This is a genomic window from Gordonia zhenghanii (genome assembly GCF_021738965.1).
GTDB classification, from domain to species: Bacteria; Actinomycetota; Actinomycetes; order Mycobacteriales; family Mycobacteriaceae; genus Gordonia; species Gordonia zhenghanii.
In genome coordinates this window covers 1-56,053 of the sequence record NZ_JAKKOQ010000011.1, presented here as the reverse complement: position 1 = coordinate 56,053, position 56,053 = coordinate 1, and the positions used below count along the sequence as shown (strand labels likewise).

57 protein-coding genes and 1 riboswitch are annotated in these 56,053 nt (G+C 67.0%); of the genes, 18 read left to right on the top strand and 39 right to left on the bottom strand.

The features are described from left to right. Positions 1-210 precede the first annotated feature (210 nt). On the bottom strand, positions 211-1,233 hold the full coding sequence (locus L5G32_RS12820) for a sigma-70 family RNA polymerase sigma factor (protein ID WP_265738990.1): 1,023 nt from the start codon (positions 1,231-1,233) through the stop codon (positions 211-213). Beyond that, positions 1,190-1,624, bottom strand: a complete 435-nt coding sequence (locus L5G32_RS12815; RefSeq protein ID WP_237011445.1) for a VOC family protein — start codon at positions 1,622-1,624, stop codon at positions 1,190-1,192. The genes L5G32_RS12820 and L5G32_RS12815 overlap by 44 nt, the downstream gene beginning before the upstream one ends. A gap of 118 nt (positions 1,625-1,742) precedes the next feature. Between L5G32_RS12815 and L5G32_RS12810 the strand changes: the two genes are divergently transcribed. Continuing rightward, positions 1,743-2,060, top strand: a complete 318-nt coding sequence (locus L5G32_RS12810) for an XRE family transcriptional regulator (protein WP_237011444.1) — start codon at positions 1,743-1,745, stop codon at positions 2,058-2,060. Between the two features lie 20 nt (positions 2,061-2,080). Here L5G32_RS12810 and L5G32_RS12805 read toward each other — a convergent pair whose 3' ends face one another. Beyond that, on the bottom strand, positions 2,081-2,620 hold the full coding sequence (locus L5G32_RS12805; RefSeq protein WP_237011443.1) for an MOSC domain-containing protein: 540 nt from the start codon (positions 2,618-2,620) through the stop codon (positions 2,081-2,083). Positions 2,621-2,640: 20 nt separating this feature from the next. Further along, positions 2,641-2,997 carry a nuclear transport factor 2 family protein gene (locus tag L5G32_RS12800; protein WP_237011442.1) on the bottom strand — a complete coding sequence of 119 codons (357 nt, stop codon included), beginning with the start codon at positions 2,995-2,997 and terminating at the stop codon, positions 2,641-2,643. Between the two features lie 71 nt (positions 2,998-3,068). Between L5G32_RS12800 and L5G32_RS12795 the strand changes: the two genes are divergently transcribed. Beyond that, complete coding sequence (locus L5G32_RS12795) at positions 3,069-3,947, top strand: LysR family transcriptional regulator (RefSeq protein WP_237011441.1); 879 nt, start codon at positions 3,069-3,071, stop codon at positions 3,945-3,947. Positions 3,948-3,956: 9 nt separating this feature from the next. Then, positions 3,957-5,063 (top strand): class I SAM-dependent methyltransferase, encoded by a 1,107-nt coding sequence (locus tag L5G32_RS12790; RefSeq protein ID WP_237011440.1) that lies wholly within the window; start codon positions 3,957-3,959, stop codon positions 5,061-5,063. A gap of 10 nt (positions 5,064-5,073) precedes the next feature. On the opposite strand, the gene L5G32_RS12785 is transcribed toward L5G32_RS12790, so the two are convergent. The 8 genes from L5G32_RS12785 to L5G32_RS12750 all read right to left on the bottom strand — a co-directional run bounded on the left by L5G32_RS12785 (position 5,074) and on the right by L5G32_RS12750 (position 14,153). Next, entirely contained in the window at positions 5,074-5,676 is a 603-nt protein-coding gene (locus L5G32_RS12785; protein WP_237011439.1) for a TetR/AcrR family transcriptional regulator, read from the bottom strand. Positions 5,677-5,939: 263 nt separating this feature from the next. Continuing rightward, a complete protein-coding gene (locus L5G32_RS12780; RefSeq protein WP_237011438.1) occupies positions 5,940-7,448 on the bottom strand; it encodes an aldehyde dehydrogenase family protein in 1,509 nt (502 codons plus the stop codon). A gap of 118 nt (positions 7,449-7,566) precedes the next feature. Continuing rightward, on the bottom strand, positions 7,567-8,052 hold the full coding sequence (locus L5G32_RS12775; protein WP_237011437.1) for a nuclear transport factor 2 family protein: 486 nt from the start codon (positions 8,050-8,052) through the stop codon (positions 7,567-7,569). Further along, a complete protein-coding gene (locus L5G32_RS12770; protein WP_237011436.1) occupies positions 8,049-9,818 on the bottom strand; it encodes a flavin-containing monooxygenase in 1,770 nt (589 codons plus the stop codon). Before L5G32_RS12770 ends, L5G32_RS12775 begins: the two co-directional genes overlap by 4 nt. 17 nt (positions 9,819-9,835) lie before the next feature. Beyond that, the gene (locus tag L5G32_RS12765; RefSeq protein ID WP_237011435.1) at positions 9,836-10,675 is read right to left on the bottom strand and encodes a mycofactocin-coupled SDR family oxidoreductase; all 840 of its coding nucleotides are present in this window, start codon (positions 10,673-10,675) and stop codon (positions 9,836-9,838) included. Positions 10,676-10,883: 208 nt separating this feature from the next. Next, positions 10,884-12,041 (bottom strand): acetyl-CoA C-acetyltransferase, encoded by a 1,158-nt coding sequence (locus L5G32_RS12760; protein WP_237011434.1) that lies wholly within the window; start codon positions 12,039-12,041, stop codon positions 10,884-10,886. Between the two features lie 31 nt (positions 12,042-12,072). Beyond that, entirely contained in the window at positions 12,073-12,894 is an 822-nt protein-coding gene (locus L5G32_RS12755) for an SDR family oxidoreductase (RefSeq protein ID WP_237011433.1), read from the bottom strand. Beyond that, positions 12,891-14,153, bottom strand: a complete 1,263-nt coding sequence (locus L5G32_RS12750; protein ID WP_237011432.1) for an acyl-CoA dehydrogenase family protein — start codon at positions 14,151-14,153, stop codon at positions 12,891-12,893. Before L5G32_RS12750 ends, L5G32_RS12755 begins: the two co-directional genes overlap by 4 nt. 42 nt (positions 14,154-14,195) lie before the next feature. On the opposite strand from L5G32_RS12750, the gene L5G32_RS12745 reads away from it, so the two are divergent. After that, positions 14,196-15,737, top strand: coding sequence for a FadD3 family acyl-CoA ligase (locus tag L5G32_RS12745; protein WP_237011431.1), 1,542 nt, complete (start codon positions 14,196-14,198; stop codon positions 15,735-15,737). A gap of 113 nt (positions 15,738-15,850) precedes the next feature. On the opposite strand, the gene L5G32_RS12740 is transcribed toward L5G32_RS12745, so the two are convergent. Then, a complete protein-coding gene (locus tag L5G32_RS12740; protein WP_237011430.1) occupies positions 15,851-17,407 on the bottom strand; it encodes an AMP-binding protein in 1,557 nt (518 codons plus the stop codon). 46 nt (positions 17,408-17,453) lie between these two features. Here L5G32_RS12740 and L5G32_RS12735 point away from each other — a divergent pair, with 46 nt between their 5' ends. Further along, positions 17,454-18,314, top strand: coding sequence for a helix-turn-helix transcriptional regulator (locus L5G32_RS12735; protein WP_372491695.1), 861 nt, complete (start codon positions 17,454-17,456; stop codon positions 18,312-18,314). A 152-nt stretch (positions 18,315-18,466) separates the two neighbouring features. Next, complete coding sequence (locus L5G32_RS12730) at positions 18,467-18,883, top strand: hypothetical protein (RefSeq protein ID WP_237011428.1); 417 nt, start codon at positions 18,467-18,469, stop codon at positions 18,881-18,883. A 212-nt stretch (positions 18,884-19,095) separates the two neighbouring features. Here L5G32_RS12730 and lysS read toward each other — a convergent pair whose 3' ends face one another. Then, on the bottom strand, positions 19,096-20,619 hold the full coding sequence (lysS, locus tag L5G32_RS12725; RefSeq protein ID WP_237011427.1) for a lysine--tRNA ligase: 1,524 nt from the start codon (positions 20,617-20,619) through the stop codon (positions 19,096-19,098). A 40-nt stretch (positions 20,620-20,659) separates the two neighbouring features. Continuing rightward, complete coding sequence (locus L5G32_RS12720; protein ID WP_237011426.1) at positions 20,660-21,073, bottom strand: rhodanese-like domain-containing protein; 414 nt, start codon at positions 21,071-21,073, stop codon at positions 20,660-20,662. Positions 21,074-21,373: 300 nt separating this feature from the next. Between L5G32_RS12720 and L5G32_RS12715 the strand changes: the two genes are divergently transcribed. Continuing rightward, complete coding sequence (locus L5G32_RS12715; RefSeq protein ID WP_237011425.1) at positions 21,374-23,053, top strand: TIGR03767 family metallophosphoesterase; 1,680 nt, start codon at positions 21,374-21,376, stop codon at positions 23,051-23,053. Positions 23,054-23,093: 40 nt separating this feature from the next. Here the strand turns inward: L5G32_RS12715 and L5G32_RS12710 are convergent, their stop codons facing one another. Continuing rightward, positions 23,094-23,543, bottom strand: coding sequence for a MaoC/PaaZ C-terminal domain-containing protein (locus tag L5G32_RS12710; protein ID WP_237011424.1), 450 nt, complete (start codon positions 23,541-23,543; stop codon positions 23,094-23,096). A 110-nt stretch (positions 23,544-23,653) separates the two neighbouring features. Here L5G32_RS12710 and L5G32_RS12705 point away from each other — a divergent pair, with 110 nt between their 5' ends. Next, on the top strand, positions 23,654-24,670 hold the full coding sequence (locus tag L5G32_RS12705; protein WP_237011423.1) for an NADP-dependent oxidoreductase: 1,017 nt from the start codon (positions 23,654-23,656) through the stop codon (positions 24,668-24,670). Between the two features lie 6 nt (positions 24,671-24,676). Here the strand turns inward: L5G32_RS12705 and L5G32_RS12700 are convergent, their stop codons facing one another. Both L5G32_RS12700 and L5G32_RS12695 read right to left on the bottom strand, forming a co-directional pair. Next, entirely contained in the window at positions 24,677-25,264 is a 588-nt protein-coding gene (locus L5G32_RS12700) for a TetR/AcrR family transcriptional regulator (RefSeq protein WP_237011422.1), read from the bottom strand. After that, positions 25,257-26,069 carry an SDR family NAD(P)-dependent oxidoreductase gene (locus L5G32_RS12695; protein WP_237011421.1) on the bottom strand — a complete coding sequence of 271 codons (813 nt, stop codon included), beginning with the start codon at positions 26,067-26,069 and terminating at the stop codon, positions 25,257-25,259. The genes L5G32_RS12700 and L5G32_RS12695 overlap by 8 nt, the downstream gene beginning before the upstream one ends. 76 nt (positions 26,070-26,145) lie before the next feature. Between L5G32_RS12695 and L5G32_RS12690 the strand changes: the two genes are divergently transcribed. After that, the gene (locus L5G32_RS12690; RefSeq protein ID WP_237011455.1) at positions 26,146-27,015 is read left to right on the top strand and encodes an LLM class F420-dependent oxidoreductase; all 870 of its coding nucleotides are present in this window, start codon (positions 26,146-26,148) and stop codon (positions 27,013-27,015) included. Then, entirely contained in the window at positions 27,012-27,527 is a 516-nt protein-coding gene (locus L5G32_RS12685) for a nuclear transport factor 2 family protein (RefSeq protein ID WP_237011420.1), read from the top strand. The genes L5G32_RS12690 and L5G32_RS12685 overlap by 4 nt, the downstream gene beginning before the upstream one ends. Positions 27,528-27,532: 5 nt before the next feature. On the opposite strand, the gene L5G32_RS12680 is transcribed toward L5G32_RS12685, so the two are convergent. The 15 genes from L5G32_RS12680 to dacB all read right to left on the bottom strand — a co-directional run bounded on the left by L5G32_RS12680 (position 27,533) and on the right by dacB (position 42,031). Beyond that, positions 27,533-28,324, bottom strand: a complete 792-nt coding sequence (locus L5G32_RS12680) for a type III pantothenate kinase (RefSeq protein ID WP_237011419.1) — start codon at positions 28,322-28,324, stop codon at positions 27,533-27,535. Positions 28,325-28,331: 7 nt separating this feature from the next. Then, positions 28,332-28,751 carry an aspartate 1-decarboxylase gene (panD, locus tag L5G32_RS12675; protein ID WP_237011418.1) on the bottom strand — a complete coding sequence of 140 codons (420 nt, stop codon included), beginning with the start codon at positions 28,749-28,751 and terminating at the stop codon, positions 28,332-28,334. 3 nt (positions 28,752-28,754) lie between these two features. Next, on the bottom strand, positions 28,755-29,636 hold the full coding sequence (gene panC / locus L5G32_RS12670; RefSeq protein WP_237011454.1) for a pantoate--beta-alanine ligase: 882 nt from the start codon (positions 29,634-29,636) through the stop codon (positions 28,755-28,757). A 14-nt stretch (positions 29,637-29,650) separates the two neighbouring features. After that, on the bottom strand, positions 29,651-30,559 hold the full coding sequence (locus tag L5G32_RS12665; RefSeq protein ID WP_372491694.1) for a Rossmann-like and DUF2520 domain-containing protein: 909 nt from the start codon (positions 30,557-30,559) through the stop codon (positions 29,651-29,653). Between the two features lie 240 nt (positions 30,560-30,799). Further along, on the bottom strand, positions 30,800-32,029 hold the full coding sequence (locus L5G32_RS12660; RefSeq protein WP_237011417.1) for a DUF6779 domain-containing protein: 1,230 nt from the start codon (positions 32,027-32,029) through the stop codon (positions 30,800-30,802). A 75-nt stretch (positions 32,030-32,104) separates the two neighbouring features. Beyond that, positions 32,105-32,581 (bottom strand): DUF3180 domain-containing protein, encoded by a 477-nt coding sequence (locus tag L5G32_RS12655; RefSeq protein ID WP_237011452.1) that lies wholly within the window; start codon positions 32,579-32,581, stop codon positions 32,105-32,107. A 74-nt stretch (positions 32,582-32,655) separates the two neighbouring features. Then, entirely contained in the window at positions 32,656-33,162 is a 507-nt protein-coding gene (folK, locus tag L5G32_RS12650) for a 2-amino-4-hydroxy-6-hydroxymethyldihydropteridine diphosphokinase (RefSeq protein ID WP_237011451.1), read from the bottom strand. 2 nt (positions 33,163-33,164) lie between these two features. Next, positions 33,165-33,542 (bottom strand): dihydroneopterin aldolase, encoded by a 378-nt coding sequence (gene folB / locus L5G32_RS12645; protein ID WP_237011416.1) that lies wholly within the window; start codon positions 33,540-33,542, stop codon positions 33,165-33,167. Continuing rightward, positions 33,535-34,377, bottom strand: coding sequence for a dihydropteroate synthase (gene folP, locus L5G32_RS12640; RefSeq protein WP_237011450.1), 843 nt, complete (start codon positions 34,375-34,377; stop codon positions 33,535-33,537). The genes folB and folP overlap by 8 nt, the downstream gene beginning before the upstream one ends. A 56-nt stretch (positions 34,378-34,433) precedes the next feature. After that, positions 34,434-35,063 (bottom strand): GTP cyclohydrolase I FolE, encoded by a 630-nt coding sequence (gene folE / locus L5G32_RS12635; protein WP_237011415.1) that lies wholly within the window; start codon positions 35,061-35,063, stop codon positions 34,434-34,436. After that, entirely contained in the window at positions 35,060-37,441 is a 2,382-nt protein-coding gene (gene ftsH / locus L5G32_RS12630; protein WP_237011414.1) for an ATP-dependent zinc metalloprotease FtsH, read from the bottom strand. Before ftsH ends, folE begins: the two co-directional genes overlap by 4 nt. 161 nt (positions 37,442-37,602) lie before the next feature. Then, on the bottom strand, positions 37,603-38,226 hold the full coding sequence (hpt, locus tag L5G32_RS12625) for a hypoxanthine phosphoribosyltransferase (protein ID WP_372491693.1): 624 nt from the start codon (positions 38,224-38,226) through the stop codon (positions 37,603-37,605). A gap of 38 nt (positions 38,227-38,264) precedes the next feature. Then, positions 38,265-39,194: a tRNA lysidine(34) synthetase TilS gene (tilS, locus tag L5G32_RS12620; RefSeq protein ID WP_237011412.1), complete on the bottom strand. Its 930-nt coding sequence runs from the start codon at positions 39,192-39,194 to the stop codon at positions 38,265-38,267. Positions 39,195-39,525: 331 nt separating this feature from the next. After that, positions 39,526-40,611 (bottom strand): Rv3626c family coenzyme F420 biosynthesis-associated protein, encoded by a 1,086-nt coding sequence (locus L5G32_RS12615; protein WP_237011411.1) that lies wholly within the window; start codon positions 40,609-40,611, stop codon positions 39,526-39,528. A gap of 25 nt (positions 40,612-40,636) precedes the next feature. Beyond that, positions 40,637-42,031 (bottom strand): D-alanyl-D-alanine carboxypeptidase/D-alanyl-D-alanine endopeptidase, encoded by a 1,395-nt coding sequence (gene dacB / locus L5G32_RS12610; RefSeq protein ID WP_372491696.1) that lies wholly within the window; start codon positions 42,029-42,031, stop codon positions 40,637-40,639. 150 nt (positions 42,032-42,181) lie between these two features. On the opposite strand from dacB, the gene L5G32_RS12605 reads away from it, so the two are divergent. Continuing rightward, positions 42,182-42,661 (top strand): inorganic diphosphatase, encoded by a 480-nt coding sequence (locus L5G32_RS12605; protein ID WP_237011410.1) that lies wholly within the window; start codon positions 42,182-42,184, stop codon positions 42,659-42,661. A 124-nt stretch (positions 42,662-42,785) separates the two neighbouring features. Here the strand turns inward: L5G32_RS12605 and L5G32_RS12600 are convergent, their stop codons facing one another. After that, positions 42,786-44,027 carry an aminotransferase class V-fold PLP-dependent enzyme gene (locus L5G32_RS12600; protein WP_237011409.1) on the bottom strand — a complete coding sequence of 414 codons (1,242 nt, stop codon included), beginning with the start codon at positions 44,025-44,027 and terminating at the stop codon, positions 42,786-42,788. Between the two features lie 16 nt (positions 44,028-44,043). Then, positions 44,044-44,157: riboswitch (SAM riboswitch) on the bottom strand. A gap of 341 nt (positions 44,158-44,498) precedes the next feature. On the opposite strand from L5G32_RS12600, the gene L5G32_RS12595 reads away from it, so the two are divergent. Genes L5G32_RS12595 through L5G32_RS12575 form a run of 5 tightly spaced genes read left to right on the top strand, consistent with a single transcriptional unit; the run spans position 44,499 to position 49,285 of the window. Next, on the top strand, positions 44,499-45,170 hold the full coding sequence (locus tag L5G32_RS12595; RefSeq protein ID WP_237011408.1) for a hypothetical protein: 672 nt from the start codon (positions 44,499-44,501) through the stop codon (positions 45,168-45,170). Between the two features lie 25 nt (positions 45,171-45,195). Beyond that, complete coding sequence (locus tag L5G32_RS12590; RefSeq protein ID WP_237011407.1) at positions 45,196-46,347, top strand: SPFH domain-containing protein; 1,152 nt, start codon at positions 45,196-45,198, stop codon at positions 46,345-46,347. Position 46,348: 1 nt separating this feature from the next. Beyond that, entirely contained in the window at positions 46,349-47,611 is a 1,263-nt protein-coding gene (locus L5G32_RS12585; protein ID WP_237011406.1) for a Trm112 family protein, read from the top strand. A 13-nt stretch (positions 47,612-47,624) separates the two neighbouring features. Continuing rightward, on the top strand, positions 47,625-48,203 hold the full coding sequence (locus L5G32_RS12580; protein WP_237011405.1) for a hypothetical protein: 579 nt from the start codon (positions 47,625-47,627) through the stop codon (positions 48,201-48,203). After that, positions 48,200-49,285, top strand: coding sequence for an isochorismate synthase (locus L5G32_RS12575; protein WP_308192042.1), 1,086 nt, complete (start codon positions 48,200-48,202; stop codon positions 49,283-49,285). The genes L5G32_RS12580 and L5G32_RS12575 overlap by 4 nt, the downstream gene beginning before the upstream one ends. Positions 49,286-49,297: 12 nt before the next feature. On the opposite strand, the gene L5G32_RS12570 is transcribed toward L5G32_RS12575, so the two are convergent. From L5G32_RS12570 to L5G32_RS12560, 3 genes are read right to left on the bottom strand one after another with little or no spacing between them, the layout of a single operon-like run. Further along, positions 49,298-50,497, bottom strand: a complete 1,200-nt coding sequence (locus L5G32_RS12570; protein WP_237011404.1) for an O-succinylhomoserine sulfhydrylase — start codon at positions 50,495-50,497, stop codon at positions 49,298-49,300. 14 nt (positions 50,498-50,511) lie between these two features. After that, the gene (locus tag L5G32_RS12565) at positions 50,512-50,925 is read right to left on the bottom strand and encodes a rhodanese-like domain-containing protein (protein ID WP_237011403.1); all 414 of its coding nucleotides are present in this window, start codon (positions 50,923-50,925) and stop codon (positions 50,512-50,514) included. Further along, on the bottom strand, positions 50,922-51,416 hold the full coding sequence (locus L5G32_RS12560) for an Rv0361 family membrane protein (protein WP_237011402.1): 495 nt from the start codon (positions 51,414-51,416) through the stop codon (positions 50,922-50,924). The genes L5G32_RS12565 and L5G32_RS12560 overlap by 4 nt, the downstream gene beginning before the upstream one ends. A gap of 204 nt (positions 51,417-51,620) precedes the next feature. Between L5G32_RS12560 and L5G32_RS12555 the strand changes: the two genes are divergently transcribed. Continuing rightward, on the top strand, positions 51,621-53,009 hold the full coding sequence (locus L5G32_RS12555; protein WP_237011401.1) for an FAD-dependent oxidoreductase: 1,389 nt from the start codon (positions 51,621-51,623) through the stop codon (positions 53,007-53,009). Between the two features lie 69 nt (positions 53,010-53,078). Here the strand turns inward: L5G32_RS12555 and L5G32_RS12550 are convergent, their stop codons facing one another. Beyond that, positions 53,079-53,594 (bottom strand): response regulator, encoded by a 516-nt coding sequence (locus tag L5G32_RS12550; protein WP_237011400.1) that lies wholly within the window; start codon positions 53,592-53,594, stop codon positions 53,079-53,081. A gap of 132 nt (positions 53,595-53,726) precedes the next feature. Further along, complete coding sequence (purT, locus tag L5G32_RS12545; RefSeq protein ID WP_237011447.1) at positions 53,727-55,352, bottom strand: formate-dependent phosphoribosylglycinamide formyltransferase; 1,626 nt, start codon at positions 55,350-55,352, stop codon at positions 53,727-53,729. A gap of 70 nt (positions 55,353-55,422) precedes the next feature. On the opposite strand from purT, the gene L5G32_RS12540 reads away from it, so the two are divergent. Next, positions 55,423-55,893 (top strand): VOC family protein, encoded by a 471-nt coding sequence (locus L5G32_RS12540; protein WP_237011399.1) that lies wholly within the window; start codon positions 55,423-55,425, stop codon positions 55,891-55,893. The last annotated feature ends 160 nt before the right edge of the window (positions 55,894-56,053 follow it).

The window sequence follows — 56,053 nt, the reverse complement described above, 5'->3', positions numbered from 1 at the left end:
CTTTCCAGCCTACCAGATGTGACTCACTCTGTCCAAGGTCGCTCGTTCCCCGTTTCCGGAGAGTTGACTCACTCGTGGAGGTTGTCTGCCCTGGTCGGGCGGAAGTCGTCTGCGCGGTGTCGCGCTGACTTCGAATAAGTTACACAGGTCTGACCGGCTTGCCAAATCGCGGGTTCGCGGTTGGTCGCGGCATCTCTGACCGGTGTCAGCTCACGTCAGGACGGCGGGTAGTCCGGCCAGGCGAAACAGGTCCTCGCCGAAGAATGCTGCGACGTGCGCCACAGCCCCGTCGGCGATGCTGATGACGTCGAGTTGGAATGGTCGCCAAACCTCCCCGTCACGCATGTACATGCCGGCCGCAGGCAGTCCGTTGCTCACCGTCGGAACCATCTTGAGATCGCCGGGAGCCGCTGCAGGGCACTGGTTCTCCGTGAGTTCACCGATCTCCGCGGCGCCCTGGTACCAACCGGGGAACGGGGGCATCTCCCACACTGCGTCGCTCGCGAGTACCCCGACCACACCGTCGACGTCGTGGTCGGCGAATGCGCGACAGAACTCGTCGAACACCGACTGCTCGTGCTCGGTGAGTCGGTCGGCTCGGCGTCCGTCGCGGCGGGTGTGCTCGCCCATCGTCTTACGCGCACGTGCGAGTGCGCTGTTCACGCCGGCGACCGTCATGTCGAGCAGCCCGGCGGTCTCGTCAGCGTGGAAGGCGAGGACGTCGCGCAGGATCAGCACTGCTCGTTGACTGGCGGGCAGATCCTGCATCGCGGCGACCATCGCCAGGCCGACGTTCTCTCGCACGACGACTGCGTCGGACGGGTCGCCGAGCAGAGCGTCCGGCAACGGCTGCAGCCAGAGTCGCTCATCGTCTGCCACCACTGGAATCCGGGGATCAGCGGCCTCGGTGCCCAATCCGGTGGGGAGCGGTCGCCGGGATTGTCCGTCGAGGGCAGACAGACAGGTATTGGTGGCGATCCGGTACATCCAGGTCCGGACCGACGAGCGTCCTTCGAAGCGGTGGAACGCCTTCCACGCGCGGAGGTACACCTCTTGAAGTACATCCTCGGCGTCGGTCGCCGAACCGAGCATCCGGTAGCAGTGCACGAGGAGTTCCGCGCGGTACGACGAGGTAGCCGCTTCGAAGGACCGTTCGTCGGTCATGTTGCGCCCCTTAGTTCGACGACGGTCAGGCCTGTTGCTCCGCGTAAGCCTCCGGTCCGACTTCCGCAGCGGCCGGATCCATCCACATGATCTCCCAGGCGTGGCCGTCGAGGTCGTAGAACGATCGTCCGTACATGAATCCGTGGTCCTCAGTGTCGCCCGCGGTCGCGCCTGCCGCCATCGCCTTGCCTACGAGGGCGTCCACCTCGTCGCGGCCCTCCGCGCTGAGGCAGACGATGCTGCCGCTCGACGTGCGCGGATCCGCCACCTCTTTCTGAGGAACGAACGACTGGTACAGCTCTCGCTGCAGCAGCATCGCGACGATCGAGTCACCGAGGACGAGTGCAAGGGCGTTGCCATCGCAGAAGTTGTCATTGAACGAATAGTCCATCGACTCGAAGAAGGTGCGCGATCGGTCGAGGTCGACGACGGGCAGGTTGACGAAGATCATCTTGTGCATGGGAGTCCCCTTGTTCCGCGACACCTCTGCTGGGTGCCGTCACAGATATAGACCCGCCAGGAGGCCGTAACTGATCGGTCAGCACAGAAGTCGGTTTCGTCGGATGCATGATGGAGGCATGCCAGCTCTCGAATTCCACATGGACAGTTCCCTCGCGCGCGCCGCTCGTCACCTCTGTCAGGTGTCGGCTCGCACCATCGCCCGCAACGCCGACCTCGACGCTGACGCGCTGCGTAAGTACGAGAAGGGCGCGGACGTCTTCGACGAAGGGCAGATCCAACGGTTGACTGATGCGCTGGTCACCTACGGTGCGCGGTTCGTTCCCGAGGACGAGTTCGGTGGCGTCGGTGTGCGTCGGAAGTTCTCACGCACCGGCGTACGGATGATCGAGACCTGGGAGGGCGAAGGCGGCCCGGTCGCCGATGACGACGTTTGAGCGGGACGTTCAAGCGGGCGTCAGATCGCGAGCGAACGGATCGTCGGTGCGTCGGCGGGCACTTCGAGCACGTTGATCTCGTCGCCCACGCCGATCGATCCGCGCGTCACGACCCGCAGATACGGTCCGGGGCGGCGTTCCTGTGCGAAGCGTTTCACCCAGCCGTCGCCGTCGTCGCCCATCCAGCGGGAGAACGTCTGACACGGGATGCGCGGTGACGTGACTTCGACGATCACCTCAGAGCCGATACTCCAGCGTTCCCCGACTCTGGCGCCGTTGACATCGATGCCTTCGGTACGGAGGTTCTCGCCGAAGAAGCCGAACGGGATGTCGCGACCGAGCTCGGCCGCCCAGAAGTCGATGTCTTCCTGCGCGTAGACGTAGACCGCCTTGTCGAGTCCGCCGTGGTGCTTCCGATCGGCCTGGACATCGGCGTACAAGCCGTAGTCGTTCACTTTCACGCGCCCGTCGACCGGCCCCTTGTCTATCGCAGTGACTCCCGACCGGCCCGAGTCCGGGCGAAGGGTGCGGACGACGCAGACGGCGAGCACAGAGGCCATGGGGTCATCGTACGGGGCGCCTACGACGACGCCGCGAGGATCTCGCGCGGATCGAAGGTCACGTTCACCTCGGTGATCAATCCCTTGTCGACATGAGTCCAGTTCGCGACCGCAGTGGCGGGCGCCCCGCCCATGCCAAGATCGAACCAGGTGATGACGTCGGTTGCGTCGGCTACTCGCTTGAGGACCGTGAGCGAGTCGGTTCCCGCGGCCATCCCCGTCAGGCCCCGCAGGAACTCGTCGGGCCCGTTTGCCGTGCCGAACACCCCGGCGAATCGGCAGTCCGGCGACAGGTGCGCGGCGAGGTCGGTGAAGTCTTTTCGCGACCAGCAGTCGAAGTAGAGTTCGGCGATCGCCGTCGGGGTCATCTGGTTCATAACTCCAGCCTGTCCCTTGCCTGACCCATCAGTCCAACAGCTGGTAATGATGCGAACTAGCATCAATGCTTATGGAACTGCACCAGCTGAAATACCTGGTCGCGGTGGCCGACCTCGGTTCGTTCACCGCTGCCGCCGCCGACCTGCACGTCAGTCAGTCCGGGGTCTCTGCTCAGGTCGCCAAGCTGGAACACGAACTCGGTCATCGACTTTTCGACCGTCGAGCCCGATCCGTCTCGATCACCGACGCCGGGCTCGAGGTGCTGCCGCACGCGCGCGCCGCGCTGGCATCGGTGACGGCCATCGGAGCTGTCAGCGACGAGCTGTCGGGAATGATGCGCGGAAGCCTGCGTCTGGGCACGGTGATCGGCTGCACGGTGCCCGGTTATCTCGCAGGCTTCGCCGCCTTTCGCCGCTCGTACCCCGGTGTGAGCGTGTCGGTCGTCGAGGACAATTCCGATCGGCTCATCGTCGGGCTCGCGGCCGGGCGGCTCGACGTCGCCCTGGTCGCGCACGCCGAGGACCTTCCGGAGACGGTCACCGCTCTGACGGTGATCCGCGAACCGCTCGCCGCAGTGGTCCCGACCGACCACCCGTGGGCCGATCGGGACACAGTCTCCTGCGCCGATCTCGCCGAGGCGACGGTATTGAGCCTTCCGGCGGGGACCGGGGTTCGGTCGGCGCTGACCGCCACGTGTGCCGCCGCGCACGTCGACGTGACGCCGTCTGTGGCCGCCTATTCACCCGAGGCAGTCCTGGCCCTGGTCGAACTCGGCAGTGGCGTCGGCGTCTTGACCGCCACGATGGCCGACGGACGCGCCACCTTGGTCGCGATCCCGGTGGCCGACTCGGTCCAGACCTCGCTCTCGCTCGCGTCCGCGTCGGCCCCGTCGGCCGCGGCACGTGCGATGACGGCCGCTCTCACCGAGACGTTGGCGCCCGCTCGGTAGTCTGCGGTGGTGGATCTGCAGGAGTTGAGGCGCTTCCCGGACGTCGACGGGCCGAGCCTGTCGGCGTCGGACGCCGCGGACCGACTGATCCTCGACGAGGCCGCACCATGGCTCGCCGAGGCGCCGGGCGGAACCGTCGCGGTGATCGACGACGCGTACGGCGCACTGACGCTGGGCTCAGGGGCCGACGGCGTCCGCGTCCACCAGGACCTGGTGACGGGCGGCCGGGCACTCGTCGCGAACGCCGAACGTCTCGGCGGCCCACCGTTCCGTGCGCTCGGGTTCACCCCTGACCTCGTCGACGGCGCCCGCGTGGTGTTGATGAGGCTCCCGCGCGCGCTCGACCGGTTAGCCGAGGTGTCCGCGCTTATCGCCGCGTATGCAGACCCCGACGTGGTCGTCGTCGCCGGCGGGCGGATCAAGCACATGTCCATGCAGATGAACGACGTCCTGCTCGAGTCATTCGAGCGGGTGGACGTCAGCCACGCGCGGCAGAAGTCACGGGTTCTCTTTGCACGCGGCCCACGACGAGACGCCGCCGCCGACCTACTTGCCGCATGGCCACGGGTTCAGACCCACGACGGATTGACGGTCGCCGCGCATGGCGGGGTCTTCGCCGGCGCCCGAATCGACATCGGCACTCGACTCCTGCTCGACGCGCTCGACGACGCCGCTCCCGACACCCCCACTGCGATCGACCTCGCATGTGGTTCGGGCGTGATTGCGGCGGCGTTGGCACGCGCTCGCCCCGACGTCACAGTGACAGCGACGGATCGTTCGGCAGCCGCAGTGCGGTCGGCACGCGCGACCGCCGAAGCGAACGACGTCACCGAGCGGGTGCGGGTCGAACAGGCCGACGGGCTCGAAGCGGTGCCTTCGCGATCGCAACGCCTCATCGTGTTGAACCCGCCGTTTCACAGCGACGCGGCACTGTCCACCGGGATCGCGCACCATTTGTTCGCCGATTCCGCGCGAGCCCTCGAGAGCGGCGGCGAACTGTGGTGCGTCTGGAATTCGCACCTGCGCTACCGCGGGTCGCTCGAACGTCTCGTCGGACCGACACGACAGATCACGCGGAATGCCAAGTTCACGGTCACCGCGTCGACCCGGGACTGACCGCCTGACGTCAGCGCGGCAGCACGCCGTCGAGCACGACGGACAAGTACTGCGCGGCGATGTCGTCGATGGTCTTCGGACCGCCCGGCCGATACCAGCGAACGGCGACCCACACCGTGTCCCGTAAGAACCGATAGACCAGTTCGACGTCGAGGTCACTCCGGAAGTCGCCGTCGGCGACACCGCGGCGGAGCACCGACTCCCAGAGTTCGCGGAACTCGACGTTCCGCTCGTGGATGTAGGAGAAGCGTTCCTGGCCGCTCAGCCTGCGCGCCTCGTTCTGGTAGATCGCGACAGCCGTGTGCCGCGCGTCGATCGACTCGAAGGACGCGATCACGAACTGGCGCAAGGTATCCGCTGCGCTCAGGTCCGCGGCGTCGATCTCGCGGTACCTGTCGAACAACGCGTCGAGGAAACCACGCAAGAGGTCGTCGACCATCGACTCCTTCGAGTCGAAGTGGTGGTACAGGCTCCCCGAGAGGATTCCTGCCGCGTCGGCGATGTCGCGAACCGTCGTCGACCGCAGTCCGCGTTCGGCGAACAACTCCCCCGCGATCCCGAGCAGTTCGTCTCGTCGGGCCGAACCCGATGCGGTCGACTTCGCCGCCACCATGCCTCCTTCAGCTGACTATCGGTTTACCCTAGCAAGTGCTTGGTTCGGTGGCTTCGACAGACAGCGGTGGCAAACCAGAAAAGACTGGTCGAGCGGAGGTCTCGACTCCGCTCGACCAGCCGAAGTACCGCTCGACCGGCGGGGGTCTCGACTCCGCTCGACCAGCGGAAGTACCGCTCGACCGGCGGGGGTCTCGACTCCGCTCGACCAGCGGAAGTACCGCTCAATCAGCGGGAGTGCCGCTCGGTCGGCGGAAGTGGAGCTCAGCTCTTGACTGACTTCCGCGAGGCGCGGCCCTGGAGGAAGCGCCACATCTTCATCTGCATACCGGTCAGACGCTTGTCGCTCTTAGTGAACGGCGCCGACATGATCTGGGCGAAGCTGATCGGCATCGTCGAGAGCGTCACTGCGCGCGCATGGCTGAACGTGTCGAACCCGAACTTGCCGTGGTAACTGCCCATGCCGGACTTGCCGACGCCACCGAAGGGCAGGCCACTCGACAGCAGGTGCAACGCGAAGTCGTTGCCGCTGATCGATCCGCTTCGCGTGTTGTCGGCGACGCGCTGCAGGTTCTCGTTGTCGGTGCCGACCCAGTAGAGGGTGAGCGGATGCCCGGCGGAGTTGATCTTGTCGATCGCCTCAGACAGGTTGCGGTACGGGTAGACGGTGAGGACCGGGCCGAAGACCTCGTCCTCCTCGACCTTCATTCCCGCCTTGACGCCGGTCAGGACGGTCGGCGGGATCTTGCGTGCGTCCGCGTCCGGGAGCTGCTCGCCCGCCGGGATCACCTGGTGCTTGGTGGCTCCGAGTTCCACTGCGTCGTCGATCAGGCCGACGATGCGGGTGTAGTTCTTCTCATTCACCGTCGACGTGTATTCGCCGTTCTTGAGGATCGTCGGGAAGTTCTTGGCCCACCGCGCGATCACCTTCTCGGTGAACTCGCCGACCTTGCTCTCCGGGACGAAGACGTAGTCCGGGCACAGGCACACCTGTCCACCGTTGACCATGCGGGCGTCGGCGAGGAAGTTCGCGGCGACCGTGATGTCCTGTACCGGATCGACGATCGCAGGGTTCTTGCCGCCGAGCTCCAGGGTCACCGGGGTGAGGTTCTTCGCCGCCTCCTGGGCGACCGACTTTCCGACCTCCGGCGATCCGGTGAAGAACATGTGGTCGACGTCGAGCTTCGCGAAGTCGGCTCCGCCGCCGTGCTTGCTGGTGACAACCGCGAACTCTTCGATCGAGAAGTAGTCGGGGGCCACGCGAGCGATGACGTCAGTGGTCTTCGCGGTGACCGACGAGGGACGCATCAGGACGCGGTTGCCTGCGGCGAACGCCGACCCTGCAGGAACGATCGTCAACTGCAGTGGGAAGTTCCACGGCCCCATGATCCCGACGACGCCGAGCGGCTCGTGACGTAGACGCTGCTTGTAGCCCAGGAGCCCCTGCAGCGGCGAGACGTTCTCCTCCTTCATCCACTTCTCGGCGTCGCGCCGCTGATGGGTGAGGTCGATCATGCAGCCCGCCACGTCTGCCGCGATGGACAGCTCCTTCGGGCGGGTGCCGAAGTCGTCGTTGAGCGCCTCGGTGATCTCGTCGGCGTGATCCAGGAGCATCTGGCCGAGGCGGTTGATGCGGTCCACACGCGTCTTGGCGTCCGGGTTCCCGTCCCGCAGGAATGCGGCCTTCTGGATCTCGAGCAGTTCGGTGAGGCTGTGCGACTCGGACGACACCTTGTCGCCGGCGCGCACCACGGTTTCTGCAGGCTTGGTCATAGGACCCTCCACTTCATGACGAACTGCCATCGGTTTGAGACAGATTCTGAAACTCATCCCATCCTACCGGCACCGTGTGGTGAATCACAGGGGGCAACCGCGCCAGGTGCGTACCGAGTCAGTCCGGGTGTTTGACCGACTCGAACGTCCGATCCGGCCAGAAGAACGGCAGCTTGATACTCGCGAACTTCCACACGCCGTCCTCCTTCCGGTATTCGTCCTCATACATCCCGAGGTAGTACAACGGGTTCGCGTGCCCGCCGTTGGTAGTGCAGTGACCACTCCCCGCCTTCTGCCTGGTCAGCAGGTCGATGAGGTAGCAGCGGCCGCGCGCGCTGTCAGGTCCGGTCAGCGTGATCCACGGGTTGGTGACGACGTGCATGGTGTCGTACGGCTCGCCCAGACGATCGAGTTCGCGAGTGAAGTTCGCAATGATCGTGTCGCGGCCGATCCAGTCGCCGCCGTACTCCTCGGGGAATTCACACACCGCGTCCTCGCAGAACAGCGTCGTCAAGCCTGCGACGTCGTGCCCGTCGAAGTAGTTCGAGTATCCGATCCGAAGCTGCCGGATCTCCTCCATCTGCAAGAGTTCGTCGATCGTCATGCCATTTCCCTTTCCGATTTCTTCTTGGCCAGGTGGTCCTGGCCGATGGTCAGTGCGAGATAGCGGTTGTACATGCGCGCGAAGCCGAGGTTGCCGCCGGCGAACCAGAAGCCGGGCTGCGCGGTGCGACGCCAGACGCCGCACACTTCACCCTCGTCGTCGAGTCCCCAGACCTGCCCGCAGCTCTCCGCGAGCTCGTCGCCGAAGATCGCGCGCGCCGTCTTCTCCATCCCACCGAATCCGGTAGCAAGGACCACAGCGTCCGCGGCCACCCGAGAACCGTCCGACAGCAGGACGTCGCGCCCGTCGTAGCCGTCGAGCGACACACCTGATCGGACCGAGATGGCGCCGTCGACGATGTATCGACTGCAGCCGACGTCGATGTAGTAACCGCCGCCCCGCCCGAGGAACAGCCTCATGGAGCCGGTCCCGTCGTCGCCGTGCGAGAGAGCGAAACCCGCAGCCGACAGGCCGCGATGCAGTTCGGCGTCGTACTCCGCCATGGCAGCAGTAGCCGCCTGCAGTCCGGCCGTCGTCGCTGCGGACAGGTGCGGCGACGAAGCCCCGAGGTAGTCGGAGATCGACGTCGGCGGCGAACTGTCCGAGTAGGACGCACCCATCATCACCGCGCCGACCGCGCCGGCACTGACCACATACGTCGGCCCACGTTGGATCATCGTCACTCGATCGCCGTGTTCCACGAGGTCTTGAGCGACGTCGTGTCCGCTGTTGCCGGTCCCGACCACCACGACGTGTTTTCCACCGAAACCGCCGCCCCGATAGCCGCTCGAATGCACGACAGGTCCGTCGAACTCGCCCGGGACCTGTGGCGTCTGCGGGACCGTGCCACTGACACCGGTCGCGAGGACAACGTGCGCGGGCGACACAGTTCGTCTGGCTCCACCCTCGCTCGCGCCGCTGCGCAGTGTGACCCGCCAACGGTCACCGACCCGCTCGGCGTCGTCGACAGTCGTGGAGCACCAGACGTCGAGTTCCATCGCCGACGCGTACAACTCGAGCCAGTCGCCCATCTTCTCCTTGGGTGCGAACACGGGCCACGTCTGCGGATACGGAAAGAACGGCATCTCGTCGTAGTGCACGGGATCGTGCAAGACCAGCGAGTCGTATCGGTGACGCCAGTTGTCGCCGACCCGCTGATTCTGATCGACGAGCAGCGGGCGCAGACCCATCGCACGCAGGTACGCGGCCAGGCCGAGACCGCTGTGCCCGGCTCCGACGATGAGCACGTCCGGCTCCCCGTCGCCCAGGTCACGTTCAGCTGCCCGACGCGCATGCCACGTCCGCCCATCCACCGAATTGCCGTCCGGGCGCGCGGCCCCTGCCGCGAACGGCAAGTCGCGGAGTTCTTCCGGCGTGGTGAACAGCGACACCGCGCGCCAGACGCCGTCTGAACTGGCCAGACGGACCAGGCCCTGGCCCCGGCCGTCGACGGTCTCGAACGCGAGGAACGCGGTCACGGCACCGTCGTCACCCGGCAGGACGGCGGCGAAGTCGGGTGGAGCCGCGACCTGCACCGAACCACGAAGCGCGCTGCGCGCACCGACGAGTTGCGCGTCCAGTGCGGCCACGCCCTGCCTGCTGTGGAGGTCGCCGGTGAACGCCAACAGATCGCGCCACCATGCGTCCTCGACGAACAGCTCTGCTGCGCCGCCACCGGCCCGAACTGCCTCCGAGAAGCGCGCCGCCCACTTCGATGCGACCGCCTCGTCGTCGAGTGCGTCCGAATGTTCTAGAAGCTCGGTCATCAGTCAGCCCTTCCGCATCATTTGATGCAGTACCCGGCGTCGACTTTGAGTTCGTTGCCCGTGATGTACCGGGCCTCGTCGGACGCCAGGAACAGCAGTGCGTTGCTGATGTCGGAGGCTTCGACCCACGGGACCGGCAGCGCATTGGTCGTGGTGAACACTGGAGCGGCCTGCTCCTTCGTCGGGTGCTCTTCGTCCGGCAGGAACAGCTTGAATGTCGCTTCGTTGAGAATCATGTCGGTGGCCACACCCGTCGGATGAATGGTGTTGACGCGAATCGAATGGGGCGCCAGTTCGAGCGCGAGAGTCTTCATGAGCCCGACCACGGCGTGCTTGCTCGCCGTGTACGGCGCCACGTTCGGGGTGCCCTTGATTCCCGCCGTGGAGCTCGTGATCACGATCGACCCGCCTTTGCCCGCGTCGATCATCGCCGGAGTCACGGCCTTGCACGTGTGCCAGACCCCTTTGAGGTTGATGTCGAGAGCCTCGTCCCAGTCACTCTCGCTGACGAGGTGCGACGACTCCCCGAAGACGAAGATGCCCGCATTGGCGCTGACGACGTCGATTCCGCCGAAGTCGGTGACACCGTCGGCGACGACCTTCGCGATTGCATCGAAGTCGCGCACATCGGCCTTGGCCGACACGATGCGGCCACCGAATTGTTTGACCTTGTCGATCGTCTCGGCCATGTCGTCGTCGGAGGCTCCGGGGTAGAGCCGCTCCACACTCGGAATCGGTGCACAGACGTCGAGGGCGATGATGTCGGCGCCCTCCTGTGCCAGCCGGATCGCGTGACTACGCCCCTGACCGCGCGCAGCTCCGGTGATGAATGCGACCTTGCCGTCCAACCTGCCCATAGCCAGTCCTTATCGTCGAGTCCATCTGTCTCTGATAACGATTACACTGGATTTGGATGTTGTCAACGTCACATCATCATCTATTTGCGATAGCGATCACCACATAGCAGTGTCCCGACGAAGGCGGCAAGGAACTTGCGGAAAGCACTGCGGGCGAACACCTTTCGGTGATCGCCCGCAGTAGTGCAGTCGCGGTTGACGCTTCGAGTCAGCCGAGTCGCTCGATGATTGTCACGTTCGCAGTTCCCCCGCCTTCACACATTGTCTGCAGGCCGTAGCGTCCGCCGGTGCGTTCGAGTTCGTTCAACAACGTCGCGAACAGCTTGGCTCCGGTGGCTCCGAGGGGGTGCCCCAACGCGATCCCACCGCCGTTCGCGTTGACGCGGGCGGGATCGGCACCGGTCTCCTTGAGCCAGGCCAGGACGACGGGCGCAAAGGCCTCGTTGATCTCGACGACGTCGATGTCGTCGATGCTCAGCCCGGTCTTCTCCAAGGCGTACTTCGTCGCTGGGATCGGCGCCGAGAGCATCATCACCGGGTCGTCTCCGCGCACCGAGATGTGATGGATGCGGGCGCGGGCGGTGAGTCCGTACTCCTTGAGCGCCTTCTCCGACACGACGAGAGTCGCGGACGCGCCGTCGCAGATCTGCGATGCCACCGCGGCGGTGAGGTCGGAGCCTTCGGCGAGGACGTCGAGCGACGCCATCTTCTCCAGCGAGGTGTCCCGCGGGCACTCGTCGACGACGCAGTCGCCGAGCGGCACGTACTCGTTGTCGAAGCGCCCGGCGGCGATCGCTGCCTTGGCCCGCTGATGACTCTGCAGCGACCATTCCTCCATGTCGCGGCGTGAGACGTCCCAACGCTTGGCCATCATGTCGGCGCCGACGAACTGGCTGATCTCGTTGTCGCCGAATCGCTTACGCCATCCGCGCGACTCCGCGGTCGGAGTGGTGAAGCCGAGTTCCTGTCCGGCGATCATCGCCTGACTGATCGGGATGGCGCTCATGTTCTGCACGCCGCCCGCCAGGACGACGTCCTGAGTTCCACTCATCACGGCCTGCGCCGCGAAATGGATGGCCTGCTGGCTCGACCCGCACTGACGGTCGACCGTCGTGCCGGGAACGCCGAGCGGCATCCCGGCCGTGAGCCACGCGGTACGAGCGATGTTTCCTGCCTGCGGACCGACGGTGTCGACACAGCCGAAGATCACGTCGTCGACCACTTCGGGGTCGATGCCGGTGCGTTCGACGATCGCCGAGATCACGTGTGCGCCGAGATCTGCCGGGTGGACGGCGGCGAGCGATCCCTTGCGCTTGCCGACCGGGGTACGGACGGCGTCGACGATGTATGCCTGCGGTGCGGTCATGTCTGAGACTCCTCGATGGTGGTGCGCGACGTCAGGCGCGCTGGCTGGAGATCGACACGATCTCGCCGGTCAGATAGGTGGTGTAGTCGCTGGCGAGCATCGCGATGGTCGCCGCGATCTCCCAGACCTCGGCGGCTCGGCCGTACGCCTCGCGGGACTCGAGTTCGTCGAGCAGTTCGTCGGTGGTGACCTTCGCCAGGAACGGATGCTTCGCGATCGACGGCGCGACCGCGTTGATGCGGACGCCGTAGTCGGCAGCCTCGACCGCCGAGCACCGGGTGAGCGCCATGACGCCTGCCTTGGCGGCCGCGTAATGGGCCTGCCCGCGCTGGGCGCGCCATCCGAGGACAGACGCGTTGTTGACCAGGATGCCGCCGTGGTCTGCGTCGCGGAAGTAGCGCAGGGCCGCCCGGGTGGCACGGAAGGTGCTGTTGAGCGTGATGTCCAGGACGCGGTCCCACTGCTCGTCGGTCATGTCCGCGACGGGAGTCTCCCCGCCGAGTCCGGCGTTGTTGACCAGGACGTCGATCCGGCCGAGCTTCTCAGCCGCCGTCGCGATGAGGCCGTCGACCTGCTCGGTGCTCGAGACATCGCAGATGTGGGAGGTGACGCGATCGGCGCCGAACTCGTCGGCGAGCTTGTCGACGGTCTCGCCGAGCCTGCGTTCGTGGAAGTCGGAGACGAGAACGTCGCCTCCCTCGAGGAGGATGCGGCGGGCGGTGGCGAACCCGATGCCGGTGCCTGCCGCCGCCGTCACTACCGCCTTCTTGCCTTTGAGGAGGTCGTGTCCGGGCACTTCCTCGGGCGGAGTGGCGAGCGGGGACGGGGTCGCGTCAGAGGGTGTGGTGGTCACGGGCGTGCCTCTCGGGGTAGGCCGAGGACTCGCTCGGCGATGATGTTGCGTTGCACTTCGTTCGAGCCGCCGTAGATCGTGTCGGCTCGGCTGAACAACAGGAGCCGCTGCCATTCGTCGAGTTCCACGTGTTCGGGATCGGCGATGTCGTTGGCGCGGCCCTCGGTCGTCGCATCGGGGCCGAGGAGCGTCGGCGCGCCTGCGACCGCTGCCGCGAGCTCGCCGAGGTCACGATGCCAGTTGCCCCACAGCAGTTTCGTGACCGACGCCGCGCTCGCCTCGGAGACGATGTCGCCAGCGAGAGTGCGACGCGCGTTCGCCTCCATGACGGTGAGTCCGACTTTGGCGCGACGCAGGCGCGTGGCGATCTCGGGATCGTCGATCGCACCGTTGCGCTTCGCGTGCGCGATCAGATCGTCGAGCTCACGCCGGAACCCGACCTGCTGACCGAGCGTGGAGACTCCGCGCTCGAACTGGAGCAGCCCCATCGCGACCTTCCAGCCGTCGCCCGGCTCACCGACGATGAGGTCGGCGGACGTCTTCGCGTCGTCGAAGAACACCTCGTTGAACTCGGAGGTTCCGGTGATCTGCTGGATCGGGCGAATCGTCACGCCCTCGGCGTCGAGCGGGACGAGGAGGAAGCTCAGCCCCTTATGTCGAGCCGACCCCTTCTCCGTGCGGGCGATGACGAAGCACCACTGCGACAGATGCGCGAGCGACGTCCAGATCTTCTGGCCGTTGATCACCCAGTCGTCGCCGTCGAGCACGGCAGAGGTGGCGACGCCTGCCAGGTCGCTTCCCGCGCCCGGCTCGGAGTAGCCCTGTGCCCAGAGTTCGGTCACGTCGACGATGTGCGGCAGGAACCGCTTCTGCTGCTCCGGCGTGCCGTACTCGATGAGCGTCGGACCGAGCAGTTCTTCGCCGAGGTGATTGACCCGTGCGGGCGCACCGGCGCGGGCGTACTCGCGATGGAAGATGATGCGCTGCCCGATCGTCGCGCCGCGACCGCCGTGTTCGACGGGCCAGCCGAGGCACGTCCACCCGGCGGCGGCGAGATGCCGGTCCCAGTCGAGACGCTCGGCGAAGAATTCGTGTTCGCTGCCTGGACCGCCGCGTCCCCGGAGGTTCGCGAAGTCGCCCACCAGATTGTCGGCGAGCCAGTCGCGGACCGCCCTCTCGAAGACACTGTCCGCATCTGGCGTGCGTGCAGCCCATTCGCCGAGGTCGACGGTCCGATCGGCGAGATTGATCGTCGTCATGAGCCCTAGCTTAACCTAGCAAGCATTTGCTAGGTTTTGTTCATGCTTCCGACGCCCCTGACTAGTCCCGCCGCCGTGCACCGAGCAGAAGAGCTCTGGCCCGATCAGATCGCGGTGATCGACGACCAGTGGAACGAACCCGTGCGGCTGACCTGGAGCGAGCTGGCCGACAGGGTGCGCAGCTTCGCCGCAGGCCTGATCGAGGCGGGCGTCGAGCCGGGCGACCGGGTCGCCGTGTGGGCGCCGAACAGCCACCACTGGCCGATCGCCGCGCTCGGCACGCACTATGCGGGCGCGGTGCTCGTACCGCTCAACACGCGGTACACCGTGAGCGAGGCGTCGGACATCGTCGAACGATCGGGCGCAGAAGTTCTCGTGGCGTCGGGCGCCTTCGCGGACATCGACCGGCTCTCCGAGGTGTTGGCGTCGCCGATCGCGACAGGCCGAACGGTCATCGGCATCCCCCTCGAGTCGGAGGTCGACGCGGCCGGAGCGGTCCCCTGGGATCGATTCCTCACTGTGGCCGACGAATCGGTGGCCACTGCCCGTCTGCGGGCAGACGCCGTCGCCGAGGACGACTTGTCGGACATCCTGTTCACGTCCGGGACGACGGGCGCACCGAAGGGGGTCCTGGCCGAGCACCGCCACACGCTCGCCGGCTCGCACGCGTGGGCGTCGAACGGCAGGCTGACCGCCGACGACCGCTATCTGATGGTGAATCCGTTCTTCCACACGTTCGGATACAAGGCGGGCATCCTGCCGTCGCTGCTGTTCGGTGTCACGATGATCCCGCTCGCCGTCTACTCCCCCGGCGAGGCCATGCGGTTGATCGATTCCGAACGAGTGACCGTCTTTCCCGGCGCGCCGACGATCTTCCAGACCGTGCTCGACGATCCGTCCCGTTCCGATTACGACCTGACGAGCCTGCGCTTGGTGGTGACGGGCGCAACGATCGTTCCCGTGGTGCTGATCGAGCGCATCCAGTCCGACCTCGGAGTCGAGACCGTGCTGACAGCCTACGGGCAGACCGAGACCAGCGGGTTCGTCACGACGTGCCGCGCCGACGACGACGCCGTCACCGTCGCGACCACCTGCGGCCGCGCCTATGAGGGCATGGAGGTGAGACTGTCGGACGAGGGGGAGGTTCTGACGCGGGGCGCGATGGTCATGCGCGGATACCTCGACGACCCCGAAGCAACCGCCGCGACGATCGACCCCGACGGGTGGCTGCACACCGGAGACGTCGGGACTCTCGACGAACGCGGCTACCTGACGATCACCGACCGGCTCAAGGACATGTACATCTGCGGCGGTTTCAACGTCTACCCGGCCGAGGTCGAGCAAGTCCTCGCTCGTGTCGACGGAATCACTGAAGTCGCGGTGATCGGTGTCCCCGACGAGCGGATGGGCGAGGTCGGGAAGGCCTACATCACCGTCGCCGACGGAACGACGGTGACCGTCGACGACGTGCTGACTTACGCACGTGAGCATCTCGCGAACTTCAAGATCCCGCGCTCGGTCGCGTTCGTCGAAGCCCTGCCGCGGAACCCGTCCGGCAAGGTACTCAAACGCGAACTGGGATAGCCCCGACCTCCCGGGAGCGGCACAGGTCGGGTCTCGACTCCGCTCGACCAGCGAAAAGAGTTCCACCAGCGAGAAGAGCTCGAGCAGCGAGAAACCCCGACCTCGCGCGGGACCTATTCTCCTCCTCGCCGCAGCACGAACCGTTGAACCTTGCCGCTCGGTGTCTTCGGCAGAGACTCGACGAAGTGGACGGTGCGCGGATACGCATGCTTGGAGTACTCGTCACGGACCACCGCCTGCAGTTCGGACGCGAGTGCATCGTCCCCGGCGAAACCCGTGTTCAGGACGACGAACGCTTCGACCACCTCGCCGCGGATGCCCTCCGGGTCGGGACGTCCGACGACCGCGACCTCCGCGACGGACGCGTGCGTCACCATGACGCTCTCCACGTCGAACGGTCCGATGCGGTACCCGGCCGCGAGGATCACGTCGTCGTCGCGCGCAGTGAACGAGAAGTAGCCCTCGTCGTCGACTTTTCCGGTGTCTGCGGTCAGGTACCACGCGCCGTCGTCGGTGAATCGGTCCGCGGTCTTCTCCGGCGCAGCGTCGTATCCGGTGAACCAGAGCGCCGGAGAAGCCTTCACGTCGATCGCGATCTGACCGTCGACGATCCCGGCGACATATCCGGGCATCGCCTGCCCCATCGATCCCGGTTTCAGCGGCATCCCGACCTCGGTGTTCCAGTGGTTGCCGATCACCATGCCGATCTCGGTCTGGCCGTAGTGATCCCGTACTTCGCAGCCGAGTCGGGTGCGGCCGAACTCGACGATGTCGGGAGTCAACGGCTCGCCTGCCGACGACGCGCGGCGCAACCCGATGTCCGTCGTGTCGGCCTGTGCGCGCAGCGCTCGATACATCGTCGGCGCACCAGCGAAATTGGTGACGCCGAACGTCTTGAGCACCGCGACGGTCGAGTCCGGGGTGAACCCCGCGTTGAACAGCAGGCTGGTGCGGCCGGCGACCAGAGGCGTGATCACCGCATAGTAGAGGCCGTACGCCCACCCCGGATCAGCGGCGTTCCAGAAGACGTCGTCCACGGCCACGTCGAGCGAGAAGTGCTGGTACGCCTGAAAAGACGCCAACGCTCGCACCGGTACCGGGACGCCCTTGGGCTTGCCTGTCGTCCCACTCGTATACAGCTGCACGAACGCCCCGTCACCACCGACCGCAGCGTCGTAGTTCGCAGGCTCGGCCGACTGCGCCTCGACGACGAGGTCGTCGACGTCCAGTACCAGCACCGCATCGATCGGATCGACTTTGTCGCGCTGCGACGCATCGGTCACCACGATCTGTGCACCGGATCCCTCGACGCGCAACCTGATCGCACCGGTGGCGAACGCGGTGAACAGCGGAACGTGCACCGCGCCGGTCCGCCACAGTGCGACGAGGGTGATGACCAGCGCGCGACGCTTGCCGAGCAGGACCGGGACCCGGTCGCCGCGCGTCACGCCGTGTGCCGCGAGGACCGTCGCCATCCGCCGGGACTCGTCCGCGAGTTCCCCGTACGTCATGGCAGTCGCGGACAAGTCCGGCTCGACGAGGGTGAACGCGACTGCTGCCCGATCGTGGCGATCGCACAGCAGGTTCGCCACACTCGCGTCCGGCGCCCCGTAGACGTCCAGCCAGTCGGCGACCTGCCGATCTGCGCTCTCTCGTGCTTCGTCGTTCATGCCCGTCCTCCACTCACTCGACCTGCGTGATGACACAATCATGGATGTGACGACCGACACCGACAACCCTCTGAAGAGGGGTGCGCCCGCCGACGAGTTGGCGCGGCGGCTGCGCGGTCCACTGGAACGACTCCGCCGACGTACCGGTGCGACCCTTGCATTCGCGGGGCGAGTCCTGCCCGGTGACGCTCCCCGAATCGAGTTGTTCTCGTTCGACGGCGACCTCGTCGGCCCGCTGCGCGGCGCGAACCTGGACCCGGGCCACGGCCTCGGCGGCCGGGTCGTAGGACGCGCTCGCGCCGAAGCCATCGGCGACTACGTGAGTTCGCCGCTCATCACTCACACCTACGACGAGATCATCCGCGCTGAATCGCTCCGAGCCATTGTGGCGGCACCGATCATCGTCGGCCGCAGACAGATCGGCGTCTTGTACGCCGCGCGGCGAACGGCACAGGAGCAACTCGGATCCGCACTCGACGCCGTCGTCGACGAAGCACGCTCGGTAGAACAGCAGCTGGCAGTCGCCGACGTTCTGGCCACGCTGCGCACCGACGACGAAGAACGCGATCTCACCGCCTGGCGGACCCGGGTCCACGACTCGTACCTGCAGCTTCGGGCGCTCGCGGACTCTGTCGACGACGAGTCGGTACGCGCTCGCATGCTCCAGATCGCTACGGACCTCGCAGATGAGAGTCCCGACGACGCGCCGAACGTCCACCTCACCGCGCGCGAGCAGGACGTCCTCGGACTACTCGGAGCGGGACTGTCGAACCGGGCGGTCGCCGAACACCTCGGCATCGGCGTCTACACGGTCAAGGACTACGTGAAGTCGCTGATGACGAAGCTGAACGCGGTCACTCGCTTCGAAGCGGTCGTGAACGCGCGCCGCGCACGACTCCTCCCCTGACCCGCACGTCGGTCATCTGCGTGAACGACACCCCTTAACGTGACGCCGTTCACCGTCCGACATACCCGGTAGCGGTCGACGTTGACTTGACCCCGATCCGCAGGCACTGATCGGCCGGCCGCTGCCGTCGCCTGCGAGAGGACGTGTTCATCATGCGCACGCATACGAACGACACGAACAAGACCCGCATTCTCGCCACGCGCGTCGCCGTAGCAGGCATCGCTGCCGCAGGCCTGTCGGCCGCCAGTCTCATCGGTGCGGGCCAGGCCTCCGCGGACGGGTTCCCCGGCGGCCCCTACTGCAACGGTCCGGTCCAAGTGATGGCCGCCTCGGCCGTCTCCGAAGTGGTGATCTGTCCGGTGCAGGGCCCAACCGGCTGGGCGTACAGCGGTGAGGCCAAGACCACCGGGGACACCGTCGAGATCTGGGGAGCTACCCAGAACTCGCTCGGGTTCCACGCCGTCAACAACGGCTACACCTACCACGTCCACCGCGACCGACTCCTGATCACCGCACCCGACGGCTCGGTGGTGTCCAGCGAGCCGTGGACGTCCTATTACGAGCGGTGACCCTCCACGCCGATCGAGACCTCCACGCGGATCGAGCGGAGTCGAGACCGAAAAGTACGTCGAGCAGAAGTCGGGGTCTCGACTCCGCTCGACCAACGAAGAGAGAGGTCTCGACTTCGCTCGACCAACGGGAGGACGCTCGACCAACGGGAGGACGCTCGACCAACGTGGAGGACGCTCGACCAACGGAGGACGCTCGACCGGCGGAAGAACTACTGGACCGGCTTGACCAGCGGGAAGAGGACGGTCTCGCGAATGCCGAGCCCGGTGATCGCCATGAGGAGGCGGTCGATTCCCATGCCGGTTCCGGCGGTGGGAGGCATCGCGTGCTCCATCGCGGCGAGGAACTCCTCGTCGAGGACCATCGCCTCGTCGTCGCCTGCGGCGGCGAGGCGAGCCTGGTCGACGAAGCGCTCACGCTGGATGATCGGGTCGACGAGCTCCGAGTAGCCGGTGGCGAGTTCGAAGCCGCGGACGTAAAGGTCCCACTTCTCGACGACACCCGGGATGCTGCGGTGAGCGCGCACCAGCGGCGACGTCTCGACCGGGAAGTCGCGGACGAAGACCGGCTCGTCGAGCTTGTCGCCGACCAGGTGCTCCCACAGCTCTTCGACGAGCTTGCCGTGGCCGTAGCCCTTGTCCTTCGGGACTTCGAGTCCCACCTCGGCGGCGATCGTCAGCAATTCGTCGACGCTCGTCTCGAGCGGCACGATCTCACGGCCGAGCGCCTCGGACAGCGACGGGTACATGGACACAGACTTCCACTCGCCCGACAGGTCGTAGGTCGAGCCGTCCGGCATCGTCGGCGTCAATGTGCCGACGGCGCCGAGCGCGACGGCCTGGACGAGTTCCCTCGTCATGACGGCGGCGTCGTCGTACGTGCCGTAGGCCTGGTAAGTCTCGAGCATCGCGAACTCGGGCGAGTGCGTCGAGTCGGCGCCTTCGTTACGGAAGTTGCGGTTCACCTCGAAGACTCGCTCGATGCCGCCGACCACGGCGCGCTTGAGGAACAGTTCCGGCGCGATCCGCAGGTACAAGTCCAGGTCGAAGGCATTGGAATGCGTGACGAACGGACGAGCCGCTGCGCCGCCGTGCAGCGTCTGCAGCATCGGGGTCTCGATCTCGAGGAAGTCGCGCTCGGTGAGGAACCGGCGCAGTTCGGCCATCGCCGTGACGCGCGTCCGCGCCGTCTCGCGGGCCTCGGGGCGAACGATCAGATCGACGTACCGCTGCCGGACGCGCGACTCCTCGTTCATCTCTTTATGGGCGACAGGCAAGGGACGCAACGACTTCGACGCCATCTGCCATTCGTCGGCCATGATCGACAGTTCGCCAGTACGCGAGGAGATGATCTCGCCGTGGACGAAGACGATGTCGCCGAGGTCGGCGTCAGCCTTCCACGACGCGAGAGCGTCTTCGCCGACCTTGGCCTGCGAGAGCATCGCCTGCAGCTTGGTACCGTCGCCCTCCTGCAAGGTGGCGAAGCAGAGCTTGCCCTTGTTCCGGATGAAGATCACGCGTCCGGCGACACCGGCCTGGACGCCGGTCTCCGCTCCGGCCTCGAGATCGGAGTACTCGGCGCGGATCTCGGCGAGCGTGTGCGTACGAGCCAACTCGACCGGGTACGCCTCACGCCCTTCGGCGAGAATACGTTCCCGCTTCTCGCGGCGGATCCGCAGCTGTTCGGGGGTCTGATCGTCCTCGCGGATCTGCTCGTCGCTCTGGTGCTCGCTCACCCGACTAGGGTAATTGGCCGCAGTGGTCGGGAGCCAATCGTCAGCGCGGGTCGTACAGTCCGAGAGCGTCGGCGCCGACCGAGCCGGTCACCCCGTGTTCGCGCAACGCACGGTGGCCGCCGACGACGAACCGCGTCCCGGTGACTCCTCGCGCCTGAAGGTGCCAGGCGAGCCACTCGGCGTCGTACCCGTCCTCGGAGACGAGCACCCACCGCGCATCGAGGGTCGCAGCACGGAGCGCCGACGGCGACTCTGGACTCAGGAGGTCGAGCGCCTCGTCGGAGTTCACGGCGACAGCGCCGAGCAGCGCTCCGAACCGTCGATGAGACGCGGCGTCACGCAGGTCGACAGCGACGGCCCCGTCGGCGAGCTCTTCACGAAACCGGTTGGCCTGCACCGATAGCGGCACAGCGATGAAAGGGGCAGAAACGGGTGCGGAGATCGCAACAGTCATGAGGGTTTCCTCGGATGGTGATCGAACGAGCAGGGAGGTCGAGACAGGACCGTCCGCACATGGCGGGACGTCAGCCCTGACAACACTCCTGACAGCTCTTGATCACGACGATGACTGTGCCACACCCGCGCGCCCTCTTCCAGAGTTTTGCGCGCGTGTGAGCAGAATCGCGGGGTCCAGACCTGAGCCGAATCAGATCGATCGATCAGGAACGCCTTCGACGTGCGAGTGCCACCGGTTACAGTCGAGTTCACATCGCGTTCACCATCACCGATTCGGCACATCGCCCGGAGGCCGCCCATGAGTATGTCCCGCCGCACGTTCCTGCGCTCGAGCACCGCGGCCGCCGGAGCGGCCGCCGCATCATCGATCACGGCGTCGTCGATCGCGGCGGGTCTGGTTCATGCGGAGCCCGGCGCCGCGGCGTCGGCCGACGCCGCGGGCACCACTCTCGCAAGAGTCGGGGTGCCCGGACGCCCGGACAAGAAGGGATACCGCAGACTCGTCGAGGGCCGCGGCTGGCCGCTGTACGTACGCGAGGAGCTTGCCGCGGCGCGCTCGACACGTGAATCGACACGAACCGGACTGGCGTCGTTCGTCCAGCTCACCGACATTCACATCGCCGACGTCCAGAGTCCGGCGCGCTTCGAGTACGTCCATCCCCTGCAGGGCCCCGCGTATCGCCCGCAAGAAGCGCTCGGCACGCAGGGCGCCGTCGCCCTCGTCAAACGCATCAACTCACTGTCCGGCGGTCCGTTCACCGGTCGCGCGTTCGACTGCGTGGTCTCGACCGGCGACAACACCGACAATCACGAGGTCATCGAACTCGAGTGGTACCAGCGACTGCTCGCAGGCGGCACGATCACCCCGAACACCGGGCACCCGACCAGGTTCGAAGGCGTCCAGTCGGACGGGTCGGCGCTGTACTACCGCCCGGAGCGCGACGCCCCCGACCAGTACAAGGATCGCGGGTTCCCGACGGTCCCCGGCCTACTGCACGCGGCGATTCAACGACACTCCAGTCCCGGCCTGGACATGCGGTGGTACTCGGTGTTCGGCAACCACGACGACCAGATGCTCGGCACCGTGCCGAACAACCTGGTCGATTGGCTGTACCTCGGCGCCGTGAAGTTCGACCTCCCCGGCACCGACCCGACGGTCGCCGCGATCGCACGCGCGTTGGGCAGCGACCCGTCGTCCGTCCTGCCGTTGCTCTCGAAGCTCAGGACCACCGGTCCCACGCTTCCCGCGACTGCCGACTCCCGACGACGGCCCTACTCCCCGCGCGAGTTCATCCGCAGGCACTTCGACCCGTCGATCACCGGCGCAGGCCCCGTCGGCCACGGATTCGCCGACCCCGACGGCCCCAGCTGGTATCGATTCCAGATCGCGCCCGGTGTGCTCGGCGTCGCGATGAACACGACGAACAGTCTCGGTATCGCCGACGGATCCATCAGTCAGAAGCAGTTGGCGTGGATAGAGCAGCAGCTGCGTTCGCACGCCGACCAGTTGGTGATCGTCTTCAGTCACCACACGTCGACGACGATGACAGCCAAGCTGCCCAATCCCGAGACGCCGGGACAGGCCCAGTTCGACGGGAAGCACCTCGTCGAACGGTTGAAGGCGCACCCGAATGTGATCGCCTGGGTCAACGGTCACACCCATGACAACGCCGTGACACCGCATCGCGGTTCGACGCCGCGGCACAGCTTCTGGGAGATCAACACGGCCAGTCACATCGACTTCCCCCAGCTCGCGCGAATCATCGAGGTGACCGACAACAAGGACGGCACTGTCAGTGTCTTCACGCCGTTGATCGAAGCCGAGGGTCCGTACACCGCCGACCCGTCGAACCTGACGCAGCAAGGACTGGCGAGCCTGTACCGCGAGTTCTCACTCAACGACATCCACCTCGAAGACCGCACCGGAACGGCCGCGGACCGCAACTGCGAACTGCTCCTGGCGAACCCGCTGCACTGACTGCTCAGAGACATCGGGCAGTTCAGGGATCTCGGGCGGTTCAGGGGGTATCGGGCAGCAGCATGTACACCGCCATCACTGCGGTGAGGACGACACCGGAGTTCTTGTCGGTCAGCTCCGCGTCATAGCCGACGAGAACGCGTCCGCGGTCCGGTTCGGGACGCACTGTCGTAGTCGTCATGGTCCCGCTGATCACACTGCCGGGCCGTACCGGCTGTCGGAACCGCACGTCGGTGAGTTCTTTGCCGCACAAGATGTGGAACTTGCCGAACACAGCTTCGACGGCGAGCTTCTGAAGGATCGCCATGGTCTGGATACCGCTCGCGATGAGGCCACCGAACGGACCGTCGCCCGCCGCGCCTGGGTCCACATGAAACCACTGCGGATCCCACTGCACGGCGAAAGCGACGATCGACTCTTCCGTGACCTCGTATTCCCCGAGGCGATCAACGTCGCCCGATCTCACAACGTCGCCGTAAAGCTTCTCCATGCACCGAACCGTATCGCGTGCGCGGCTTCTCACCGACGCAGAGGAGGCGAAACGTCACCCGGCCGGAGTAGGTGTGGAAGAGGTTTCACACGCACGAGAACTGGAGCGACATGTCCGACGCACTGCCAACGCAATCCCGCGAGATCCGTCTCGCGGCCCGGCCCGTGGGCGAACCCGCCCGCACCGACTTCGAGACGGCGACGATCGCCGTTCCCGACCTCGACTCCGGTCAGGTACTCGTCCGCAACGAGTACATGAGCGTCGACCCGTACATGCGGGGACGGATGAACGACGCGAAGTCGTACGTCCCGCCGTTCGCACTCGGCGAGCCACTCGACGGGGGCGCCGTCGGCGAGGTGATCGCGAGCCGCTCCGCCGCACTGCCCGTCGGAACCACGGTGTCGCACGGCCTCGGTTGGCGCGAGTACGCGGTCCTCGACTCGACGTCGGCGCTGCCGCTCCCCGACGACGGGTTGCCGACGAGCGTCCATCTCGGCGTCCTCGGACTGACCGGTTTCACTGCGTATGTGGGCCTGTTCGACATCGCGTCGTTCGGTCCGCGCGACACGGTCTTCGTCTCCGGCGCGGCGGGCGCTGTCGGTTCTGTCGTCGGCCAGATGGCCAAGCTCCGCGGCTCACCCCGCGTGATCGGCAGTGCGGGGAGTGCCGAGAAGGTCCGTCACCTCGTCGAAGATCTCGGATTCGACGCCGCATTCGACTATCACGACGGCGACGTCCGCCGGCAGCTCGCGGACGCCGCGCCGGACGGCATCGACGTCTACTTCGACAACGTCGGCGGCGACCATCTCGAAGCCGCCGTCGAGACGCTGAACGACAACGGACGAATCGCGGCGTGCGGCGCCATCTCGAACTACAACACGGCCGGTCGCGCGACCGGCCCGGACAACATGTTCCAGTTCGTCACCAAACGTCTGACGATGCGTGGCTTCATCGTCGGCGACAGCGCGTCTCGACGCCCGGACTTCCTCGCCGAGACCGGCACATGGCTGCGCGAGGAACGACTTCGGTACGACGAGACGATCGTCGACGGCCTCGCGAACGCACCACAGGCATTTCTCGACATGCTCAACGGCGCCAATACCGGAAAGATGCTGGTGCGGATCTGACGTCGATCAATCGCTCCACGGAGCCAGGAGCAGACGGCACGCACGCCGCATGCTGTCCTGCGCTTCGTCAGGCGTGAGCTCCCCCATCACCGCCCACGACAGGACGCCGTAAGCGGTCTGCTCGACGATCCCGGTCAGTTGCAGGTCGTCCGGCGTCGGGTCGGTGATGCCCGCCGCGGCGAGGATCCGCCCGCGCAAGTCGAATCCGGTGGTCTGAGATTCGGCTCGGATCGCATTGATCGACACGATCATCGCGCGTCCGAGGAGCGGCCGAGCCAGCATGCTCCGGCAGGCGTCAGCCATCATCGCGGCGACGGCCTCGACCGGATCGTCGTCGTCGGCCGCCTGATCGGGTCCGAGCTCTCGCGCGTACTCGAGCATCAGTGCGGCGAAGAGATGGTGCTTCGTCGGGTGGTAGCGGTACAACGTCGCGAGCGACACCCCCGCTTCCGCGGCGACGTCCGCCATTCGCACGGAGTCCAGGCCGCGGTCTGCCCCGAGGCGGGCCGCCACACGGAGGATGCGGCGCGCCCGTTCACGCTGGACAGGCGTGGTGGGCGCGGCCGCTTCGCGTGCCGCGCTTGGCCTAGGCATCGTGACTCACCCGGCGTCTCATGAGTTCGGACATGAGTCGATGATGCCCCAGAACTGCCCGCGCACGGTCCTCGGCGGCCCCGGCTGCCGCGCCGCGTTCGTTTCCGGACACCACGTGCACCGGCCCGTCCCCGAGGTGCGCCAGCCCCTCGGCGGCGACCTCCTCGGGACGTCCGACGACCAAGCCCGGCAGGTCGAAGTCGAGGCCGGCGCGGCGCATGGCCGGAGTGTCGGTGACCCCGAGGACCAGATGGAGCACGTCGACGCCCGCCTCACGCAGTTCCAACCACAGCCCTTCGCTGAAGATCCGCACGAATGCCTTCGATCCCCCGTACACGGTGTGCTGCGAGGAGCCCAGGTAGCCGCTGAGCGAACCGATCGTGACGATGCCGCCGGAACCGCGCTTCTTCATCCGCGCGCCGTAATGGTGCGCGAGCGCCATCGGAACCGTCACGTTCAGCGTGAGGACCTTCATGAACTCGGCCAGGTCGCCGTCGACGAAGTCCGATCCATAACTGTTGGCGCCCGCGTTGCAGATCACCAGTCCGACGTCGAGCGGATCGGTGACCTGCATGACCCGATCGAGATCTGCAGGCACTGTGAGGTCCGCACTCACGACCCGCACATCGCGACCGTGGGCTCGACACCGGCCCGCCGTCTCCTCGAGAGGCCCTTCCTTGCGTGCGACGAGGACGAGGTCGAGGCCGGCCGCCGCGAGTTGCTCCGCGAATTCGGCGCCAACCCCCTCCGAGCCGCCGACGACGACTGCCCACGGCCCGTACGATGCGAGATCCGACTCGTTCATTTGATATCCGCCTTAGGACTAGAATTCATTCTACTTTAGATGACATCATGTTCTCATGGAACACACCAACACATCGATCCGTTTCGGCATCTCGACTCCGATCGTGGTCCAGGTGCCCGGAGCCGCTGCCCCGTGGGAGAGCGACGCGGACGTCGCGGAGCTGACGGAGATCGCCGCGACCGCCGACCGACTCGGATTCGACTACCTGACGTGCGCCGAACACGTCGCGGTCCCGACCACCGCGGAAGGTCGGGGTGTCACGTACTGGGATCCCTTGTCCACCTTGGCGTTCCTGGCCGCGCACACTACGAGGATCCGCTTGACGACATCGGTGCTCGTGCTGGGCTACCACCACCCGCTGGAGATCGCGAAGCGCTACGGCACTCTCGACCGCCTGAGCTCGGGCCGAGTGACGCTCGGCGTCGGCGTCGGGTCCCTCGAGGAGGAGTTCGACCTGCTCTCCGCTACGTGGAAGGGCCGAGGTGCTCGCGCCGACGACGCGATGCGGGCGCTGCGGGCCTCTCTGTCGACGTCGCGCCCGGAGTACCACGGTGAGCATTACGACTTCGGCGACGTCGTGCTCGAGCCGTACGCCGTGCAAGACCGGATTCCGCTCTGGGTCGGCGGCCGTTCTCTCGCGTCACTGCGCCGAGCCGCTGAACTCGGCGACGGGTGGATGCCGTTCGGACTGGGCGCGCGCGCCTTGCGCGATCTTCTCGGACAAGTCGAGATCCCGTGCGGTTTCGAGATCGTGCTCGGTACCGCCCCCCTTGATCCGATCTGGGATCCGGACCGCGCCAGGGAGAAGATCACCCGACTCCTCGATGCCGGCGCGACGTCGATCACCTGCGCGGTCTCCGCGCACTCTGCGACCAATTACCAAGAACAGCTCGCGGCGCTGGCGGAACTCACTGCACCACTGCGCGGCCGACAGGAGGACCGATGACCGACGACCACATTCTCGCTGACCTGCTGACCAGGGTTGCGTTGCTCGAGGACGAACGCGACATCGCCCGGCTGATCGCGTCGTACGGCCCCCTCGTCGACGCGGGCGAAGCCGAGTCCGTCTCCCGGCTCTGGGCCGACGACGGCGTCTACGACGTCGAGGGCTGGCTCATGGACGGCCGGGATCAAGTACGCGCGATGGTCGAGTCCGACCAGCACCAGGGCCTCATCGGTCGCGGTTGCGTGCACTTGCACTCCCCCGCCGTGATCCGGGTGACCGGCGACGACGCGACGGCGGTCTGCGAGACGCTTCTGGTGATCCGTCGTAGCGATTCGCCCGACGGCCGCGACCGTGGCTTCGGCGTGCAGCGCGGGGGTGCGACTCTGTTCGAACTCCGACGGTCCGACGACTCGCCCCACCGGTGGGAGGTGGTGCGGCGCACCACCCGACTGCTCGACGGATCCGCAGAGGCGACGGCGCTGCTCGCGCAAGCCCGGCCGGACGACGAATGATCGGTTCAGCGGCGTCGCGCTCGCTCGTGAACCCGCCGCAGCCCGTCTAGCGTCAGATGAGGGTGATGCACTGTGAGGCTTCGGCATTCGTCGTAGATGAGCGGGGCGAGATAGCCGGTGGCGATCACACAGACGTCTGAGCCGTCGAATCCCGGCACGTCTCGTCTGATGCGTTCGACGAGCCCGTCGACCTGACCTGCGAAGCCGAACAGGATCCCCGACTGCAGTGCCTCGACGGTGTTCTTCCCGACGACGCTGCGCGGGGGTGCGAGCTCCACTTTGCGCACCGTGACCGTGTGGTCGCTGAGCGACTGGACCGCCAGGTCGATTCCGGGCGCGATCGCACCGCCCAGGTACTCGCCTTTCGCCGAGATCGCGTCGACCACGGTCGCTGTGCCGCACGCGACGACGATGCACGGACGATCCGGGTAGTTTCCGTGCGCGGCCAGTGCGTTCGCGACGCGGTCGGTGCCGACCTCTTTCGGATTGTCGACGAGCAGCGGGACGCCCGTACGCACTCCCGGTTCGAGGAGGATGTGCGGGCCGTTCCCGAAGTATCGGGGCAGCATCACTCGCATCTCACGCAGGAGCGACGGCACCGTGGAGAGGGCGGCCGCGGCGGTCACTTGCTCGACGTCCGACCCGAGCAGCCCACGCAACGTCAGGGCGAGTTCGTCGGCCGTGTAGTTCGGCTGCGTGTGAATGCGCCAGTCGCGCACCAGTTCCGCGTTGTCGCCGAGACCTGCGAACACGCCGAGGTGGATGTTCGTGTTCCCGATGTCGACGGTGAGGAGCATCGAGCCGTCAGACCCTCGCGAGCTGCCTCGGGTCCTTGAGACCCGAGCCCTCCGGCACGTCGGCCAGATCGTCGCCGACCGTGATCGGCTTGTTGTCTGCGTCGACGAACACGACGTGCGGGGAGTACTCGCGCACTTCGTCCTTGTCCAAGATGCCGTAGGCGATGATGATCACGAGGTCGCCCGGGTGAACCAGATGCGCTGCAGCGCCGTTGATCCCGATCACCCCGCTACCGCGTTCTCCGGCGATCACGTACGTCTCGAGGCGGTTGCCGTTGTCGATGTCGACGATCGTCACCTGCTCACCTTCGAGTAGATCTGCGGCGTCGAGCAGGTCCTCGTCGATCGTCACCGAACCGACGTAGTGCAGGTCGGCCTGCGTCACCGTCGCGCGATGGATCTTCGACGTCATCATGGTTCTGAACATGCGTCATCCCTCTTCTTTTCCGATGAATCCGGTGCCGATCGCGACGCCGACGTTGTCGATCAGTCGTGCCGACCCGAGTCGTGCAGCGACCAGCAGGCGGCCATCGCCTGACTCTGGAGCTTCCTGAAGGCCTAGGCCACGCAGTTCGAGGTACTCGACCTCGATCTGCGGCTGAGTGTCGAGCACCGAGCGGGCGGCGGCGAGAACTGCGTCGCGTCCACCGGCCGCAGCGTGCGTGCCCGCCAACAGTGCCGCTGAGATCGTCATCGCGATCTCTCGCTCGTCGGCGGACAGGTAGCGGTTCCGCGAGGACAACGCCAGTCCGTCGGCTTCTCGCACCGTCGGAACCCCGATGATGTCGACGTCCATGTCGAAATCGTTCACCATCTGGTTGATCAACACGAGTTGCTGGTAGTCCTTCTCGCCGAAGTAGGCCGCGGTCGGCCCGACGATGTTGAGCAGCTTTCCGACCACGGTCAGCATCCCGGCGAAATGTCCCGGCCGCGACAGGCCGTCGAGGATGTCGCCCGTCGGCCCTGGATTCACTGTGGTGCGCGGTCCGTTCGGGTACATATGTGCCGCGGTCGGCGCGAACACCACCTCGACGCCCGCCGCCGTCAGTCGGGCGACGTCGTCGTCGAAGGTCCGCGGGTAGGCGTCGAGGTCCTCCCCTTCGCCGAACTGAAGCGGGTTGACGAAGATCGACACGACGACGACGGTGTTGCCGGTCCGCTGCGCCGCACGCACCAACTGCAGGTGACCGTCGTGCAGCGCACCCATCGTCGGCACCAACGCGACACGTTTGCCCGCGCCACGCAATGCTCTGGTGACGCGGCGCAGGCCGGCGGGATCCCGGTGAACGGTGAGCTCGCCCGGAGTGAACATGGGTGCGTCGGTCACTACTGCGCCTCCAATAGTTGACGGAGGGCGGGGTCGGCGTCGTGCTGGGCTGCAGCACGACCGGCCAGCACACGGTAGCCGCGCGCAATGCCCTCATGGACGTCGGACAGTTCGCGGAGATGACGGGCGACGGTGTCGACGTCGCCGCGGGCGACCGGGCCAGTCAACGCCGATCGACCCTGCGCCAAGACATTCTCCAGCGATGCGGTGACCAGCGGTGCGAGCAGTTGCTCGGCGAGACCGAAGCCGCCGCCGTCGACGGTCGCGCTTTCGGCTGCATCTCCCGCTGGACCGCCGATCGCGGCCCGCAATGCGGTGACCGCGTCCGTGATCAGTGCGTTCAAGTTGTTGGAGCCGTGCGCGAGTGCCGCGTGATAGAGCCCGCGACTGGTCTCCGCGATCCGGATCGGCGTCGCACCCAGCTCCAGGACCAGCGCCATCGCGATCGCATCGCCGATCTCGTCTGCGGCGGTCACCCCGAAGCACGCCGTAGCGAGACGAGCGGAGTCCTCGGGCGAGTCGACGAACGTCATCGCCGGGTGGGTCGCCAACACGATTCCGCCCGACCTGGCGATCGGCTCCAGAATCCCGACGCCGTGGGAACCCGCAGTGTGGGTGACGATGACACCCGGCTTCACCCGATCGGCGATATCGCGGACGACGTCGGCCAGCTCGGTATCGGGAACCGCGATGACGATCAACTGGGAGTCGGCGACGACGTCGGCGAGACCCCGAACCTTCGCGAAGGGGAGCCGATCAGCGGCTCGAGCCGCAGACTGCGGCGAGCTCGCGTACACGGACTCGACGAAGTGGCCGGCGGCCGCGAACGCTTCGCCGAGCGCAGTGCCGACACGTCCAGCACTGATGATGCCGACACGCAGGCGAGCCGGTGCCATCGGTGATTCCACCGTTGCCTCCATTGTCGTTCCAGTCCCTCCAACACGCATTCCGCGCGCTCCGGGTACCAGACGTCCGCAGACCACGATAGGCCCCGCGAGCAGCAGGTGCCACAACGCTGTGACCGGGTTCACCCGGTCACAGCGTCTGCAGTCAGAGTCGATCAGTCGCGGCGGCGGTGACGATCAGTCGCGGCGGCGGTGACGATCAGTCGCGGCGGCGGTGACGATCAGTCGCGGCGGCGGTGACGATCAGTCGCGGCGGCGACGGTGCCCGCCGGTCGACGGCCCCTGCCCTCCGGCGCCCTCACGGAGCCGAGAGAGGAGTTCACTCGCCGGACGACCAGCCGCGTGTGCGCCGTCATCGACGATCTCTGGCTCGACGTCTTCCGGCTGCTGCGGGTCCTGGTGTTGCTGCGGGTCCTGGTGTTGTTGCGGCGCTTGACGTCGTTGCTGCTGCGGGCCCTGCTGCTGTGGCTGTTGCGGCTGCCCCTGCTGAGGCTGGCCCTGTTGCGGCCGCTGAGCTCGGAACGGCGCCGAAGGGGGCTCGTACGCGCCCGCACCGAACGGTGTGCGCTGATGGGGGCCTGCTGGTTGGGACCCCTGAGGGCCTTGGGGTCCTGCGACGAAGCGCGGAGCACCCGGACGCTGCGGAGCCTGCGGCACCGGCGGCGGCTGCGGAACGCGCCCCTGCTGATGCGGCCCCGACTGATGCGGCCCGGGCTGCTGCGGCCCGGGCTGGGGACGCCACTGCTGGGGAGCGGGGCGAGGCGCCTGAACCGGTTCGGGCGCGGGCTCCGGCTCCGGTTCGGGCTCGGGCTCCGGCTCGACGTCAGCCGGGTCGTCGGTGACGACCGGAATGATCTCGGTCATCTCGACCGGCTCGGGATCGTTCGCCTGCTCTGGAACGTGACGCCCGTCGTCGGCCTGCGGAGCGGTCGTCGCGAAGTCTCGCTCGGCGGCGGCGTGATCGTCGGCCATACCGGCGTACGACGCCCCGCTCAGACCCGAACTGAGCTCGCGCGGACGCTCCAACCCGATCGCGATTCGCGACTCCGGGAGTGGTTTGCCCAAGAGTTGTTCCAGGCTCGACCGAAGCGCGAGAACTTGTGCCTTCAGTTCGTCGAGCTCATGGTTCGACTCCTCTGACAGCTCGTGCCGGATCGAGGACTCGACGTCCGACTCGTACTGACGGCGGGCAGCGATCTCCCGCTCCAACTGCAATTCGTAGACCAGACGTAGATCCCGCGTGCGATTCTCGGCCGTGTCGGCCTGGCGCCGGTACTTGGTGACCAGCACCCCGCCGATCACCGCCGCCCACAGCGCTGCGATCACGGCGAGGGTCGCCTGCATCGACAGGTTGTCTCCGAACACCATCAGCAGGCTGGCGATGAGCGCCAACGCGATCAGCAAAGCGATCGCCCACTGGCCTGCAGACGGTCGAGATCCCCGCGTCTGTCCGCTGTCCGTCTCTTCGGTCATGCAGCCAACTTACCGGCACGTCGGACCGCGGCCGGTCACCGGACCTCGGAGAGTCGGGAACGTCGGAGATGGACGCTAGGCGGGCGCGGGGTCGGACCCGTCGCGCTCACCGTCGGGGTCGTCGGGGGCACGGCAGCAGTGCTCGAGCCACAGCGCGGCAGCGGTCAACAGCACTCCGCCGATCGCACCGACGACAGCGGCGGGACGGTCGGCGCGCGCGGCGTCGAGCACACCGTTCGTCATCAGGAATACAAGGATGCCGGCCCAGCCGCCCGTCGCTATCGCTCCGAGGATCGCCGACGCTTTGCCGAGGACCATCACACGCGCCGCCGCGATCGGATGCAACTGTCCTCGCGCACGGCCGATGTCGCGGCCCGCGACTCGTGCACGCACGAGGAAACCGGTGACGAACTCGATCGCTGCCAGCAGGTACAGGAATACGCCCGCAGGCCACGGAAGCGACGGGAACGCGCCATAGTTGTAACGGATCAGGATCCACAGCGCCGCCGCTGCGACGAGCGCGATCACCACGAGGTCCCGGACCTTCGTCATGCCGAGACGACCGTCCTCGTCATCGGAGTCCGGGTAGCCGGAGTTCGAGCCGCCGGGGTCAGGCCTGCGCGCTGTCACTGCAACGCCTCTGCGCGTCGGATGCCCGCCACCTCGGCGTCGTCCAGACTGGCGACCAGGTCGACGACCCTTCTTCCCCGACCCTCGACGACGAGTTCCGCATCGGGATCGATCTGCAGCCACGGCACCAAGACGAACGCCCGCTGTCCCGCGCGCGGATGCGGCAATGTCAGTTCCGGATCGTCGGAGATCACCGGTTCACCGTCGACGTCGACGCTGACCACGTCCACATCCAGCGTCCGCGGCCCCCACCGCACGTCACGGACACGACCCGCGTCCTGCTCGCATGCTCGGCAGAACTCGAGCCACTCGTGCGGCGTCCGGTCGCCGGCCACGATGAGCGTGATGTTGACGAAGTCGTCCTGTTCGACGCCGCCCCACGGCGGCGTCCGGTAGACGTCCGACGTCGCGATCAGGTCGTCCCCCGAAGCGACTACGACCGACCGGAGGAGGCCGACACTGTCGCCGATGTTCGACCCCGCAGACAACACCGCCCGGGACATCATCACGCTCCGTGAGGCTTCCGCGAACGACGAGCCACGACTGCGACGTCGTCGAACGTCAACGGAATCGGCGCAGACGGCTTGTGCACGGTCACCTCACAGGCGGAGACCCGTTCGTCGTGCGCCATGATCGCATCGGCGATCTCGGCTCCGACCGTCTCGATGAGGTCACGCGAGGGACCGGCCACGACATCGTGCGCCAACTGCGCGAGGATCCCGTAGTCGACGGTGTCGGCGAGATCGTCGCTGCGCGCCGCGGCCTGCAGGTCGATCCACAACGTCACGTCGACGATGAACTCTTGACCGTCGCGCTTCTCGTGGTCGAAGACCCCGTGGTTCCCGCGGACATGCAGCCCGCGCAACTCGATCCGGTCAGCCATGGCTTCCCCTCCGTCCTCCGACCCGCCAGGCAGCGGCCACTTCGATCGCATCTCGACTGGCGGCGACGTCGTGTACGCGCACGCCCCACGCTCCGCCTGCCGCGGACAACGCGGAGACCGCCGCAGTGGCCACTTCGCGTCCGGCCGGCGGACGGGCCACGCCGTCTGCAGCCAACAGCGAGCCGAGGAATCGTTTACGAGATGCGCCGATGAGCACCGGGAAACCCAGTCCGACGAGCGTCGGAAGCGAATGGAGCAGGGCCCAGTTGTGGTCGGCGGTCTTCGCGAACCCGAGGCCGGGGTCCAAGACGATGAGGTCGGGATCGACGCCTGCGGCGACCGCGGCGTCCACCTGCCCGAGCAGTTCGCCCGAGACTTCGGCGACAACGTCGCGGTAACCGCCCTCGTCCTCTACTCGGTGGGTGAAGTGCCGGTCGGTCGTGGGCTCGTCGCCTGCGGGCCGCCAATGCATGAGGATCCAGGGGGCCTTCGTCTCGGCGATGACCCGACCCATGTCGGCGTCGGCTCGCCCACCGGACACATCGTTGACGATGCTCGCCCCGGCCTCCAGCGCCGCTGCCGCGACCGACGCGCGCATGGTGTCCACCGACACCCGCACGCCGTGCGCGGCCAACGCGGAGATCACCGGTGTCACGCGCGCGACTTCGGTGCCCGCATCGACGCGAATCGCTCCGGGGCGAGTGGACTCGCCTCCGACGTCGACGATGTCGGCGCCCGACGCGGCCAACTCGAGACCGTGCCGCACCGCGTCGTCGACGTCGAGGTATCGCCCGCCGTCCGAGAACGAATCGGCGGTCACGTTCAGCACCCCCATCACGAGGGTGCGGCCAGAGTCTCGGCCCGCCGTCACCGCGTGCTCACGCTCGGGAGTCACCGCGTGATCAGGTCCAGCGCTTCGCCGCGGGAGACCGCGCTCGTCTTGAACAGTCCGCGGACCGCCGACGTCGTGGTTGTCGCACCGGGCTTGCGGATACCGCGCATGGCCATGCACAGGTGCTCGGCTTCGATGACGACGATGACACCGCGAGGGTCGAGCCTGCGCACCAATGCGTCGGCGATCTGGCTGGTGAGACGTTCCTGAACCTGCGGACGCTTCGCATACAGGTCGACGACGCGAGCGAGCTTCGAGAGGCCCGTCACCTGACCGGACTCGCCCGGAATGTAGCCGACGTGCGCGACGCCGCGGAACGACACCAGGTGGTGCTCGCACGTCGAGTACATCGGAATGTCCTTCACGAGAACCAACTCGTCGTGGCCTTCGTCGAAGACCGTCGCGAGAACCTCGTCGGGTTCGGTGTAGAGCCCTGCGAACATCTCCCGGTAAGCGTTGGCTACCCGGTGCGGGGTCCGTTTGAGGCCTTCGCGCTCCGGGTCCTCACCGATCGCGATCAGCAGTTCGCGGACAGCCGCCTCGGCGCGCTCCTGGTCGAACTCGCCGATCGAACCGCCGCCGCGATCGATACCGTCGATCCCGACCTGCACGTCGTCAGCACGCGTCATCGTCTCTCCTCACCCGACTGGTCAGCAGGCCCCTGCTGTTCCTCCGGAGGCCAGCCGGGAGCAGACCAGTCGCGCGGAGCCCCATAGTCCGGCCGAGTCCCCGGGTACTGATACCCGGGTGACGGCTGCTGGCCGTCCTGCTGCGGAGCACTGTGCTGACCCCGCCCCTCGTACTGAGGTTGAGGCTCACCGTATTGGGGCTGCTGTCCGTATTGCGGCGGCTGCTGCTGGCCGTAGTAAGGCTGCGCGTACTGAGGCTGACCGGATTGCGGTTGGCCGTATTGCGGCTGCCCGTATTGCGGCTGGCCGTACTGGGGCTGCCCGTATTGGGGCGGCACGGGGACACCGTTCGGCTGTGCACCGTTCGGATCGCCCGATTGCGGCCCCGTCGCGTCCTGCCACGTCGGTTCAGGCTTGACTGGCTCGGAGTTCGGGGGCCACGGATCACCGCGCTCGATCGCCAACTCGCCCGGCGTCTTGATCGGCGGCTTGGTGCTCGGCGTGCGATCGCCGAAGACGTCGAACTTGGTGATCCGCGGCCGCTTGTCGACGCCGTCGAGGATCTTCTCGAGGTCCTTGCGGACGAGCGTCTCCTTCTCCAGCAAAGCGCCCGCCAGCACGTCGAGGACGTCCCGGTAGTCGTTCAGGATCGCCCACGCCTCGGTGTGCGCGGCTTCGATGAGTTCGCGGACCTCGGCGTCGATCTCGGCGGCCACCCCCATCGAGTACTCGACGGTGTTGCTCATCCCGCGACCCATGAACGGGTCGCCCTGCTCTTGGCCGTAGCGGACCGCGCCGAGCTTCGCGCTCATTCCGTACTCGGTGACCATGGCTCGCGCGATCTTCGTCGCCTGGTCGATGTCCGAGCTCGCGCCGGTCGTCGGCTCGTGGAAGACGAGTTCCTCCGCGGCACGGCCACCCATCGCCATGACCAGGCGCGCGACCATCTCCGAGCGCGTCATCAAGTCCTTGTCCTGCTCGGGGACGGCGAGAGCATGACCGCCGGTCCGCCCACGGGCGAGGATCGTGACCTTGTAGATCGGGTCGAGATCGGGCATCGCCCACGCCGCGAGCGTGTGCCCGCTCTCGTGGTAGGCGACGGTCTTCTTCTCCTGCTCGCTGATGATCCGGCTCTTGCGTCGCGGACCGCCGACCACGCGGTCGACCGCCTCTTCGAGGATCTCGCCGGTGATCACCGTCTTGTGCTCGCGAGCCGTCAGCAGCGCGGCCTCGTTGATGACGTTCGCCAGGTCGGCTCCCGACATCCCGGGCGTGCGCTTGCCGAGCCCGTCGAGATCGGCGTCGGGTGCGATCGGCTTGCCCTTCGCGTGGACCGCGAGGATCGCCTTACGACCCGCGATGTCCGGGTTCGAGACGGGGATCTGTCGATCGAAGCGACCCGGACGCAACAGCGCGGGATCGAGGATGTCGGGACGGTTCGTCGCCGCCATCACGATGACGCCTGCGCGTTCGCCGAACCCGTCCATCTCGACGAGCAACTGGTTCAGCGTCTGCTCGCGTTCGTCGTGGCCGCCGCCCATTCCTGCACCGCGCTGGCGGCCGACGGCGTCGATCTCGTCGACGAAGATGATGCAGGGACTGTTCTCCTTGGCCTGCTCGAACATGTCGCGCACGCGGGACGCACCGACGCCGACGAACATCTCGACGAAGTCCGATCCGGAGATCGCGTAGAACGGGACGCCGGCCTCGCCTGCGACGGCGCGCGCCAGGAGCGTCTTACCGGTTCCCGGCGGGCCGTACAGGAGCACGCCCTTCGGGATCTTCGCGCCGAGAGCCTGGTACCGGGCCGGGTTCTGCAGGAAGTCACGGATCTCGTCGAGTTCTTCGACGGCCTCGTCGGCGCCCGCGACGTCCGCGAACGTCGTCTTCGGCATGTCCTTGGTGAGCTGCTTGGCCTTCGACTTGCCGAAGCCCATCACACCGCCGCGTCCGCCGCCCTGGACCCGGCTCATCAAGAAGAAGAACAGGCCGAACAGGATCAGCATCGGCAGGACGAAGATGAGGATCGACTGCCAGATCCCCGAGTCCTTGGTGATGTTCGTCTGGTAGGTCTGCGCACCAGAGTCCTGCACTGCGGTGAAGATCCGCGGCATCACACCCGACGGGTACTGAGTGGTGACCTTGGTCTGCTCGGCGTCGTCGACCTTGATCGGCTTCTTCAGTTCGAGCCGAAGACGTTGTTCTCGATCGTCGATCTGCGCCGACTTCACGTTCTTCTGGTCGAGTTGCGTCATCGCGACCGACGTGTCGATACCCGCGTATTCGCGGTCGGAGCTCCGCAGCACGCTCCAGCCCCAGAGGGCGAGCAGGATCACGGCCACAATGGCCAGGTTGCGGAACAGTTTCTTACGGTTCATGGATATTCGCGTGAGGGTGGTCGACGCGGAACGGCGAGAGCGCCGGGCCGTGCCACTGAACCCCTAGTCCTTCCCGTCGACTGACGAATACGAGGCTACAGGTCAACGTTCGAGGACCCGTCGTTGTTCCCCCTGCGTGACGCACGGTCGGAGTCCACAGTTCAGTCGGAGTAGACGTCCGGGTGGAGGGTCCCGATGTACGGCAGGTCGCGGTACCGCTCCGCGTAGTCGAGTCCGTAGCCGACGACGAACTCGTTGCCGATGTCGAAGCCGACGTCTGCGACATCGATGACGGCGCGCATCGCGTCTGGCTTCCGCAGCAGGGTGACGACCTCGAGCGACCGTGGTGAACGCGTCGCGAGGTTCTTCATCAGCCACGACAGAGTGAGTCCGGAGTCGATGACGTCCTCGACGATCAGGACGTCCCGGTCGGCGATGTCGCGGTCCAGGTCCTTGAGGATCCGGACGACACCCGACGACGACGTCGACGATCCGTAACTCGACACAGCCATGAACTCGAGCTGAGACGGGATCGGCAATGCCCGAGCGAAATCGGTCATGAACATGACCGCACCCTTCAGTACGCCGACGAGGACCAGGTCCTCCTCGGCGTCCTTGTACCGCTCGCCGACGGCCTGCGCCATCTCGACCGTGCGTGCGTGTATCTGTTCCTCGTCGATCAGGACGGATTCGATGTCTCCGCCGTAACCGCTTTCCGAACCCAAGCCGTTGTCGTCGCGTGCCACGCCTTCTAGCTTGTCACGCCGACGCCGAAGAGGAGACATCGGCTCCCAGAGCTCCGGGCGCCGTGCACCTGTCCCCGTCAACGCGGAATGCGGTCTGTCGCCAACTCCCGCGCCCGCCTCGTCACGACGAGGCGAGTCCGCGAGTCGCCGCCGATCGCGACCGGCCCCTGCCCGCGCCAGTCGACGATCAGCGCGTCCACCGCCGTCACGACACGGTGAGTCGGAGCGTCGACGCCGACGGACTGCAGCCAGCTTCGGACGACGCGCGTGCGGATCGCGGAGGCCTCGCGCACCAACGGATCGACCGCGAGGCGGCCTCCGTTCGTCGCACCGTCCAGGCTCCGTGCCGCGATCTCGTCGAGCGCGTCCGCGTCGTCGGACAGTTGCGACGCCGTGCGCGCCAGCGCCTGCGCCACTCCCCCGGCCAGCACGTCGTCGAGCAGGGGCAACACCTCGCCGCGGACTCGGACGCGCGTGTACTTGGGGTCGTCGTTGTGCGGGTCGTCCCACACCGGAAGGCTCCAGCCGTCGCAGGCGGCACGGGTCTGAGCCCGTCGGACCCCTAACAGTGGCCGCCCCCACGGGACCGACCACTCCCGCATGCCCGCGAGCGAACGAGCCCCCGATCCGCGGCCCAGCCCGAGAAGGACGGTCTCCGCTTGATCGTCGAGTGTGTGTCCGAGGAGAACGGGCCGCCCGGTGCGCGCCGCGTCGAGCGCGTCGTACCGTGCGTCACGTGCCGCGGCCTCGGTTCCGCCCGGGCCGTCGACGATGACCGTCACGACCTCCGACGTCGCCCCGAGGTCGCGGGCCGTCGTCGCCGCCTGTCGCGCGACCTGCGCCGAACCGTCCTGCAGTCCGTGGTCGACGACGATCGCATGAACGCGCAGTCCGGCGCGCAGTGATGCCGCCGTCAACGCGAGCGAGTCCGCTCCGCCGGACAGTCCGACGCAGACGTCGTCGGCGCGCAGATACGTCGCGGCGAAGGCACGGACCGCGGACACCAACGCCCGCTCCGCCGCGCCGCTGTCGTTGCCGACCGAGCCCCCACCGCCGGTCGAGCTGCCACCGCTGGTCGAGCCCCTACCCTCGGTCGAGCCCCTACCGCCGGTCGAGCGGAGTCGAGACCCCGCACCACCGCCAGTCACGCTTCCACCGCCGGTCGAGCCCCTACCGCTGGTCGAGCTCCCACTGCTGGTCGAGCGGAGTCGAGACCCTCGGCTCCGCTCACCGCTAGAGGTCTCGACTCCGCTCGACCAGCGTGCGGGGTCTCGACTTCGCTCGACCAGCTGGATTGAGCGCTCGACCAGCGGGGTTGAGCGCTCGACCGGCTGGGCTTCACAGCACTCGGGAGATCCATACGCTCGGGTCGTCGATCTCGTGTGCGAGAGGCAACGTCTCGGGCGAAGTCCAAATCGTGTTGAAGCGTTCCATGCCGACGGTCCCGACGACCTCGTCGACGAACGCCTTGCCGCGCACGTACTGGGCGATCTTGGCGTCCATTCCGATCAGGGCACGAATGAGTCTCTGCAGCGGGTTCCGCGGTCCGGATCGGCGGGCGTCGAACGCCTTGCGGATGGTGTCGACGGTCGGCACGTGTGTCGGTCCGACCGCGTCCATCACATGGTCGGCATGCCCTTCGAGTAGGGTGCCGAGCAACAGCATCCGCTCGAACGCCGCGAACTGCTCCGGCGACTGCAGGAGCTGCATCAGGCCGATCACGCCCTTCTCGCGAGGCTTCTGACTCCGCAGGCTCTCGGTGACGCGGCCGAGCAGCTCGGTCACCGAGTCCTCGTCGCCGTCGGCCAGCCCGGCGACGTTGTCACGCATGTACCCGGTGAGCCACGGGTTGGCGGAGAACTGGACTCGGTGGGTCACCTCGTGCAGGCACACCCAGTACCGGAAGTCCGACGGCACTACGCGCAACTGCCGTTCCACCCCGATGATGTTCGGCGCCACTAACAGCAGGACTCCGGGTTCGCCGGTCTCCGGGTCGAGGCTGAACGGGTCGTATTGGCCGAGGATCGCGCTGGACAAGAACGCGAGCATCCCACCGGCCTGCGCACCTGCGACCTTGGCCGACCAGCCGGTCGCGGGTTCCGCGTCGTCGGTCATCATCGCCGGCATCGAGTGTGCGGCGGCGTCGATCCAGCCTGCACGGTCGACGACGCGGGCACTCGGGACGCGGAGCCCGTCGGCAAGCCCAGTCACCTCACGGACCGGAGCCTCGGCACGGACTGCAGCGTCGATGAGTTCGTCGCGGGCCTGCGCACTCGTGTACCCGGTGATCCGAGGTCCGGGCCGGGCCACCTTGCGTCCGACGGCCGCGGCCGTCGCCCAGTCGATGTCGACGGGGAGCGACTCTCTCGACGAGGCGTCGTCCGACGTCGCCTCCGCGTCGCCTGATGTCACAGATGTCTGCATCGATGCTCCTGTTTCTGCGGTCTCGTCAGCCACGGCAGCCGCACTCTCGGAGAGCGCCCGCGACCTGGTCGACCGCGGGGCGCGCATCCTCCGGCGACGTGCCGCCGGACATCAACGCGAACGACAGCACGCGGCCGTCGACGGTCTGCACTACTCCGGTCAACGATGTGACACCTGTCAGTGTTCCTGTCTTGGCTCGTACCCAGCCCGCTCCCGCGTTCTTCTTCGGGTCGAACCGGTCGGCGAGAGTTCCGGTTCCGGCCGCGACGGGCAGCGTGTCAAGCAGGGACCGCAGTTTCGGTGAGTTGTCTCCGGCGACGGTCGCCGACATCACCTGATCGAGGGCCGCGGCGGGCACCTTGTCGCCGTACGAGAGCCCCGACGCATCGCGCAGAGTCACGTCGTCGACGTCGAATCCGGCCTTGCCCAGCGCGGCGACGACCGCATCGACTCCGCCCGCCAGACTCGGCTCCCGACCAGTCGCCTCCGCGAGCTCCACCGACAGCATCTCGGCGAGGACGTTGTCACTGAATCGCATCATGTCGCCGACCCGAGTCACCAGCGGAGCAGATTCGACAGTTGCAACGCTCTGGGCATCGGTCGGGACGTCGACCTCCTCGACTTCGGAGTGCACATCCAAGGCGTCGGCGAGCGCGCGGCCTGCTTCGGCGGCAGGATCGTCGGTGCGCGGCGAGTACTCGTCGAGCGGATCGCGTCGCCCGGCGTCGGCCATCAGCGACGACAGCGGCGCGATGTCGCCGCCTTCCACATCACGTTTGTCCCAGGTCCGGTCCATGCTCGGCCCCTCGAAACCGGGCGTCGCATAGGCGACCGACGTGACGTTGCGTCCCGATGCTCGAATCTGGTCGGCGAGGTCGGCGATGCGGGCGGGATCGGTGTAGAAGGTCTCGTCGCCTTCGCCCGCCGTCGCGAGCGTGGGGTCGCCTGCGCCGACGAGGATCGCCTGACCGTCGTCGCCGAGCACGACCTTTGTGGTGATCGTCTTGTCGTGCGGCAGGGTCAGCAGGACGGCTGCGGCGGTGAGGATCTTCGCGTTCGACGCTGGCGTGCGCGCCTCACTCGCTCCGTCGGCCCACAGGACGGCTCCGGTGGTCGGATCGGAGACCTGCCCGGTGAATTCGCCGAGCGCCTCGTCCTTGACCGGCTCGGTCAGCTGCTCGCGCACCCCGGCCGCAGTCGGAGTGGGCGCGTTCGGCGGAACCGGCTCGATGACCGGGGCCACGGTGACCGGCGCCGGCTGCGCCGGAGTTCCGTCGGGCACCGGGTCCGAACGGTGCGTATACACCCACCAACCTGCGACTCCACCGCCTGCGAGCAGGAGAACGAGCATCACGGCGAGGGCGATGCGCAGGCCTCGTCGGCGCCGCTTCGGCGGCCCGGAGGCAGGCGGGACCACCATCGGTGGTGTCGGCTGGGCCACGGAACCTCCGGTCTGGGGACTGCACGGAACAGAACTAACAGTATCGTTGTGTCCCGTTGCACGTGTCTGTCGCCGGTCGCACACCGTCGGCTGCGGCGTCGAGTCTTAGACGAGAAGGAGTCAGAACGCATGGAGTTCGAAGTCACCATCGAGATCCCCAAGGGTGCTCGCAACAAGTACGAGATCGACCACGAGACCGGCAAGGTCTACCTGGACCGATACCTGTACACGTCGATGGGCTACCCGGCCGACTACGGCTACATCGACCACACGCTCGGCGAGGACGGTGACCCGCTCGACGCGTTGGTCCTGCTCCCCGAGTCCGTGTACCCGGGCGTCATCGTGAAATCGCGCATCGTCGGGATGTACACGATGACCGACGAGGCGGGCGGCGACGACAAACTGCTGGCCGTCCCCGCAGGCGACCCGCGCTGGGACCGCATCCAGGACATCGGTGACGTCGACGAGTTCGAACTGAAGGCGATCGCGCACTTCTTCGAGCGCTACAAGGATCTGGAGCCGGGCAAGTCGGTGACGCCGGGCGGATGGGTCGGCAAGGACGAGGCAGCCAAGGTCGCGCAGGCCGCAGTGGAGCGCTACAGCGCCTGATCTGTTCGCCCCGTTGACCCACCCGGTCTGACGTCCGAGTCATATCCGCGGCACTCGACGACATTCGCGCCCCGCCGACGAGGCGCGAATGTCGCTGGGTGTCGCGGATTGCTGTGTCCGGACCTCAGCGGCTGGTCGGCGCCAGTTCGGCGAGCGCGTCCAACAGACGGTCGACGTCGTCGGATCCGGTGCCCACTCCGAAACTGGCGCGCACCGCACCGTCGGGATGCCCGAGCTTGGCGAGCAGCGGGTGCGCGCAGAACTTGCCGTCGCGCACGCCGATGCCGTGCCTGGTGCTGAGATGTTCGGCCACCTGGCGCGGCGAGTAGCCGTCGACGACGAAGCCTGCGATGCCGACGCGGCCGTACGCGTCGTCGAAGATCCGTAGTGGGCGGACGTGCCCCAACGCGTCGATGCCTTCGTCGAGGCGACGCACCAACGCTTCCTCGTGTTGACCGATGCGCTCGAACCCGATGTCGCACAACGCTTCTGCAGCGGCGGCGATCGAGATCACGCCAAGCACGTTCGGCGATCCGGCTTCGTGCCGGGCGGCACCGGTGTGCCAGTCGATCTCATCGATGCCCACGGCAGCGCTCGCACCGCCTCCTGCGAGGTACGGCTCGGCGGCGTCGAGCCAGTCCGACCGTCCGACGAGTACACCTGCACCGAACGGCGCGTACAACTTGTGTCCGGAGAACACCAGGTAGTCGATACCGAAGCTGGCGATCGAGACGGCACGGTGCGGGACGAGTTGAGCGCCGTCGACGAGGATCCGAGCGCCGTGCCGGTGGGCCAGTCCCGCGAGTCGGGCGATCGGCAACACCTCTCCGGTCACGTTCGACGCGGCCGTCACCGCGAGCAGCGCGGCAGGCGCCGCGGCGAGTTCGGCATCCAACGCGAAGATCGTCTCGTCCACCGTGGCCTTCGAAGACACGACGCGCGCCCTTCCCGTCCGAGCCCACGGCAACAGGTTCGCGTGATGCTCGATGTCGAGGACCACGACGTCGCCGGGGGTGACGGACGCCGCGAGGTTGATCGAGTCAGTGGTGTTGCGAGTGAACACGACGGTGTCGTCGGCCCGGCCGCCCACGAATGCACGGACCGTTTCGCGAGCCTGCTCGTAGCGGGCGGTCGTGACCTGCGACAGATACCCGGCCCCGCGGTGGACGCTCGCATACTCAGTGAGCGCAGCCGCGGTCTGGTCGGCCACCGCGGTGAGCGCGGGCGCCGACGCCGCATAGTCGAGGTTGGCGTACCGCAGGGGCGCAGACCCGGCGACCGGCACCGCGATATCGGCGCCCGAGACGGGCGCGAGAGCACGGATGCGGGTAGGACGGCACACGGGTGCATCGAGAACAGCGGTCATGACGAGACTCCTTGAGCTTCCACACTTGCCTCGCGTCGGTCGACGCGGGCCGGGTCGTCACCCGGAGCACCCCACCGTGGCGGAGGGTTGCTGTCCAGCGAGCCGGGGCTTGTCGCTGGCACTCGTGACCCATGCATCACGATGCCCTCCCGTTGCCGATCGCGCGAGGGTTAAACGCACCGTGCACACAATCGTCGTCATTCGGTCAGGGGGCGACACCTCCCGAGCGAAACACCCGGCGGATAGAGTCGTGGGTGTAATGACCCGGCGGCGTCCGACGGCGCCCAGACCGACGCGGAAGGTCGAACCGTGACGAATCCCTGGGATCCGGATACCCAACGACCCGGTTACCCTCCGCCGCAACAGTTTCCGCCACAACAGTTTCCGCCGAGGCAAGGCACGCCGCCGCAGTCTCCACCTCAGCAGGGTCCTCCCCCGCAGTTCCCACCCCCGCAGTTCCCTCCTCAGCAGGTGCCGCCCCAGCAGTTCGCACCCCAGCGCCCACCGCAGTACGCGCCATATCCCCAGAACTTCCAGTACCCCCAGAACTCCTATCCGCCGTTGCCGCCTCGCAAGTCCCGGACCGGGTGGGTGTTAGCCGGAGTCGCCGTGATCGCGGTCGCAGTGGTCGGCGTTGTTCTCCTCGTCGTCGCGCCGTGGAGTTCGGACGGCCCGGACGGACCGCAGCACGAGACGGTCGCACTCGACCACGGTGTGAGCGCCGACGTCGACGTCCCGGCAGGCTGGCGGATCGAGACCGGCGACTTCAACGGATCGATGTCGCTGATGCTGGTCCCGGAGTCCGACACCCGCTCGATCTCCCAGGTGGACGACGACGGTGACGCCATGGACGACGGCAAGGACGCCGATCCCATCCACGCGATGATCGGTCTCGCCGACACGTGCGGAACCGAGTTCCGCGACCTGACGGCCGGTCAGTGGCGCCCCGATTCGGGACATCAGACCGACGACGGAGCCGAGACGTACCGTCACAGTGCGGTGACTCGGGTCGACAGCACATACTGCTTCCAACTCGTCGGCATCGACTTCGGCAGGTCGACGTCGACGATCGAGTCCACCGCGTCCGACCTGACGAAGAAACTCGTCGCCGACGAGTCGATCACCGCGGCGAAAGCCGCCTGACCTCACCGAGGTGAACGGAGACACCATGGGCATCATCGACAAGATGCGCGGAGAACTCGTCGACATCATCGAATGGGTCGACGATTCGCGCTCGACTCTCGCGTGGCGCTTCCCGCGCTACAACAACGAGATCAAGAACGGTGCGCAGCTGATCGTGCGCGAGGGCCAGCAGGCGGTCTTCGTCTATCGCGGGCAGCTCGCCGACACGTTCGCTCCCGGACACTACGAGCTGACCACCGAGAACCTGCCGATCATGAGCACGATCCAGGGGTGGAAGCACGGGTTCAACAGTCCGTTCCGCAGCGAGGTCTACTTCATCAACCGCAGGCCGGTCACCGACCTCCGGTGGGGCACCCCGAACCCGATCACCTTGCGCGACCCAGACTTCGGAATGGTCCAGGTCCGCGCGAACGGTCTATGTGTCATCCGGATCGCCGATCCGGCGATCTTCTTGCGCGAAGTCATCGGCGCCGACAGCCAGGTGAACGCCGACGAGATCGCCGAACTCCTCCGCCGAGTCATCTCGACGGCGTTCTCCGACATGATCCTCGAGACCGGCGTCGGAGCCATCGACCTGCAGGGCAAACAGGTCGAACTGAGCGACCAACTGCGCGACTACGTGCAGACGCGGGTCGACGACGAATTCGGTCTGCACGTCGACTCCGTGACCATGAACATCTCACTGCCCGACGAGATCACCGAGGCGATGACGCGCGGCGTCGCTCGTGGTGTCGAGGAACGAGGATTCCTCAACAATGTCGGTGACCTCGGTAGATACCAGCAGGGCAAGGCCGCCGACTCGATGCTCGCCGCAGCGCAGAATCCGGGCGGGGGCGCGATGGGCGACATGATGGGCGCGGGCATGGGTCTGGCGATGGCAGGCCAGTTCGCGAACCAGTTCAACCAACAGCAACAGCAGCCGTCGTCGAGCGGTCCTCCGCCGATTCCGACGGCGCAGGCGTTCCACATCGAGCAGAACGGCGCGGCCGCCGGCCCGTACACCGTCGATCAGCTCCGAGGATCTATCACGCCGACAACGCTCGTCTGGGCCCAGGGCATGGCAGCGTGGACGGCGGCCGGCCAGGTCGCGGCGCTCGCGCCGCTCTTCGCACCGTCGGGTCCGCCGCCGCTGCCGTCACAAGAGCCGCCTGCGCCGCCCGCCCCGCCGGCTCAGTGACATGACGCAGCCGCCTCCGTTACCGTCGCAGGACCCGCGGCCGCAGGGACCGCCGAAGCTGCCGCCGCAGGAACCTGGACCACCGCGACCCGCGCAGCCCCCGCAGCCGCCGAAGCCACCGCAAGCCCCGGCCTGGTACACACCGAGTGCTGCCGACCGGGCTCAGCAGCACGTCACCGAGCAGACTCGCACCTACCCGTGCGGGTCATGCGGTGCGCCCCTGGCGTTCTCGCCGGAGCGACAGGATCTGTCCTGCGGGGCGTGCGGTCGGGCGTATCCGATCGAACTCGATCCGGCGTCCGTCGTCGTCAAGCACGACTTGGCGACGGCGATGGCGTCGCTCGAGTCTGGTGCTGCCGAGCTCGCGTCAGTCGGCGGCGGCGAACACGAAGTGGTCTGCCAGTCGTGCGGCGGTCGGACCATCTTCAACGGCAGCCTCACCGCGACCCGCTGCCCCTATTGCGCGACGCCAATCCAGCGCGACGACATTCAGGACTCGCCCGCGCGGATCCCACTCGACGCGATCGTGCCGCTGCACATCGGCGAACCGCAGGCCCGAGAGTCGATCGAGAAGTGGATCAACAGCCGGTGGTTCGCGCCGCGCGAGTTCAAGAAGTACCGGACGCTCGGATCGTTCACGAGCGTGTACCTCTCCTACTACTCGTACGACGCCGACACGACGACGAGGTATCACGGGCAGCGTGGGGACACCTACACGGTGGTCGTCGGTTCCGGCGAGAACCGGCACACCGAGACTCGGATCCGGTGGCGTCGGGCGTCGGGCGTCGTGCGCGACAGCATCCGCGACCTGCCGGAACTGTCGAACACCGGCATGGACCAGGAGCGGATCCGCGACTTGGAGCCGTGGCCGATCCAAGCCGCCGTCCCGTACACGCCCGAGTTCGTCGCAGGTCACCTGTCACGAACGTACGACCGCGACCCGCAGGACGTGTTCGCCCGGAACGCTCGCCCTCGTATCGACGGTCAGATCGACAACACCATCCGCCGCGACATCGGCGGCGACCACCAACGGATCAGCAGTAAGAACACCACGTACGGAATGCTGCAGTTCATGTATCTGCTGCTGCCGATGTGGCTGCTCACCGTCAACTACGACGGCAAGCCGTTCCAAGTGTTCGTCAACGGCCTCACCGGTGAAGTTCAGGGCGACCGCCCGTGGAGCAAGGTGAAGATCGCGGCAGCCGTGATCGCGGGCATCATCGTCGCCTGTGTGCTCGCCTATCTGATCTGGGGAAGACAATGAACTGGGGAGAACCATGACCGTCATCGGAATCGTGCTGTTGCTGATCGCGTTGTTCGTCGTGATCGGCGCGGGCGTATTCGTGTTCGCGTTGGCGCGATCGTCGAAGTCCGGATCGTCGAAGGAAGGGCTGTCGACGAGCGCCGCCATCCCCGGCGTCGATGTCGCGGTGCCCGCGTCGTGGGCTCGTTCGCACGACGCGGAGGCCCGGTTGCACCGGCGCATCCGTGACGCGGTGGCCGCGTTGGACGCCACCATCGGGATGACCAGTGTCGGGCAGATCGATGATCGTGCTCAGCTGATGGTGTCGGCACGCGAGCTCGACGAGCGGCTCGTGACGATCTGGTCGCTGCCCGCGCCATCGAAGACTCAACCGTTGGCCGAGGCGGATCAGGGCGTCGCAGCCCTCGAATCCGCGGCATCGTCAGTCGCTCTGGAGTCGGGAGACGGTGCCGTGGGCCGGGCGCAAGACGCCGCGGCAGGCATCGGTGGTCAGGCTGCGCCACCGGCGGTTCCGCCCGTGCCCGACGTCACGCCGCCGCAGCCTGCCGAGCCTCGTGATCGTAAGGATCCGCCGAGTAGCCTAGCGGAGTGATTCTCCCGAGTTCCCTGTTCGCGACCGCATCCGTCTCGTGGCGAGGCACCGGCCGGATCAGTGAGTTCTCGACGGTCGACGCCGCACGCGACGCGCTGGCCTCAGGTTCGATCAGCACGGTGACCGGAGCCTTCGGTTTCGATCCGTCCGGCGACGCGGCGCTGATCGCGCCCGAGTCGTTCACGGTGGTCCCCCGCACGGTTCCGGCAGATGCGCCCCTGCCGCTACCTCGCGTCGCGTCGTCGACGACGACGCCTGCCGCCCACCACGCCGACCGGGTGCGATCGGCGCTCACCGCGATCGGCGACGGGCGGGTGGCGAAAGTGGTCCTGGCCCGTGCCGCCGAGTTCGCGTTCGACGATCGGATCGACCCCGTCGACCTGTTCGACCGCTTCGCATCCGGCGCCGGTACGTCGACGACGGCGTTCGCCGTACCGCTCGATCCCGCTCCCGGTCGTCACGGCCACTGGCTGATCGGTGCGAGTCCCGAACTCTTGGTCCGACGGTCTGGCCGCGTCGTCACCTGCCACCCGTTCGCGGGCACCGCGCCGCGTAGTGCCGACCCCGAGGCGGATCGGGCCGCCGTGGACCGTTTGCGGTCGTCCGACAAGGACCTGCGCGAGCACGCCTTCGTCGTCGACTCGATCGTCGCCGCGCTGGCGCCGCTGTGCCGCGAACTGACCGTGCCCGACGAGCCGCAGATCGAGTCGACGCCGGCCGTCTGGCATCTGGCGACACCGATCCGCGGCGTCCTCGCCGACGAGTCGGTCACCGCTCTCGACCTCGCGGCGCTGATGTCCCCGACCCCCGCGGTCTGCGGGACTCCGCGCGACGAGGCGTCCGCGCTCATCACCGAACTCGAAGGCTCGCGTGACTTCTACGCGGGCGCAGTCGGCTGGTGCGACGCCGCGGGCGACGGTCAGTGGACCGTGTCGATCCGCTGTCTCGAACTCGATGCCGACGGTATCGGCGTCACGACGTGGGCGGGCGGCGGCATCGTCGCAGGCTCCGATCCGGACGCCGAGGTTGCCGAGACCGACGCCAAGTTCCGCACGGTATTGGGCACGCTGGGCCTCGACTGACGGCCCGGTCGCTCAGCCCAGGGCCGTATCGAGGTCGCGGATCAGGTCGTCGACCGCTTCCAGCCCGACCGACAGTCGAACCATCGAGTCGGTCAAGCCGATGCCTGCCCGGCCTTCGGGGCCCATCGCGCGGTGCGTCGTCGTCGCCGGATGCGTGATCAGGCTCTTCGCATCACCGAGGTTGTTGGAGATGTCGATCACGCCGAGTCCGTTGAGGACCTCGAACGCGCGCTCCTTGCCGGTCTGCCCCGGACTTCCCGCCAGCTCGAACGTGATGACGGTGCCGCCGCCGGACATCTGGGACGTCGCGAGCTCATACTGCGGGTGCGACTGCAGGAACGGATAGATCGCGCGCGCGACGCGCGGGTCGGCATCGAGGAACTCGGCGATCCGGAGCGCGGCCGAGACCGATTGGTCGAGCCGGATCTTCATGGTCTCGAGGCCTTTGAGCATCACCCACGCGTTGAACGGGCTCAACGCAGGCCCCGTGTGCCGCATCAACTCGCGGACCGGCCCCTGGATGTACTCCTCGGTGCCGAGGATCGCGCCGCCCATCACGCGGCCCTGACCGTCGATGTGCTTGGTGCCGGAGTACACGATGACGTCGGCGCCGAGCTCCAGACCGCGCTGCAGCAACGGCGTCGCGAACACGTTGTCGAGCACCACCTGTGCTCCCGCAGCGTGCGCCATCTCGGCCACTCTGCGGACGTCGACAACTGCCTGCATCGGATTGGACGGCGTCTCGAAGAACACCGCATCGGTCGGCTCGGACAGCGCCGTCTCCCATTGCGACAGGTCGTCGCCGTCGACGAACACCGTCTCGACGCCCCAGGACGGCAGGATCTCGTTGCAGATCACGAAGCATGAACCGAACAGGCTGCGGGCGGCGACCAAGCGCGAGCCCTTCTTCAGCAGGGCGCCGAGCGCGACGAACACCGCCGCCATGCCGCTCGCTGTCGCGAAGCACGCCTCGGTGCCTTCGATCTGGCGCAGCCGCTCCTGGAACATCGCAACGGTCGGATTGCCGTACCTGCTGTAGACGAAGCGCTGGTCCTCACCGGTGAACGCGCGCTCGGCGGCCTCCGCCGACTCGTACACGTAGCCGCTGTTGAGGTAGAGGGCTTCGGACGTCTCGAAGAATCCGGAGCGCATGAGGCCGCCCCGCACCGCGACGGTCTCTGGTGACACCCATTCTGGAAGTTCATTGCTCACTGCTCGCTGCTCCTCTATGACTGTCGCCAGGGAAGTTCTTCGGCCCGCCACCCGACGGAGCCACGGTGCCCGGACGCGTCGACGCCGCCCTCGAAACCGTCCAGGATGTTGTACGACGCACCGATCCCGGCTGCGGTCGCCGCCTCCGCGGCGCCGATCGACCGCTGCCCCGATCGGCAGAGGAACAGGACTTCGTCGTCGTCGGTGATCCCCGCCGAGCGCAGATCGTCGACGAACTGGGGGTTGCGAGCGCCGTCGGGGAAGCCGACCCACTCGACGAACACCGTCTGCTTACCGAGGGGACTCACGTCTGGGACGCCGACGAAGCTCCACTCCGCCCGGGTCCGGCAGTCGACGAGTACGGCTCGCGGGTTGTCGGCGAGCCGCGACCATGCGTCGCGCGGTGTGATGTCGCCTGCATAGGTCACGATGCGCACACCTTCCAGTCCTCGCCCTGCTTGACGACGGTCACGTCCGTGGTCGTCTTCTTGTCTTCGGTGTTCTCGCGGTGCGCGTGGACGGTGACGGCCGCACGCGAACCGGTCACCTCGACGTCCATCTCGGGTACGACGATCTTCCCGTCGCGTTCGAGTGGTCCGCGGTTGGCTTCGGCGAACTGCGCTGCGGTCGGGAAGTCCTTCGACGCGACGTTCGCCTCGCACTGGGCGCCGCGGTACAGGTCGTAGTTCAGGGAGTTCCGCGCGCTGTACAAGTCGTTGACCACGTACTGGACCTTCGTGTCCTCGCTGACTCTCTCCTCGGACGGGCGGATCAGGTGCGACAGGGCTATCCACGCGATGACGATGATGATGAGGCCGAACGCAATGAGGAACGGCAGCGCCGCCCGCCACGACCGGGGTTCGTGTTCGGAGTTCGGCAGGTCGTCCTGCGCTGCGGGATCGGGTCGCTTAGCGCTCATGACTTCCGAGTCTATGACCTGTCCGTTCCGGGCGTGCAACACGTCTACCCTGGCGCGAGAGCGGCACACGCCGCGTCGCCCGTCAAGAGTTTCGATCATCGACCGCGTTACTGAGGTTCACCTCACTTACAGATTTTGGTCACGCTCGCGCACGATTTAACGTAGAGGTGACAAGGTTCCATAAAGCTGAGGAAACACGAGCTCATGACTGACACCAACCGCCCGTTGCGGGTCGCGATCGTCGGCGCCGGACCGGCCGGCATCTACTGCGCGGACGCCCTGATGAAGTCGGACACCGCGGGTGAGCGCGGCGTGAGCATCGACCTCTACGAACGCATGCCCGCGCCGTTCGGCCTGATCCGTTACGGAGTCGCACCCGACCACCCGCGCATCAAGGGGATCATCAACGCACTGCACAAGGTGCTCGACAAGCCGCAGGTGCGCCTGCTCGGCAACATCGACTACGGCACCGACGTCACGCTCGCCGACCTGCGCCAGCACTACGACGCCGTCGTGTTCTCGACCGGAGCCACCGACGACCGCGGCATGAAGATCCCGGGCGTCGACCTCGAGCGCAGCTACGGAGCAGGCGAGTTCGTCGCCTGGTACGACGGGCACCCGGACTTCTCGCGCACCTGGCCGCTCGAGGAGGAGAAGGTCGCCGTCATCGGTGTCGGCAACGTCGCCCTCGACGTGGCCCGCGTGCTCGCCAAGACCGGCGACGAGCTGCTCGCGACCGAGATCCCGGACAACGTCTACGAAGGCCTCAAGGCCAACAAGGCGCTCGAAGTCCACGTGTTCGGTCGGCGCGGTCCCGCGCAGGCCAAGTTCACTCCGCTGGAACTCAAGGAGCTCGATCACTCGCCGAGCATCGAGGTCGTCGTCGACCCCGAGGACATCGAGTACGACGAGGGCTCGGCCGTCGCCCGCCGCAGCAGCAAGATCACCGATCAGGTCGCGACGATCATCGAGAACTACGCGATCCGCGAGCCGAAGCAGGACGCGATCCACAAACTGTTCCTGCACTTCTTCGAGAACCCGGTCGAGGTCCTCGGCGAGGACGGGAAGGTCGTCGGTCTGCGGACCGAGCGCACCGAACTGGACGGCACCGGCAACGTGAAGTCGACCGGCAAGTTCCGCGAGTGGGACGTCACCGCGATCTACCGCGCGGTCGGCTACCTGTCGGACAATCTGCCGGAGATCCCGTTCGACGATCAGGCGGGCGTCATCCCGAACGAATCGGGCCGCGTGTTCGACGAGGGCAAACATCTGACCGGGCTCTACACGACAGGGTGGATCAAGCGCGGCCCCGTCGGCCTCATCGGCCACACCAAGGGCGACGCCAACGAGACCGTCGAGTGCATCCTCGAAGACATGAAGGCCAGCTCGCTCAACACACCCGAGACGCCTGGTGAAGACGCGATCGTCGCACTCCTGGAGGAGCGCGGCATCCCGTTCACCACGTGGGACGGCTGGTACCGCCTCGACGAGCACGAGCGCGCCCTCGGCGCCGCCGCGGGCCGCGAGCGAATCAAGGTCGTCGAGCGCGACGACATGCTGGCTGCCGCAGAACCGGACAAGACTCGGAAGTAGCGGTTCCACGCAGAGCCCTACAAAAGGTCCGCCCCGACACATCGTGTTGGGGCGGACCTTTTCTCGCTGCTACTTGTCGGAGGTGTCGGCCTTCGGCGGCTCGACGATCTTCTCGTTGTCGCCACCCTTGGGTGCGGCGCGACGGACGTTCTGCCAGAAGCCTGCGTTGTTCAGCGGATTCTCGACCTGCTCGCTGATTGTGTAGCCGGAGATCGAGGACGGCCAGCAGCCCTTCCACTTGGTGGAGAACAGGGTCGCGGTCTGGCCCGGCTTCAGGTCTCCCACCTTGGTCTTGAGTGCCTTGCTCGCCGGAACCCACTTCGTCGGGCCGCCGAACTCGGTGACGGTCACCTTGTGCATGGTGAAGTCTCCGAGGTTCGTGACGCCCATCCAGCGGTGCATCTGCCACTGCGGGCCGTCGGACCAGTTGGGACCCCACGCCTTGAAGGTGCAGTTCACCCCGCCGATGATCTGGAGGTCGCCGGGGTCGGCAGCCTGCGCCTGCGGAGCTGCGACGAGGGTGCCGGCACCGATGGCGCCGACTGCGGCGATACTCGCCGCTGCACGTGTCAGGGTCTTCCTCATGTCGAATAACCTTTCGTTTCACCTAGCCGCAAAACGTTGTGAATCGCAGCGCGTAGACGGAGTCTTCCCTCCACCCTTACCCGTCTATCGGTGATTTAACGCATAGGTGTTACCGAATTGTTCAGTAAATACTCAGAATCGACGCCCGGGAGGCCCTTGTGGATACGGGGGCGGCCCCTGGGGCGGGGGTCCCTGGGGCGGCGGTCCCTGCGGAGGCATCCCCGGTGGCCGAGGACCCGCCGGACCGGTTGGACCGGGTCCGGGGCGGCCTGGGCCCGGACGCCTCAGGTGCGGAGGCGGCGGTCCCGGATGCGGGCCAGTCCCCGGCGGTGGGCTGGGGCGCGCACCGGGAGGAGGCGGCGGAGCGGACGCCTGCGGAGGCTGCCGGTCGGGGCGAGGGATCGCGACCGTCTCCTCGGCACCAGTCTTCGTATCGCTTGCAGCCGGGTCCACGGCTTCGTTGCCTACGGTTTCCCGGCTCCCATTCCCCTCATTCTCCGAAGCCTCTTCTGCCGCAGGCACTTCAGCGTCGCCGAGCAACGGCTGAACGGTCTCGGCCGCCCGGGTGGCCTTCTGGCGCGCGACCTCGGTGTTCAGTCCGGTCGCCACCGCGACACCCATGCGGCGTCGCGCGAAGCTCTCGGGCTTACCGAACAGTCGGATGTCGACGGCCGGATCCGCCAGTGCCTCAGCGACACCCGCGAACTTGATCGCCTCGGCGTCGTGGCGTCCGTAGATCACCGCGGACGCGCCCGGGGCCACTGAGGCGGTGTCGACGGGCAGACCGAGCACGGCACGGGCGTGGAGCTCGAACTCCGACAGTTGCTGCGACGCCAGCGTCACCAAACCTGTGTCGTGGGGCCGTGGACTCACTTCTGAGAAGTACACCTCGTCGCCGTGCACGAACAGCTCCACTCCGAACACGCCGCGACCGCTGAACTCGCTGCGGCCCGACCCCATCGCCGTTGCGATCCGTGCGGCGACCGAACGTGCTGTGCCGTAGGCGATCTCACTCATCGGCTGCGGCTGCCAGCTCTCCACGTAGTCACCGGACACCTGTCGGTGACCGATCGGATCGCAGAAGTACGTCGCGAGCTTGCCCGTCGCCGGGTCGATCGCACGCACGGTGAGGAGCGTGATCTCGTAGTCGAAGTCGACGAAGCCCTCGACGATCACTCGGTCGTTGTTGACGCGCGCCCCCGTCCGGGCCGCCTCCCATGCGGCGTCGACGTCGTCGGGGCCTTCCAGGACGCTCTGCCCCTTACCTGACGACGACATGACGGGCTTCACCACGCACGGATAGCCGACGCTCTCGACCGCGCGACGCATCTCCTCGAGCGATCCGGCGAACAGGTACGGCGACGTCGGCAGCCCGAGTTCTTCATCGGCCAGTCGCCGAATCCGTTCGCGGTTCAACGTCGCCGACACTGCCTTGGCGCTCGGGATGACCTCGGCGACCCCGTCGCGTTCGACGTCTTCGAGGGCGTCAGTCGCGATCGCTTCGATCTCGGGCAGCACATAGTGCGGCTTGTGCTTGTCGATCACGGCGCGGACCTGCTCCGCATCGGTCATGTCGATGACCTCGGCGTGGTGGGCCACTTGGTGAGCGGGGGCGTCGGCGTAGCGGTCGACGGCGATGACTTCCACGCCGAACCGTTGCAGAGCGATCGTCACCTCCTTGCCGAGTTCGCCGGATCCGAGGAGGAGCACTCTGACCGCACTGGGACTCAGCGGGGTACCGATCACCGTTGACGACATGCCCTCCAGTTTACGGGCCCGGATCGGCGACGCGGTCCGCGCACCGTTCGGGCGACCTACGCTGAACCGCATGAGTGTTCCGCCGAGTCCCGACATACAGATCACGTTCGACGCCCACGATCCACGCGGCCTCTCACAGTTCTGGTGTGCCGCCCTCGGCTACGTCGTTCCCGGGCCGCCAGGCGTTGATTCCGACCCCGACGATCCATTCGCTGCGTGGGACGAGTTCCTGGCGAGAGCAGGTATTCCGGTCGAGCAGTGGAACTCCAATTCGGCTGCTGAAGATCCCGCAGGCGTCCGGTCCCGCCTCTTCTTCCAACAGGTCCCCGAAGGCAAAGTCGCGAAGAATCGCATCCACTTGGATGTGCGTGCTGCTCCCGGCCTCGTCGGTGACGAGCGGATGTCGACGCTCGAAGCGCGCGCCACCGCCCTCGTAGCGCTCGGTGCGTCGCGAACTCGTCGCGTGGAGCCCGCTCCCCCGATGGGGCACGGCCACATCGTCATGGCCGATCCCGAAGGAAACGAGTTCTGTCTGGACTGAGAGCCGACTGCTGGTCGAGACCCCGCTGGTCGAGCGAAGTCGAGGCCCCGCTGGTCGAGCCCCATCTGCTGGTCGAGCGGAGTCGAGACCCCGTTCGACGAGCTAGAGGTCTCGCCACCGCGAGTCCGGCGATCTAGGGGACTAGACCCGCGGCAGAGAC

Excerpts from the sequence above, each read along its gene's own strand:
- L5G32_RS12815 (WP_237011445.1), bottom strand. The coding sequence starts at position 1,624 with ATGCACAAGATGATCTTCGTCAACCTGCCCGTCGTCGACCTCGACCGA.
- L5G32_RS12810 (WP_237011444.1), top strand. The coding sequence starts at position 1,743 with ATGCCAGCTCTCGAATTCCACATGGACAGTTCCCTCGCGCGCGCCGCT.
- L5G32_RS12805 (WP_237011443.1), bottom strand. The coding sequence starts at position 2,620 with ATGGCCTCTGTGCTCGCCGTCTGCGTCGTCCGCACCCTTCGCCCGGAC.
- L5G32_RS12800 (WP_237011442.1), bottom strand. The coding sequence starts at position 2,997 with ATGAACCAGATGACCCCGACGGCGATCGCCGAACTCTACTTCGACTGC.
- L5G32_RS12795 (WP_237011441.1), top strand. The coding sequence starts at position 3,069 with ATGGAACTGCACCAGCTGAAATACCTGGTCGCGGTGGCCGACCTCGGT.
- L5G32_RS12785 (WP_237011439.1), bottom strand. The coding sequence starts at position 5,676 with ATGGTGGCGGCGAAGTCGACCGCATCGGGTTCGGCCCGACGAGACGAA.
- L5G32_RS12780 (WP_237011438.1), bottom strand. The coding sequence starts at position 7,448 with ATGACCAAGCCTGCAGAAACCGTGGTGCGCGCCGGCGACAAGGTGTCG.
- L5G32_RS12775 (WP_237011437.1), bottom strand. The coding sequence starts at position 8,052 with ATGACGATCGACGAACTCTTGCAGATGGAGGAGATCCGGCAGCTTCGG.
- L5G32_RS12770 (WP_237011436.1), bottom strand. The coding sequence starts at position 9,818 with ATGACCGAGCTTCTAGAACATTCGGACGCACTCGACGACGAGGCGGTC.
- L5G32_RS12765 (WP_237011435.1), bottom strand. The coding sequence starts at position 10,675 with ATGGGCAGGTTGGACGGCAAGGTCGCATTCATCACCGGAGCTGCGCGC.
- L5G32_RS12760 (WP_237011434.1), bottom strand. The coding sequence starts at position 12,041 with ATGACCGCACCGCAGGCATACATCGTCGACGCCGTCCGTACCCCGGTC.
- L5G32_RS12750 (WP_237011432.1), bottom strand. The coding sequence starts at position 14,153 with ATGACGACGATCAATCTCGCCGATCGGACCGTCGACCTCGGCGAATGG.
- L5G32_RS12745 (WP_237011431.1), top strand. The coding sequence starts at position 14,196 with ATGCTTCCGACGCCCCTGACTAGTCCCGCCGCCGTGCACCGAGCAGAA.
- L5G32_RS12740 (WP_237011430.1), bottom strand. The coding sequence starts at position 17,407 with ATGAACGACGAAGCACGAGAGAGCGCAGATCGGCAGGTCGCCGACTGG.
- L5G32_RS12730 (WP_237011428.1), top strand. The coding sequence starts at position 18,467 with ATGCGCACGCATACGAACGACACGAACAAGACCCGCATTCTCGCCACG.
- L5G32_RS12720 (WP_237011426.1), bottom strand. The coding sequence starts at position 21,073 with ATGACTGTTGCGATCTCCGCACCCGTTTCTGCCCCTTTCATCGCTGTG.
- L5G32_RS12715 (WP_237011425.1), top strand. The coding sequence starts at position 21,374 with ATGAGTATGTCCCGCCGCACGTTCCTGCGCTCGAGCACCGCGGCCGCC.
- L5G32_RS12710 (WP_237011424.1), bottom strand. The coding sequence starts at position 23,543 with ATGGAGAAGCTTTACGGCGACGTTGTGAGATCGGGCGACGTTGATCGC.
- L5G32_RS12705 (WP_237011423.1), top strand. The coding sequence starts at position 23,654 with ATGTCCGACGCACTGCCAACGCAATCCCGCGAGATCCGTCTCGCGGCC.
- L5G32_RS12700 (WP_237011422.1), bottom strand. The coding sequence starts at position 25,264 with ATGCCTAGGCCAAGCGCGGCACGCGAAGCGGCCGCGCCCACCACGCCT.
- L5G32_RS12695 (WP_237011421.1), bottom strand. The coding sequence starts at position 26,069 with ATGAACGAGTCGGATCTCGCATCGTACGGGCCGTGGGCAGTCGTCGTC.
- L5G32_RS12685 (WP_237011420.1), top strand. The coding sequence starts at position 27,012 with ATGACCGACGACCACATTCTCGCTGACCTGCTGACCAGGGTTGCGTTG.
- L5G32_RS12680 (WP_237011419.1), bottom strand. The coding sequence starts at position 28,324 with ATGCTCCTCACCGTCGACATCGGGAACACGAACATCCACCTCGGCGTG.
- panD (WP_237011418.1), bottom strand. The coding sequence starts at position 28,751 with ATGTTCAGAACCATGATGACGTCGAAGATCCATCGCGCGACGGTGACG.
- panC (WP_237011454.1), bottom strand. The coding sequence starts at position 29,636 with ATGTTCACTCCGGGCGAGCTCACCGTTCACCGGGATCCCGCCGGCCTG.
- L5G32_RS12660 (WP_237011417.1), bottom strand. The coding sequence starts at position 32,029 with ATGACCGAAGAGACGGACAGCGGACAGACGCGGGGATCTCGACCGTCT.
- L5G32_RS12655 (WP_237011452.1), bottom strand. The coding sequence starts at position 32,581 with ATGACGAAGGTCCGGGACCTCGTGGTGATCGCGCTCGTCGCAGCGGCG.
- folK (WP_237011451.1), bottom strand. The coding sequence starts at position 33,162 with ATGTCCCGGGCGGTGTTGTCTGCGGGGTCGAACATCGGCGACAGTGTC.
- folB (WP_237011416.1), bottom strand. The coding sequence starts at position 33,542 with ATGGCTGACCGGATCGAGTTGCGCGGGCTGCATGTCCGCGGGAACCAC.
- folP (WP_237011450.1), bottom strand. The coding sequence starts at position 34,377 with ATGGGGGTGCTGAACGTGACCGCCGATTCGTTCTCGGACGGCGGGCGA.
- folE (WP_237011415.1), bottom strand. The coding sequence starts at position 35,063 with ATGACGCGTGCTGACGACGTGCAGGTCGGGATCGACGGTATCGATCGC.
- ftsH (WP_237011414.1), bottom strand. The coding sequence starts at position 37,441 with ATGAACCGTAAGAAACTGTTCCGCAACCTGGCCATTGTGGCCGTGATC.
- hpt (WP_372491693.1), bottom strand. The coding sequence starts at position 38,226 with ATGTCTCCTCTTCGGCGTCGGCGTGACAAGCTAGAAGGCGTGGCACGC.
- L5G32_RS12615 (WP_237011411.1), bottom strand. The coding sequence starts at position 40,611 with ATGCAGACATCTGTGACATCAGGCGACGCGGAGGCGACGTCGGACGAC.
- dacB (WP_372491696.1), bottom strand. The coding sequence starts at position 42,031 with ATGGTGGTCCCGCCTGCCTCCGGGCCGCCGAAGCGGCGCCGACGAGGC.
- L5G32_RS12605 (WP_237011410.1), top strand. The coding sequence starts at position 42,182 with ATGGAGTTCGAAGTCACCATCGAGATCCCCAAGGGTGCTCGCAACAAG.
- L5G32_RS12600 (WP_237011409.1), bottom strand. The coding sequence starts at position 44,027 with ATGACCGCTGTTCTCGATGCACCCGTGTGCCGTCCTACCCGCATCCGT.
- L5G32_RS12590 (WP_237011407.1), top strand. The coding sequence starts at position 45,196 with ATGGGCATCATCGACAAGATGCGCGGAGAACTCGTCGACATCATCGAA.
- L5G32_RS12585 (WP_237011406.1), top strand. The coding sequence starts at position 46,349 with ATGACGCAGCCGCCTCCGTTACCGTCGCAGGACCCGCGGCCGCAGGGA.
- L5G32_RS12580 (WP_237011405.1), top strand. The coding sequence starts at position 47,625 with ATGACCGTCATCGGAATCGTGCTGTTGCTGATCGCGTTGTTCGTCGTG.
- L5G32_RS12560 (WP_237011402.1), bottom strand. The coding sequence starts at position 51,416 with ATGAGCGCTAAGCGACCCGATCCCGCAGCGCAGGACGACCTGCCGAAC.
- L5G32_RS12555 (WP_237011401.1), top strand. The coding sequence starts at position 51,621 with ATGACTGACACCAACCGCCCGTTGCGGGTCGCGATCGTCGGCGCCGGA.
- L5G32_RS12550 (WP_237011400.1), bottom strand. The coding sequence starts at position 53,594 with ATGAGGAAGACCCTGACACGTGCAGCGGCGAGTATCGCCGCAGTCGGC.
- purT (WP_237011447.1), bottom strand. The coding sequence starts at position 55,352 with ATGTCGTCAACGGTGATCGGTACCCCGCTGAGTCCCAGTGCGGTCAGA.
- L5G32_RS12540 (WP_237011399.1), top strand. The coding sequence starts at position 55,423 with ATGAGTGTTCCGCCGAGTCCCGACATACAGATCACGTTCGACGCCCAC.